The organism is Nocardia sp. NPDC050378, assembly GCF_040655675.1.
Lineage (GTDB): Bacteria > Actinomycetota > Actinomycetes > Mycobacteriales > Mycobacteriaceae > Nocardia > Nocardia coubleae.
In genome coordinates this window covers 283,211-333,089 of record NZ_JBFAKI010000007.1, presented here as the reverse complement: position 1 = coordinate 333,089, position 49,879 = coordinate 283,211, and the positions used below count along the sequence as shown (strand labels likewise).

50 protein-coding genes, 1 pseudogene and 1 riboswitch (1 of these 52 only partly in view) are annotated in these 49,879 nt (G+C 69.0%); of the genes and pseudogenes, 31 read left to right on the top strand and 20 right to left on the bottom strand.

Annotation, left to right across the window (positions count from 1 at the left end):
- Positions 1-132: 132 nt before the first annotated feature.
- Entirely contained in the window at positions 133-768 is a 636-nt protein-coding gene (locus tag AB0I35_RS18865; RefSeq protein WP_357397363.1) for a TetR family transcriptional regulator, read from the bottom strand.
- 135 nt (positions 769-903) lie between these two features.
- On the opposite strand from AB0I35_RS18865, the gene AB0I35_RS18860 reads away from it, so the two are divergent.
- The 13 genes from AB0I35_RS18860 to AB0I35_RS18800 all read left to right on the top strand — a co-directional run bounded on the left by AB0I35_RS18860 (position 904) and on the right by AB0I35_RS18800 (position 15,235).
- Positions 904-2,055 (top strand): acyl-CoA dehydrogenase family protein, encoded by a 1,152-nt coding sequence (locus tag AB0I35_RS18860; protein ID WP_357397362.1) that lies wholly within the window; start codon positions 904-906, stop codon positions 2,053-2,055.
- Positions 2,056-2,071: 16 nt separating this feature from the next.
- Positions 2,072-2,824: a 3-oxoacyl-ACP reductase FabG gene (fabG, locus tag AB0I35_RS18855; protein ID WP_357397361.1), complete on the top strand. Its 753-nt coding sequence runs from the start codon at positions 2,072-2,074 to the stop codon at positions 2,822-2,824.
- A 15-nt stretch (positions 2,825-2,839) separates the two neighbouring features.
- Positions 2,840-3,997, top strand: coding sequence for an acyl-CoA dehydrogenase family protein (locus tag AB0I35_RS18850; RefSeq protein ID WP_357397360.1), 1,158 nt, complete (start codon positions 2,840-2,842; stop codon positions 3,995-3,997).
- On the top strand, positions 3,997-5,193 hold the full coding sequence (gene pcaF / locus AB0I35_RS18845; RefSeq protein ID WP_357397378.1) for a 3-oxoadipyl-CoA thiolase: 1,197 nt from the start codon (positions 3,997-3,999) through the stop codon (positions 5,191-5,193). The genes AB0I35_RS18850 and pcaF overlap by 1 nt, the downstream gene beginning before the upstream one ends.
- A gap of 82 nt (positions 5,194-5,275) precedes the next feature.
- A complete protein-coding gene (locus AB0I35_RS18840; protein ID WP_357397358.1) occupies positions 5,276-6,769 on the top strand; it encodes a long-chain fatty acid--CoA ligase in 1,494 nt (497 codons plus the stop codon).
- A 79-nt stretch (positions 6,770-6,848) separates the two neighbouring features.
- Positions 6,849-7,211, top strand: coding sequence for a VOC family protein (locus AB0I35_RS18835; protein ID WP_357397356.1), 363 nt, complete (start codon positions 6,849-6,851; stop codon positions 7,209-7,211).
- Between the two features lie 65 nt (positions 7,212-7,276).
- The gene (locus AB0I35_RS18830) at positions 7,277-8,272 is read left to right on the top strand and encodes a YafY family protein (RefSeq protein ID WP_357397355.1); all 996 of its coding nucleotides are present in this window, start codon (positions 7,277-7,279) and stop codon (positions 8,270-8,272) included.
- The gene (locus AB0I35_RS18825) at positions 8,269-9,246 is read left to right on the top strand and encodes a YafY family protein (protein ID WP_357397354.1); all 978 of its coding nucleotides are present in this window, start codon (positions 8,269-8,271) and stop codon (positions 9,244-9,246) included. Before AB0I35_RS18830 ends, AB0I35_RS18825 begins: the two co-directional genes overlap by 4 nt.
- Positions 9,243-10,271, top strand: a complete 1,029-nt coding sequence (locus AB0I35_RS18820; protein WP_357397353.1) for a 2-dehydropantoate 2-reductase — start codon at positions 9,243-9,245, stop codon at positions 10,269-10,271. Before AB0I35_RS18825 ends, AB0I35_RS18820 begins: the two co-directional genes overlap by 4 nt.
- 92 nt (positions 10,272-10,363) lie before the next feature.
- Complete coding sequence (gene tatA / locus AB0I35_RS18815) at positions 10,364-10,630, top strand: Sec-independent protein translocase subunit TatA (protein WP_357397352.1); 267 nt, start codon at positions 10,364-10,366, stop codon at positions 10,628-10,630.
- A 95-nt stretch (positions 10,631-10,725) separates the two neighbouring features.
- Positions 10,726-11,679 (top strand): twin-arginine translocase subunit TatC, encoded by a 954-nt coding sequence (tatC, locus tag AB0I35_RS18810; RefSeq protein WP_181696416.1) that lies wholly within the window; start codon positions 10,726-10,728, stop codon positions 11,677-11,679.
- Between the two features lie 3 nt (positions 11,680-11,682).
- Positions 11,683-14,385: an RNA helicase gene (locus AB0I35_RS18805; RefSeq protein ID WP_357397350.1), complete on the top strand. Its 2,703-nt coding sequence runs from the start codon at positions 11,683-11,685 to the stop codon at positions 14,383-14,385.
- A gap of 88 nt (positions 14,386-14,473) precedes the next feature.
- Positions 14,474-15,235: a DUF4333 domain-containing protein gene (locus AB0I35_RS18800; RefSeq protein ID WP_357397349.1), complete on the top strand. Its 762-nt coding sequence runs from the start codon at positions 14,474-14,476 to the stop codon at positions 15,233-15,235.
- A gap of 79 nt (positions 15,236-15,314) precedes the next feature.
- Here the strand turns inward: AB0I35_RS18800 and AB0I35_RS18795 are convergent, their stop codons facing one another.
- Complete coding sequence (locus AB0I35_RS18795) at positions 15,315-16,289, bottom strand: 5'-3' exonuclease (RefSeq protein WP_357397347.1); 975 nt, start codon at positions 16,287-16,289, stop codon at positions 15,315-15,317.
- Positions 16,290-16,443: 154 nt separating this feature from the next.
- On the opposite strand from AB0I35_RS18795, the gene AB0I35_RS18790 reads away from it, so the two are divergent.
- On the top strand, positions 16,444-17,571 hold the full coding sequence (locus AB0I35_RS18790) for a Xaa-Pro peptidase family protein (protein ID WP_357397345.1): 1,128 nt from the start codon (positions 16,444-16,446) through the stop codon (positions 17,569-17,571).
- Between the two features lie 11 nt (positions 17,572-17,582).
- Here AB0I35_RS18790 and AB0I35_RS18785 read toward each other — a convergent pair whose 3' ends face one another.
- The gene (locus AB0I35_RS18785; protein ID WP_357397344.1) at positions 17,583-17,981 is read right to left on the bottom strand and encodes a PPOX class F420-dependent oxidoreductase; all 399 of its coding nucleotides are present in this window, start codon (positions 17,979-17,981) and stop codon (positions 17,583-17,585) included.
- 262 nt (positions 17,982-18,243) lie between these two features.
- Between AB0I35_RS18785 and AB0I35_RS18780 the strand changes: the two genes are divergently transcribed.
- From AB0I35_RS18780 to AB0I35_RS18770, 3 genes are all read left to right on the top strand, one after another.
- The gene (locus AB0I35_RS18780; protein WP_357397343.1) at positions 18,244-18,999 is read left to right on the top strand and encodes an SDR family NAD(P)-dependent oxidoreductase; all 756 of its coding nucleotides are present in this window, start codon (positions 18,244-18,246) and stop codon (positions 18,997-18,999) included.
- An 88-nt stretch (positions 19,000-19,087) separates the two neighbouring features.
- Positions 19,088-20,323, top strand: a complete 1,236-nt coding sequence (gene cbiE / locus AB0I35_RS18775; RefSeq protein WP_357397342.1) for a precorrin-6y C5,15-methyltransferase (decarboxylating) subunit CbiE — start codon at positions 19,088-19,090, stop codon at positions 20,321-20,323.
- 504 nt (positions 20,324-20,827) lie between these two features.
- Positions 20,828-21,580: a cobalt-precorrin-6A reductase gene (locus tag AB0I35_RS18770; RefSeq protein WP_067635688.1), complete on the top strand. Its 753-nt coding sequence runs from the start codon at positions 20,828-20,830 to the stop codon at positions 21,578-21,580.
- 2 nt (positions 21,581-21,582) lie between these two features.
- Here the strand turns inward: AB0I35_RS18770 and AB0I35_RS18765 are convergent, their stop codons facing one another.
- The 4 genes from AB0I35_RS18765 to AB0I35_RS18750 form a co-directional block, all read right to left on the bottom strand.
- On the bottom strand, positions 21,583-22,125 hold the full coding sequence (locus AB0I35_RS18765) for a PadR family transcriptional regulator (RefSeq protein WP_357397341.1): 543 nt from the start codon (positions 22,123-22,125) through the stop codon (positions 21,583-21,585).
- 92 nt (positions 22,126-22,217) lie between these two features.
- Entirely contained in the window at positions 22,218-23,783 is a 1,566-nt protein-coding gene (locus AB0I35_RS18760) for a precorrin-2 C(20)-methyltransferase (RefSeq protein ID WP_357397340.1), read from the bottom strand.
- On the bottom strand, positions 23,780-24,415 hold the full coding sequence (locus AB0I35_RS18755; protein WP_357397339.1) for a precorrin-8X methylmutase: 636 nt from the start codon (positions 24,413-24,415) through the stop codon (positions 23,780-23,782). Before AB0I35_RS18755 ends, AB0I35_RS18760 begins: the two co-directional genes overlap by 4 nt.
- Positions 24,416-24,464: 49 nt before the next feature.
- Positions 24,465-24,902, bottom strand: a complete 438-nt coding sequence (locus AB0I35_RS18750) for an Lrp/AsnC family transcriptional regulator (protein ID WP_067492196.1) — start codon at positions 24,900-24,902, stop codon at positions 24,465-24,467.
- Positions 24,903-25,032: 130 nt separating this feature from the next.
- Between AB0I35_RS18750 and ddaH the strand changes: the two genes are divergently transcribed.
- Positions 25,033-25,893 carry a dimethylargininase gene (ddaH, locus tag AB0I35_RS18745; protein ID WP_357397338.1) on the top strand — a complete coding sequence of 287 codons (861 nt, stop codon included), beginning with the start codon at positions 25,033-25,035 and terminating at the stop codon, positions 25,891-25,893.
- Positions 25,894-25,930: 37 nt separating this feature from the next.
- On the opposite strand, the gene AB0I35_RS18740 is transcribed toward ddaH, so the two are convergent.
- A complete protein-coding gene (locus tag AB0I35_RS18740) occupies positions 25,931-27,022 on the bottom strand; it encodes an RNA ligase (ATP) (RefSeq protein WP_357397337.1) in 1,092 nt (363 codons plus the stop codon).
- 108 nt (positions 27,023-27,130) lie between these two features.
- Between AB0I35_RS18740 and AB0I35_RS18735 the strand changes: the two genes are divergently transcribed.
- On the top strand, positions 27,131-27,571 hold the full coding sequence (locus tag AB0I35_RS18735) for a nuclear transport factor 2 family protein (RefSeq protein WP_357397336.1): 441 nt from the start codon (positions 27,131-27,133) through the stop codon (positions 27,569-27,571).
- Here the strand turns inward: AB0I35_RS18735 and cobG are convergent.
- A complete protein-coding gene (gene cobG / locus AB0I35_RS18730) occupies positions 27,568-28,830 on the bottom strand; it encodes a precorrin-3B synthase (protein WP_357397335.1) in 1,263 nt (420 codons plus the stop codon). The genes AB0I35_RS18735 and cobG overlap by 4 nt on opposite strands.
- A gap of 40 nt (positions 28,831-28,870) precedes the next feature.
- Positions 28,871-29,485: a dihydrofolate reductase family protein gene (locus tag AB0I35_RS18725; RefSeq protein WP_357397334.1), complete on the bottom strand. Its 615-nt coding sequence runs from the start codon at positions 29,483-29,485 to the stop codon at positions 28,871-28,873.
- A gap of 174 nt (positions 29,486-29,659) precedes the next feature.
- On the opposite strand from AB0I35_RS18725, the gene AB0I35_RS18720 reads away from it, so the two are divergent.
- The 6 genes from AB0I35_RS18720 to cobN all read left to right on the top strand — a co-directional run bounded on the left by AB0I35_RS18720 (position 29,660) and on the right by cobN (position 36,686).
- Positions 29,660-30,334: a hypothetical protein gene (locus tag AB0I35_RS18720; protein WP_357397333.1), complete on the top strand. Its 675-nt coding sequence runs from the start codon at positions 29,660-29,662 to the stop codon at positions 30,332-30,334.
- A 33-nt stretch (positions 30,335-30,367) separates the two neighbouring features.
- Positions 30,368-31,519, top strand: a complete 1,152-nt coding sequence (locus AB0I35_RS18715) for a MerR family transcriptional regulator (RefSeq protein ID WP_357397332.1) — start codon at positions 30,368-30,370, stop codon at positions 31,517-31,519.
- A 52-nt stretch (positions 31,520-31,571) separates the two neighbouring features.
- On the top strand, positions 31,572-32,039 hold the full coding sequence (locus AB0I35_RS18710; protein WP_357397331.1) for a MarR family transcriptional regulator: 468 nt from the start codon (positions 31,572-31,574) through the stop codon (positions 32,037-32,039).
- 72 nt (positions 32,040-32,111) lie between these two features.
- Entirely contained in the window at positions 32,112-32,432 is a 321-nt protein-coding gene (locus AB0I35_RS18705) for an SMR family transporter (protein WP_357146603.1), read from the top strand.
- Positions 32,433-32,473: 41 nt separating this feature from the next.
- On the top strand, positions 32,474-32,830 hold the full coding sequence (locus AB0I35_RS18700) for a multidrug efflux SMR transporter (protein WP_357397330.1): 357 nt from the start codon (positions 32,474-32,476) through the stop codon (positions 32,828-32,830).
- Between the two features lie 21 nt (positions 32,831-32,851).
- Positions 32,852-32,978: riboswitch (cobalamin riboswitch) on the top strand.
- Between the two features lie 33 nt (positions 32,979-33,011).
- Positions 33,012-36,686, top strand: a complete 3,675-nt coding sequence (gene cobN, locus AB0I35_RS18695) for a cobaltochelatase subunit CobN (protein ID WP_357397329.1) — start codon at positions 33,012-33,014, stop codon at positions 36,684-36,686.
- On the opposite strand, the gene AB0I35_RS18690 is transcribed toward cobN, so the two are convergent.
- The gene (locus tag AB0I35_RS18690; protein WP_357397328.1) at positions 36,656-37,198 is read right to left on the bottom strand and encodes a hypothetical protein; all 543 of its coding nucleotides are present in this window, start codon (positions 37,196-37,198) and stop codon (positions 36,656-36,658) included. The genes cobN and AB0I35_RS18690 overlap by 31 nt on opposite strands.
- Before the next feature lie 195 nt (positions 37,199-37,393).
- On the opposite strand from AB0I35_RS18690, the gene AB0I35_RS18685 reads away from it, so the two are divergent.
- Positions 37,394-38,245: an acyl-CoA thioesterase domain-containing protein gene (locus AB0I35_RS18685; protein WP_357397327.1), complete on the top strand. Its 852-nt coding sequence runs from the start codon at positions 37,394-37,396 to the stop codon at positions 38,243-38,245.
- 9 nt (positions 38,246-38,254) lie between these two features.
- Here the strand turns inward: AB0I35_RS18685 and AB0I35_RS18680 are convergent, their stop codons facing one another.
- Entirely contained in the window at positions 38,255-38,797 is a 543-nt protein-coding gene (locus AB0I35_RS18680; RefSeq protein WP_357397326.1) for a hypothetical protein, read from the bottom strand.
- Positions 38,794-39,249, bottom strand: coding sequence for a hypothetical protein (locus AB0I35_RS18675; RefSeq protein ID WP_067492129.1), 456 nt, complete (start codon positions 39,247-39,249; stop codon positions 38,794-38,796). Before AB0I35_RS18675 ends, AB0I35_RS18680 begins: the two co-directional genes overlap by 4 nt.
- 110 nt (positions 39,250-39,359) lie before the next feature.
- On the opposite strand from AB0I35_RS18675, the gene AB0I35_RS18670 reads away from it, so the two are divergent.
- The 3 genes from AB0I35_RS18670 to AB0I35_RS18660 all read left to right on the top strand — a co-directional run bounded on the left by AB0I35_RS18670 (position 39,360) and on the right by AB0I35_RS18660 (position 43,167).
- Entirely contained in the window at positions 39,360-40,220 is an 861-nt protein-coding gene (locus AB0I35_RS18670) for an NAD-dependent protein deacetylase (protein ID WP_357397325.1), read from the top strand.
- The gene (locus AB0I35_RS18665; protein WP_357397324.1) at positions 40,217-40,582 is read left to right on the top strand and encodes a DUF5655 domain-containing protein; all 366 of its coding nucleotides are present in this window, start codon (positions 40,217-40,219) and stop codon (positions 40,580-40,582) included. Before AB0I35_RS18670 ends, AB0I35_RS18665 begins: the two co-directional genes overlap by 4 nt.
- A 176-nt stretch (positions 40,583-40,758) precedes the next feature.
- Complete coding sequence (locus AB0I35_RS18660) at positions 40,759-43,167, top strand: MFS transporter (RefSeq protein WP_357397322.1); 2,409 nt, start codon at positions 40,759-40,761, stop codon at positions 43,165-43,167.
- An 82-nt stretch (positions 43,168-43,249) separates the two neighbouring features.
- On the opposite strand, the gene AB0I35_RS18655 is transcribed toward AB0I35_RS18660, so the two are convergent.
- Both AB0I35_RS18655 and AB0I35_RS18650 read right to left on the bottom strand, forming a co-directional pair.
- On the bottom strand, positions 43,250-43,513 hold the full coding sequence (locus tag AB0I35_RS18655; RefSeq protein ID WP_067492131.1) for a helix-turn-helix transcriptional regulator: 264 nt from the start codon (positions 43,511-43,513) through the stop codon (positions 43,250-43,252).
- Positions 43,514-43,679: 166 nt separating this feature from the next.
- Positions 43,680-44,033, bottom strand: coding sequence for a helix-turn-helix domain-containing protein (locus AB0I35_RS18650; protein WP_357397321.1), 354 nt, complete (start codon positions 44,031-44,033; stop codon positions 43,680-43,682).
- Between the two features lie 142 nt (positions 44,034-44,175).
- Between AB0I35_RS18650 and AB0I35_RS18645 the strand changes: the two are divergent.
- Positions 44,176-44,286, top strand: a pseudogene (locus AB0I35_RS18645) (zinc-binding dehydrogenase); the annotation flags it as partial.
- 119 nt (positions 44,287-44,405) lie between these two features.
- Positions 44,406-45,167: an SDR family oxidoreductase gene (locus AB0I35_RS18640; RefSeq protein ID WP_357397319.1), complete on the top strand. Its 762-nt coding sequence runs from the start codon at positions 44,406-44,408 to the stop codon at positions 45,165-45,167.
- Positions 45,168-45,178: 11 nt separating this feature from the next.
- Here AB0I35_RS18640 and dmpG read toward each other — a convergent pair whose 3' ends face one another.
- From dmpG to AB0I35_RS18615, 5 genes are all read right to left on the bottom strand, one after another.
- The gene (gene dmpG, locus AB0I35_RS18635) at positions 45,179-46,207 is read right to left on the bottom strand and encodes a 4-hydroxy-2-oxovalerate aldolase (protein WP_357397318.1); all 1,029 of its coding nucleotides are present in this window, start codon (positions 46,205-46,207) and stop codon (positions 45,179-45,181) included.
- Between the two features lie 38 nt (positions 46,208-46,245).
- Positions 46,246-47,154 (bottom strand): acetaldehyde dehydrogenase (acetylating), encoded by a 909-nt coding sequence (locus AB0I35_RS18630; protein ID WP_357397317.1) that lies wholly within the window; start codon positions 47,152-47,154, stop codon positions 46,246-46,248.
- Between the two features lie 106 nt (positions 47,155-47,260).
- Positions 47,261-48,046, bottom strand: a complete 786-nt coding sequence (locus AB0I35_RS18625; protein WP_357397316.1) for a 2-keto-4-pentenoate hydratase — start codon at positions 48,044-48,046, stop codon at positions 47,261-47,263.
- Between the two features lie 127 nt (positions 48,047-48,173).
- Entirely contained in the window at positions 48,174-49,589 is a 1,416-nt protein-coding gene (locus AB0I35_RS18620) for an MFS transporter (protein WP_357397314.1), read from the bottom strand.
- A 15-nt stretch (positions 49,590-49,604) separates the two neighbouring features.
- Positions 49,605-49,879 carry the end of a ferredoxin--NADP reductase gene (locus AB0I35_RS18615; RefSeq protein WP_357397313.1) on the bottom strand. The gene runs 763 nt beyond the window's last position, so only the last 275 of its 1,038 coding nucleotides appear in the window; its start codon lies beyond the right edge, outside the window — the gene reads right to left on this strand; the stop codon is at positions 49,605-49,607.

Here is a 49,879-nt window from a genome sequence, read left to right as displayed (position 1 = left end):
CCGATCTCGAGCGCTGTTCGCGCGGCCGGGCCGCTACGCCGCTGCGCGGCGGACCCTCCTCGAGGTCGGGTCGTGCGGGGCTGGGAGTGCGGTCATGGCGGACTTGGGTGGTGCCGAGTGGCTGGGGGGGCGTCAGTCCGCGGAAACGACTGCGGCGTGGGTCGCGTACAGCCCCGCGATGAAAGCCGTAAGGGCCAACTCGAAGCTGTCGTCGTCGATTTCGTCGGCGATGGCGCGGAGCAGGTGGGCCTGGTTCAGGTGGGGGTAGCGGTCTCGGTAGACCTGGACGTCGTCGGCGAAGCCGCCGGCGAACGAACCGACGGTGGAGCCCATGACCAGGTAGCGGGTGGCCGCACCGATCATGGTGGCGTAGCGCGGTGGCCAGCCTGCCCCGACGAGGCCGCCGTGGACGGCGTCGGCGGCGCGCAGGTTCTCGGAGCGGCGGCCGGGGCCCGCGGCGAGGTAGGGCACGAAGTTGGGGTGGGCGGCCAGGGCCGCTCGGTAGCTGCGGGCCCAGGCGGCCAGGGCCTGGTCCCAGGGGGCGGTATCGAAGGCTGAGGTGTCGACGCGGCTCATGATGCGGGCGGCGATGTCGTCGAGCAGTTCGTCCTTGTTGGGGTAGTGGCCGTAGAGCGAGGCAGCCTGCACACCGAGTTCCGCGGCCAGCTTGCGCATGGAGACGTCGGCCAAGCCGTCACGGTCGATCATGACCAGCGCCGCGTCGCGGATGCGATCGCGGCTCAACAGCGGTACGCGCGGCCGGGCCATGCGTCCTCCTCTCCTGCGGGAACTTCTCGGGAACGAACCGTATCACCGGGCGGGATACCTACCTCTTGATTAACCGAACGGTGTTAGGTTACAGTGCGCGAGTAAACCTAACGCTGTTTGGTTCAGGAGTGTCCCGTGGATTTCCAACTCTCGTCGGCGCACAGTGATCTGCGCGATCTCGCCCGCAGCTGGGTGGACAAGGAAGTCGTGCCGCACGCGACGCAGTGGGATCGCGAGGAATCGGTCGATCCCGCGATCGTCGGCAAGCTCGGCGCGATGGGGTTTCTCGGGATCGGGATCGAGGAGGATTACGGCGGTTCCGGCGGCGACATGCTCGCCTACTGCGTGCTGCTCGAGGAGCTCGGTCGCGGCGACAGCGCGGTGCGCGGCATCGTGTCGGTCTCGCTCGGCCTGGTCGGCAAGTCGATCGCGGCCTACGGCACCGAGGAGCAGAAGCGTCGGTTCCTGCCGTCGCTGTGCGAGGGCGAGCGGCTCGGCTGTTTCGCGCTCACCGAGCCGGGCACCGGCTCCGACGCGGCGGGGCTGATCACCCGCGCGACCCGCGAGGGTGCGGAGTGGGTCCTCTCCGGCACGAAGATCTTCATCACCAACGGCACCTGGGCCGATATCGCCCTGGTGTTCGCCCGCACCGGCGGTCCGGGCCCGAAGGGCATCACCGCGTTCCTCGTGCCCACCGACGCACCGGGGTTCGGCCGGACCGAGATCAAGGGCAAACTCGGGCTGCGTGGCCAAGCCACCGCCGAACTCGTCCTCGACGGCGTGCGTGTCTCCGACGCGAATCGATTGGGAGAGCTCGGCCAGGGTTTCCGCATCGCGATGGGCGCGCTGGACAAGGGCCGCATCGGCGTCGCCGCCGGGTGCGTGGGTGTGGCGCGGGCCTGCCTGGAGGCGTCGGTGCGTTACGCCGGTGAACGCGAGCAGTTCGGTAAACCGATCGCGGGCTACCAGCTCGTGCAGGAACTGCTGGCCGACATCGCGGTGGAGACCGAGGCCGCACGACTGCTCGCGTGGCGCGCGGCCGACCTCGTCGACCGGGGCGAGCCGTTCGGTACCGCCGCCTCGATGGCGAAACTGTTCGCCTCCGAAGCCGCGGTGAAAGCCGCGAACAACGCCATCCAGGTGTTCGGCGGGTACGGCTACATCGACGAATACCCCGTCGCCAAGTATCTGCGCGACGCCCGCGTGCTGACCCTCTACGAGGGCACGACCCAGATCCAGAAACTGCTCATCGGCCGCGCCCTCACCGGCGTGAACGCCATTGTCTGACACAGGAGTACGACTCATGCCCTCGAGAACTGCCTTCGTGACCGGGGCCGCGCGCGGTATCGGCGCGGCGACCGCGGCGCGCCTGGCCGAGGACGGCTGCGCGGTGGCCGTGGTCGACCTCGACCCCGACGCCGCGATGGAGGCCGCCGGAAAGATCAACGCCGCGGGTGGCACCGCGATCGGTATCGGCTGCGATGTGTCCGACGAGACCCAGGTCGCCGACGCGGTGGCCCGCACCGTCGCCGACCTCGGGTCCCTCGACGTCCTGGTGAACAACGCGGGCGTGCTGCGCGACAACCTGCTGTTCAAGATGTCGGTCGACGACTGGGACACCGTCATGTCCGTGCACCTGCGCGGCGCGTTCCTGTGCAGCCGGGCGGCGCAGAAACACATGGTGGACAACCGAAGTGGGGCCATCGTCAACACCTCGAGTGTGTCGGCGCTCGGCAATCGTGGCCAGGCCAACTACGCCGCGGCCAAGGCGGGTATCCAGGGACTCACCCGGACGCTGGCGATGGAACTCGGCCCGTTCGGTATCCGTGTCAACGCGGTGGCGCCGGGCTTCATCGCCACCGAGATGACCGCGGCCACCGCCGAACGGATGGGTGTGCGCGCCGAGGACCTGCAGGCCAAGACCGCCGAAATCACCCCGTTGCGCCGCGTAGGCACCCCCGCCGACATCGCGAACGTGGTCGCGTTCCTGGCCTCCGACGACGCCGGATTCGTCACCGGACAAACCCTGTACGTCGACGGCGGACGCCGTCTCTGAATCGCGGAGATCATCATGCAGCGAACTGTTTTCACCGACGAGCACGAAGCGTTCCGCAAAACCGTGCGCGCGTTCATCGAGTCGCGGGTCGTGCCCGTATACGACCAGTGGTACGAGGCGGGCATCGTGCCGCGCGAGTTCTATCGCGAGCTGGCCGAACTGGGTGTCTTCGGGATCGAGGTGCCCGAGGAATACGGTGGCGCCGGTATCGATTCGTTCAAATTCCAGGCTGTCCTGCTCGAGGAAACGGCCCGTGCGGGTGTGTCTTTCGGCGGATCGGGTGTGCACGTGGGGCTGTGCCTGCCCTACCTGAAGAACCTCGCCACCGAGAAACAGAAGCAACGCTGGCTGCCGGGGTTCGTGTCGGGCGAGATCATGTTCGCCATCGCCATGACCGAACCAGGCACCGGCTCCGACCTGGCCGGCATGCGCACGACCGCCCAATTGTCCGAGGACGGTACGCATTACGTGCTCAACGGCGCGAAGACGTTCATCACCGGCGGGGTGCACGCCGACCGGGTGATCGTCTGTGCCCGCACCGCGCCGCCCTCGGATACCGATCGCAGACACGGGATCTCACTGTTCGCCGTCGACACGAGCTCGCCGGGATACGCGGTCGGTCGGAAGCTGGACAAGCTCGGGCTGAAGGTGTCCGACACGGCGGAACTGTCCTTCGCCGAGGTGCGGGTGCCCGTGTCGGACCTGCTGGGTGAGCCGCACAAAGGATTCGGCTACCTGGGGCAGAACCTGCCCCAGGAACGGCTGTCGATCGCGCTCGGTGCCTACGCCCAGGCGAAGGCGGCGATCCGCTTCGCCCTCGAATACACCAGGGACCGCAAGGTTTTCGGTCAGCCGGTCGCACAGTTCCAGAACACCAAGTTCGAGCTGGCCGCCTGCCAGGCCGAGGTCGACGCGGCCGAAGCGGTGGTGGACCGGGCCCTCGACGCACTCGACAGCGGCGAGCTCACCCCCGCCGACGCCGCGTCGGCCAAACTGTTCTGCACCGAGGTGGCCTCGCGGGTGATCGACCGCTGCCTGCAACTGCACGGCGGCTACGGCTACATCACCGAATACCCGGTGGCGCGCTTGTACGCCGACAACCGGGTGAACCGGATCTACGGCGGCACCAGCGAGGTGATGAAGATGATCATCGCCAAGAACATGGGTTTGTGATGGCCACCGCGTATCTGGTCGACGGTGTGCGAACCCCGTTCGGCCGCTACGGCGGCGCACTGGCCGGGGTGCGGCCCGACGACCTGGCCGCACAGGTGATTTCGGCTCTGGTGCGACGGCTTCCGGAGGTGGACTGGGCAGCCGTCGACGATGTGGTGCTCGGCTGCGCCAATCAGGCGGGTGAGGACAACCGCAACGTCGCGCGGATGGCGGCCTTGCTGGCCGGGCTGCCGGTCAGCGTGCCGGGCGTCACCGTGAACCGTTTGTGCGCCTCGGGGCTGGACGCGGTGGGGTACGCGGCGCGAGCGATCCGGGCGGGGGATGCCGATCTCGTGATCGCCGGCGGGGTCGAGTCGATGACGCGGGCGCCCTACGTGCTGCCCAAAAGTACTGCGCCCTGGGATCGTTCGGCCCAGCTGGCCGACACCACTCTCGGCTGGCGGCTGGTGAATCCGCGCCTGCACGCGCGATACGGCACCGACACCATGCCCGAGACGGCCCAGCACGTCGCCGACGAGCACGGCGTTTCCCGCGCCGATCAGGATGCCTTCGCGCTGCGCTCGCAACAGCGGGCCGCGGCCGCGATCGCGCGCGGGCGTCTCGCTCGCGAGATCACGCCGGTCCCGGTCACGCAGCGGCGGGGCGAACCGGTCGTCGTCGAGCGCGACGAGCATCCGCGCGAGACCAGCGCCGACAAGCTCGCCGCCCTGCCACCGGTGGTGACGGGCGGGTCGATCACCGCGGGCAACTCCTCGGGCATCAACGACGGTGCCGCGGCGGTCCTGCTCGCCTCCGAAGCCGCCGTACACCGCTACGGTCTCACCCCGCTCGCCCGCGTAGGTGCGGTCGCGGCGGCGGGCGTGCCACCGCGCACGATGGGCATCGGTCCGGTTCCGGCGGTCGGCAAGCTCCTCGCCCGAACGGGTCTCGGCATCGGTGACGTCGACGTGATCGAGCTCAACGAAGCCTTCGCCGCCCAGGCGCTCGCGGTGGTGCGGGCGCTCGGTCTGCCCGACGACGCCGAGCACATCAACCCGAACGGCGGGGCGATCGCCCTCGGCCATCCGCTCGGGGCCAGCGGCGCCCGCCTGGCGCTCACCGCGGCGCTCGAACTGGCCGACCGCGATGCGCACCACGCGATCGCCACCCTGTGCGTGGGCGTAGGCCAAGGGCTGGCTGTTCATCTGCGACGTTGACCAGCCCACACCACCACCGCAGCGGTCCGCACCCGCAGGGTCGGGCCGATATCTCGCCAATGCCGTCGAAACAAGGAATACCGTGAACGCCACTCTTTCTCTGGCGAGCATCCTCGCCGAACCCGCTCGCCGCCGCCCGGACCATCTCGCCCTGATCGAAGGCGAGCACCGCATCACCTTCGCCGAACTCTGGCGGCAAGCCCGGGCGCAGGCGGGCGCGCTGATCGCGCGGGGGGTGCGACCCGGTGACCGGGTGGCACTGCTCTGCCCGAACACCGCCGACTTCCCGCGCGCCTACTTCGCGATTCTCGCCGCGGGCGCGACAGTCGTTCCGGTACATCTGCTGCTCACCGCACCGGAGATGGAATACGTCCTGCGCGACAGCGGCGCCCACCTGCTCATCTGCCACCCGATGGTGGCCCAGACCGGTGGCGAGGCCGCGCGGGCCGCCGGAATCGAGGTGGTGGCGCCGGAAGACCTTGTCGGCGAGCCGATCCCGAACTTCGTCTCCCGTGGGCCGCTCGACACGGCCGTGGTGTTCTACACCAGCGGCACCACCGGTACCCCGAAAGGCGCCGAGTTGAGCCAGCTCAACATGGTGATGTGCGCGACGGTGAACACCTTCGACGCCAACGAGATCCACCGCGACGACATCGCCCTAGGTGCCCTGCCGCTGTTCCATGTGTTCGGGCAGACGGTGTCGATGAACTCGCACTGGCGCGTCGGCGGCACCCTCGTGCTGATGCCGAGATTCGATGCCGCGACGGCGATCGCGTTGATGACAGCCGAACGGGTCAACCTGTTCCACGGGGTACCGACGATGTACCTGTCGCTGATCGAGGCCGCGGCGAACGCCACCGCACTGCCGGCGCTGAAACTCTGTGTCAGCGGTGGTGCGGCGTTGCCCGTCGCGGTGCTCGAGGAATTCGAACGACTGTTCCGGGCACCGGTGCTCGAAGGGTACGGCTTGTCGGAGACCTCACCGACCGCGGCGGTGAACCAGCCGATCTACGGAACCGAGGCGGGCACCGTCGGACATCCGGTGTGGGGAGTCGACGTGGAGATCGCCGACCCGGACACCGCCGACCGCATCGAGCTGTTGCCGGTGGGCGAGGTCGGCGAAGTGGTCGTGCGCGGCCACAACGTGTTCAACGGCTACACCGGCAGACCCGAGGCCACGGCGGCCGCCGTGGTCGACGGCTGGTTCCGCACCGGCGACCTCGGCACCCGCGACGAGACCGGCCGGATCCGCATCGTCGACCGGATCAAGGAGATGATCCTGCGCGGTGGTTTCAACGTGTATCCCACCGAGATCGAGGCAGCCCTGATACGGCATCCGCGGGTCGCCCAGGTGGCGGTCATCGGGGTGCCGGACGAGCACTACGGCGAGGAGATCGTGGCCGTGGTCGTGCCCGACGGCGAGGTGAGCGAGCAGGAGGTGATCGAATTCGCCAGATCCCGGGTCGCCAAGTACAAGTACCCGCGCCGCGTCGAGTTCGTCACCGAACTCCCGCTCGGGCCCACGCACAAAGTGCTCAAACGGGAATTGCGGCAGCGTTTCGGTTCCGGGGAATGACCGATGCCGTGGCGAGAAGCCGTTCGTCGTGCCACGCTCGGAGGACAGGTACTTCTCGCCATCGATGCAGGAGGTATGGATGAAGCTGGCCGCCGTCACGATCGACTGCCCCGACCCGGATGCGCTCGCCGAGTTCTACGCGCGGGCCACCGGCTTCGAGCGCAGCCCCGACTCCGATCCCGAGTACATCGAGCTGACCGGCCCGAACGGAGTATCACTCGGCTTCGAGCGCGTCGCCGACTACCGCCCACCACAGTGGCCGGGACAGCAGACACCGCAGCAGTGCCACCTCGATTTCGCGGTCCCGGACCTCGACGAAGGCGAAGCCCGGCTGCTGACGCTCGGCGCCACCAGAGCCGAGGTACAACCGGAACCGGATCGCTGGCGTGTCCTCATCGATCCGGCGGGGCACCCGTTCTGCTTGGTGATCGACGGCGCCTGAGGCCGGTCGACGGCAATCGTGCGCCGCCGCGCGAGCCGACGCCCTCGACCATTACCCTCTATCGGGTGGCGATATCCAAGGTCGAGCGGCTGATGAATCTGGTCATCGCGCTGTTGTCGACCCGGCAGTTCCTGAGCGCGGAACGTATCCGTGACAGCGTGGCAGGTTACGAGGAGTCCGCGACCGACGAGGCGTTCAGCCGGATGTTCGAGCGCGACAAGAACGAACTCCGCGACCTCGGCATCCCGCTGGAAGTAGGTCCGGTGGGTCGCTTCTCGACGCTGGAGGGCTACCGGATCAATCGCGACGCCTACGAGCTGCCCGATATCGACCTGTCCAGCGAGGAAGCCGCCGCCGTCGCCGTCGCCGTGCAGATGTGGGCGTCGCCGGAACTGGCCGGTGCCGCCGAAGGCGCATTGCTGAAGTTGCGGGCGGCCGGCGTCACCGTGGAGACCGACAACGTGGGCGTCTCGGTGCCCGCGGTGCCCGCCCGCACGCGAGGCTCCGAACCGGTGCTGCGCGAACTGCTCGCCGCCATCGACGCGGGACAGGCGGTGCGGTTCGGGCACCACAGCGCCGTCACCGACCCGTTCGTCACCCGCGATGTCGAACCGTGGGGTGTCGTCACCCGCCACGGTCGCTGGTACCTGGTCGGCCACGACCGGGAACGCGACGCGGTGCGCACGTTCCGGCTCTCGCGGATCGGGGGCGAGGTGAAGGCGTACGGGCCGGTCAACGCGGTACACAAACCGGCCGACGCCGACCTGCGCGCCATCGTCGACCGGGTCACCGGCGACGCGCCCGTCACCGGGACGGCCACCGTGTGGGTCGCCAAGGGTCGCGGCCGCGAACTGCGCCGCATCGGCACCGAGGTCGACATCCGTGACCTCGGCGGACGCCCGGGCTCGGTGCTCGCGGTCCCGGTCCGCTCACGCGACTGGGTGGCCCGGCTCATCACCGGCCTCGGCCCCGATGTGCTGGTGCTCGATCCACCGGAATTGCGCGCCGACGTGATGAACCGGCTACGGTCGGTACTGGACCACACGGAGGTGACATCGTGAGTTCGCGCCTGTCCCTACGACTTTCACGCCTGCTGAACATGGTGCCCTACCTGCTCGCGCACCCCGGCATCAGCGCCGCCGAGGCCGCAGCCGAGCTGGGCGTCACCACCAAACAGCTGATGAGCGACCTCAACCAGCTGTGGATGTGCGGGCTGCCCGGCTACGGCCCCGGCGACCTCATCGACCTGTCGTTCTCCGAGGAGAGCATCGAGGTCACCTTCTCGGCGGGCATCGAACGCCCGCTGCGCCTGACCTCCACCGAGGCCACCGCGCTGCTGGTGGCGCTGCGCTCGATCGTCGAGATGCCGGGCATGGTCGACCCGACCGCCGCGCACGCCGCGATCGCCAAGATCGAATCCGCCATCGCGGGCGGCGATGTCAGTCGCCCGCCCGCGCAGGTGCCCGTCGAGCGGCCGGTGGTGGCCACCGTGCGCGCCGCCCTCGCCGACGCGCACGCACTGCGCCTGGTGTACTACTCGGCCAGCCGCGACGAGGTCTCCGAACGCGTCGTCGACCCGATCAGGGTGGTGCTCGTCGACAACAACAGCTACCTGCAGGCCTGGTGCCGTCAGGCCGAAGGCGTCCGGCTGTTCCGGTTCGACCGCATCGAGGACGCCACCGAACTCGACGAACCGGCCCGCCCACCGAGCCACGCCGCCGCCGACGCCGCCGCGCTCGACCTGTTCCAGGACGACCCCGACGTTCCGCTCGCCCGTTTACGCATCCGCGCGGACTACGCCTGGGTGCTCGACCAGTACCCGATGCACCGCATCCGGTCGCGCCCCGACGGCAGCATCGAGGCGGGCATGCGGTTCGCCTCGGCCGACTGGATGGCACGGCTGCTGCTCGGGTTCGGCACCGGCGTGAGTGTGCTCGGACCGCCCGACCTGGTCTCGGCGGTGCGTGAGCGCGCCGATGCCGCTCTGGCCGCCTACGCGGCGGCCGGACTGCTGGGGGAGACCGAACCCGCGTGAGTCAGCGAGTCCTCGTCCTCGGCGCGGGTAGCGTCGGGGTTTTCGTCGGCGGTCAGCTGGCCGCGGCGGGTATGGAAGTCATCTTCGTCGGACGTCAGCGGGTCCTCGACGACATCGCCGAACACGGTCTGCGTCTGACCGACCTCGACGGCGGCGCCACCGAAGTCGGGCCCGACCGGTTCGGGCTGGCGCTCGCCCCCGACGAACCCGAACGCGCCGACCTCGTCCTGGTCACCGTGAAATCCGCCGACACGGCCGCCGCCGCGCGTGCCGTCGCTGGGCGATTACGCCCGGGCACACCGGTGGTGAGTCTGCAGAACGGCATCGGCAACGACACCGTCATCCGCGAGATCCTGCCGACCAGTGTGGTCCTGGCGGGCATGGTGATGTTCAACGTGGTGCACCGGGGCGAGGGCCGGTTCCACCGGGCAAGCGACGGTGTCGTCGCCATCCAGGACGACCCGGTCGTCGACCGGTTCGCCGACCGTTTCCGCGAGGCGGGACTGCCGCTGCGCCGCCATCGCGACCTGCGGCCCGTCCAGTGGGCCAAACTCCTGCTCAACCTCAACAACCCGATCAACGCGCTGTCGGGCAGGCCGCTGCGCGAGGAACTGGCCGACCGCGACTACCGTCGCTGCCTCGCCCTCACCCAGTCCGAAGCCCTCGCGGTGATGAACACTGCGCGAATTCGGCCCGCTCAGCTCACCCCGGTGCCACCGGAACTGATGGTGCATCTGCTGCGCGTCCCCGACTCCCTGTTCCGGCGGGTGTTCGGCCGGGTCCTCGCCATCGACCCGGTGGCGCGGTCATCGATGGCCGACGACCTGGCCCGTGGCAAACGCACCGAAATCGCTTGGCTGTGTGGGGAAATCGTGCGCCTCGGGGAGATGGTCGGGCGGCCGACACCGGTCAACCGCAGGCTCGTGGAACTGATCCGGGCCGCCGAATCCGGTGACGAACGACGCTTCAGCGGCAGCCGCCTGTTCGCCGAACTGACCGCCGCCGCACGCGCCGTCGCCCGTTGAACGGGTGGCGAACACCTCCACGGGTGCGGGTCCACGAAACTCCGAGCACGGGTAGCATCGGTAATCACCACAGTCTTTGGAGGTAACTCATAATGGGAACGTTCAGCTGGTCGCACCTGCTGATCATCGCGCTGCTGTTCGTCCTGCTCTTCGGTGCGAAGCGGCTGCCGGACGCGGCGCGCGGTCTCGGCCGGTCGTTGCGGATCTTCAAGAGCGAGGTCGGGCAGATGCAGGCCGAGTCGTCGGCCACGGCCACCACGCCCACCGACGCGGCGCCACAGCAGCAGCTGCCCGCCTCGGCTCCGCAGGTTCAGGCCACTCCGGTCGCGCAGCCGCAGCCGCAGCACAAGACGCTCTGACCCACGTAGTCACCCCGGGGCGGTAGCGGCCGCTCCGGGGCGCTGTGCTGTTTGCCGAGCATCCGCCGAACCGAGGGTTAGAGGCCACACCAACCATGCGCATCCCGTTCGATCCACGGCGCAGCAAGCGCAGGACGAATCCCGACGGCACCATGTCGTTGGTCGAGCACCTGCAGGAGCTGCGCACCCGGTTGCTGCTCGCCCTCGCCGCCATCGCGGTCACCACCCTGCTCGGCTTCTTCTGGTACGCCACCCCGCTGTTCGGGCTCGACAGCCTCGGCGAGATCCTGCGCGGCCCCTACTGTGAGCTGCCCGCCTCCGCCCGCGCCACCCTGACCCCCGACGGTGCCTGCCGACTGCTCGCGACCGGGCCGTTCGAACAGTTCATGCTCCGCCTGAAGGTCGGCTTCACCGCCGGTGTGGTGCTGGCCGCGCCGTTCTGGCTGTATCAGCTGTGGGCGTTCATCACCCCCGGCCTCTACGCCAAGGAACGCCGGTACGCGTTCGGATTCGTCGGCGCGGGATCGGTGCTGTTCGTCACCGGCGCCGTGCTCGCCTACGTCGTCGTGTCGCACGCGCTGTCGTTCCTGCTCACCATCGGTGACAACGTGCAGATCACCGCGCTCAGCGGTACGCAGTACTTCGGGTTCATCATCCAGTTGCTCATCATCTTCGGTGTCAGCTTCGAGACGCCGCTGATCGTCATCGGGCTCAACCTCGTCGGGGTGCTCCCGTACGTGAAGCTCAAGGCGTGGCGGCGCGGCATCGTGTTCGGCCTGTTCGTCTTCGCCGCGATCGTCACTCCGCAGGACCCGTTCTCGATGCTCGCGCTCGCGCTGGCACTGACCGTGCTGTTCGAGCTGGCGGTGCAGTTCGCCCGGTTCAACGACGCGCGCCGGGCCAGGCGTGCGGCCGCCGACGGCCTGGCCGGGCTGTCCGACGACGAGGCCTCGCCGCTCGGCACCCCCGATCCGGTCGCGCCGAGCGGACCCGTCGAGGACGCACGAAAAACAGAGCGACCGGTGTCGGACTACTCCGATACGCTCTGAGATGTGACCGATTCTCCCGCGCGGACCAGCGAGTTGGCGCAGTTCGCCAGCGAAATCTCGTTCGACCTCGACCCCTTCCAGCGCACCGCGTGCGAGGCATTGGAAGAGGGGCACAGTGTGCTGGTCTGTGCGCCCACCGGCGCGGGTAAGACCATCGTCGGCGAGTTCGCCGTGCATCTGGCTCTCGCCTCCGGCGGCAAGTGCTTCTACACCACGCCGATCAAGGCGCTGTCGAACCAGAAGTTCGCCGATCTCACCGCCCGCTACGGTCGCGACAGCGTCGGCCTGCTCACCGGTGACCAGTCCATCAACCCCGACGCGCCCGTGGTCGTGATGACCACCGAGGTGCTGCGCAACATGCTCTACGCCTCCTCCGACGCGCTGCGCGGGTTGTCGTACGTCGTCATGGACGAGGTGCACTATCTGGCCGACCGGTTCCGCGGCGCGGTGTGGGAGGAAGTGATCCTGCATCTGTCGCCCGATGTGCGGCTGGTGAGCCTGTCGGCGACGGTGTCGAACGCCGAGGAGTTCGGCGCGTGGATGGAGACCGTGCGTGGCGACACCGCGGTGGTCGTCGACGAGACGCGCCCGGTGCCGCTGTGGCAGCACGTGATGGTCGGCAAGCGGATGTTCGACCTGTTCGACACGAAATCCAGCGATCAGAAGGTCGTCGTCGACGAGGACCTGGTCCGGTTCATCCGGCAGCGCGAGGCCAGCGACCGCATGCACGGGTACGGCGGTCCGCGTGGCCGCGGCGCCCGGGGCAATTTCCGGCCGTTGCCGCGGCCGGAGGTGCTGGCCCGCCTCGACGAGGAAGGGCTGCTGCCCGCCATCACCTTCATCTTCAGCCGGGCGGGCTGCGACGGCGCGCTGGCCCAATGCCTGCGTGCCCGGCTCGATCTGAGCAGGCCGGGTGATGCCGAACTCGTCGACGAGATCATCGAAAAGCACACCGGCGACCTGCCCAAGGCCGATCTCGAAGTGCTCGGGTACTGGGAGTGGCGCGAGGCGCTGCAGCGTGGGCTCGCCGCCCACCACGCGGGCATGCTGCCCGCCTTCCGGCACACGGTGGAGGAACTGTTCGTCAAGGGCCTGGTGCGGGCCGTGTTCGCCACCGAGACCCTTGCCCTCGGCATCAACATGCCCGCCCGCACGGTGGTGCTCGAGCGCCTGGTGAAGTTCAACGGCGAGACGCACGCCGAACTCACCCCCGGCGAGTACACCCAGCTCACCGGTCGCGCGGGCAGGCGCGGTATCGATGTCGAAGGCCACGCGGTGGTGCTGTGGCAACCCGAGGTCGACACCAGCGCGGTCGCCGGTCTGGCCTCCACCCGCACCTACCCGCTGCGCAGTTCCTTCCGGCCCGGCTACAACATGTCGATCAACCTGATCGACCGGATGGGCGCCGAAGACGCCCGCAACCTGCTGGAACGGTCCTTTGCCCAGTTCCAGGCCGACCGCTCGGTGGTCGGGCTGGTGCGCGGTATCGAGAAGAACCAGGGCGCGTTGCGCAAGCTGGAGAGCCAGCTCGGCGGCGTCGACGGTGACTTCATGGAGTACCTGTCGCTGCGTGACCGGATCAAGCAGCGCGAGCGCGACATCCAGCAACAGGGGCGGGCCGACCGGCGCGGCGCCGCCGTGCGCGCGCTGATCGAATTGCGGCGCGGCGATGTGGTCGCGATCCCGTCGGGCAAGCGCGCGGGGCTCGCGGTGATCCTCGAACCCGATCAGACCCCCGGCGACCCACGGCCCCTCGTGTTGACCGAAGACCATTGGGCCGGAAGGATTTCCGCCGCCGACTTCCCCGTCCCCGCCGAACCTCTCGGGCACATGCGGTTGCCACGCCGGGTCGACCACCGCACCGCCCGCATCCGCCGCGACCTCGCCTCGGCGCTGCGCGGAACCGGCATCTCGGCGCCCGGCCGTGGCAGGCACAGGCGCAACGATCACGCCCGCGCGGGCGAGGACCGGCAGCTGGCCACCCTGCGTCGCAGCCTGCGCGCCCACCCCGCGCACAGCAGGCCGGACCGCGAACAGCTCAGCCGCATCGGCGAGCGCTACGCGCGGCTGGCGCGTGAGACCGAGTCGATGCGCCAGAAGGTTGCCGCGACGACGAATTCCCTCGCGCGCACCTTCGACCGCATCGTCGGCCTGCTCGAGGAGCGCGGTTTCGTCGAGCACGGTGAAGTGACGCCCGACGGCAGGCGGCTGGCCCGCATCTACGCCGAAAGCGACCTCGTCGTCGCGGAATGCCTGCGGCAGGGGCTGTGGCGTGGACTCGGTGCCGCCGAGCTCGCCGGAGTGGTGTCCGCGCTGGTGTACGAATCGCGGCAGGAGTCCGGCTTGCTCACCGCGCACGGCCCGACCGACCCCATCCGGCGCGCGGTCGCCGCGACCATCGAGGTATGGGGGCAGTTGCGTGCCGACGAGGCGAGGCACAAGCTGCCGCCCACCCGCGAACCCGACCTGGGGTTCGTGAACGGGGTGTACAAGTGGGCGCGCGGCGACGCGTTGGCCGAGGCGTTGCTGGCCAGCGGCGACCAGAGCAGCGTGATGTCGGCGGGCGACTTCGTGCGCTGGTGCAGGCAGGTCATCGACCTGCTCGACCAGATCCACAACACCGCGGACGATACCGAGATCGCGAGCACCGCGGCCAAGGCCGTGCGTGCCGTCCGACGGGGTGTCGTCGCGGTGGACGCCGCGTAGATGTTTCGTCTGTGATTTGATTTCCTGGCGTAGCCGGCCTGGCGCGGGGGGCTACCGTGTGTACAACTATGCGAGTGGAGGCGAGTGGATGAGCGGCCCGTACGGACCGAACGGCCCAGGGGAGGGGAGCAACGATCCCACCCAGCACTGGGGGGGTCAGCAGGGGGCCGGTGGCGCCGGACCCACCCAGCACTGGGGTGGTGCGGCACAGCCGCCGCAGCAGCCGCCCCAGGGCGTTCAGCCGACCCAGCAGTGGGGTGACCCCAACGCCGGACAGCAACCGCAGCAGCAGCAGTGGGGCCAGCCCCAGCAGCCTCAGCAGCAGTGGGGTCAGCCGCAGCAACCCCAGCAGCCGCAGCAGTGGGGCCAGCCGCAGCCGCAGCAGCCGACGGGTCCGCAGCAGCAGTGGGGTCAGACCCAGCCACCGCCGCAGGACTGGAACGCGCAGCAGCCCGCGGGCGCCCAGCAGTGGGGTCAGCAGCCGCACCAGCAGTGGGGTCAGCAGCCGCAGCAGTCCCAGCAGGGTCCCGGGGGCAAAGGTAAGGGCAAGGGCCTGATCATCGGCCTCGTCGTGGCCGGTGTGCTGGTGATCGCCGCCGTGATCGGCCTGCTGGTCGTCGTGTTCTCGGCCGACGAGCTCGACCAGTCGGCGGTGCAGGACGGTGTCTCCTCGGTGCTCACCGGCTCCTACGGCATCGCGGACGTCTCCGATGTGTCGTGCCCGTCGGGTCAGAAGGTCGAGGTCGACGCGACCTTCACCTGTGACCTGAAGGTCAGCGGTGAGGACAAGAAGGTCACCGTGAAGATCACGAAGGAAGACGGTACCTACGAAGTCGGCCGCCCCAACTAGGCTGTCGTACAGCGGTTTTCAGCCTACCGCCAGGTGGTTTCCGGGCCGCCCGCACTGCATGCGGACGGCCCGGCGTCGTTCACTCGGTGTGCGCGGCGGCCAGCGCCGTGATCAACCGGGTGATCGGGCTCTCGGCGTTGTAGGCGGCCGCGAGTTCGCGCAGCCGCTCCGGGTCGGCGGGAACCGCGGGCAGGGCGTCGGGCCCCGACAGTTCGACATCGGCATCGCAGACCACCCGGACCACCGGCGCGGCGGCCTTCAGATAGTCCTGTGCGGCAACGAGTTTGGCCCGTACGCCCTTGGCGAGATCGGAAGCGGGATCGTCGACGGCGGCCATCAGGGCGTCGAGGGAGCCGAATCGGGAGATGAGCTGGGCGGCGGATTTGTCGCCGATGCCCGCGACGCCGGGCAACCCGTCGGAGGCGTCGCCACGCAACGTGGCCATATCGGCGTAGGCGGGCCCCGCGTTCACCACGGGCACACCGTATTTCGCGGACACCTCGGCGGGCCCGTACAGCTCGGCCTTGGCCAGGCCACGGCCCGCGTAGAGCACCCGCACCGGCGGTGCCGGGTCGTCGCGGACCAGTTGCAGCAGGTCACGGTCGCCGCTGACGACGACCACGGAATCGGTGCGCTCGCGGTGGGCGAGAGTGCCGAGGACGTCGTCGGCTTCGAGCCCCTCGGCGCCGCCGGTGGCGATCCCGGCCGCCGCGAGCACGTCCAGGATCATCGGCACCTGCGGGGTGAGGGTGTCGGGAACCTCCTCGGCGCCTGGCGCCGCCGTGCTGCTGGTGTCGAGGCGGTGCGCCTTGTACGACGGTACGAGCGCCACCCGGAACGGCGGGCGCCAGTCCAGGTCCAGCCCGACGACGAGCCTGCTCGGCCGGTGCTTGGTGATCAGCGAGGCGACCATGTCGGTGAAGCCGCGCACCGCGTTCACCGAGCGGCCGTCGGCGCCGCGCAGTTTGTCGGGAATCGCGTAGTAGGCGCGGAACCACAGGCTGGCGCCGTCGAGGATCAACAGGGGTCCACGGGTGCTCTCGGCAACGGTCACCTGGTGATTGTGCCCTGTGGCTCCGACAGGTGAGCGAGATCGGTGCCGCGTCGGCCGTCGCGCTCGGCGGCCGTTGTGGTGCGTTTCGCCCGAGATCGCACGTCGTGCGGGCGAATCTGCGCGTCACGCGGCGCGGCGGGTAACGTCGGAGACTATGAGCGCGCACACGAATGCCAGGTTCGCGGCGGATGTCTACGGTCAGCGGCTCGAGCGGGCGGTGGAGTTGATGCGCGCGGCGCATCTGGACGCCCTGCTCATCACACCGGGCCCCGACCTGCGGTATCTCATCGGGTCCGATGCCGAATCCTTCGAACGGCTCACCTGTCTGGTGATCACCGCCGACGGCGCGACCCCGTCGGTCGTCGTGCCGAAGCTCGAGCTGGCCGCGCTGGACGGGTCGGCAGCCGGGGAACTGGGCCTGCGGATCCTCGACTGGGTCGACGGCGTCGATCCGTACCAGCTGGTGCGGTCCACCCTGCACGCCGGTTCGCGCATCGCCGTCGCCGACGCCATGCCCGCCCTGCACCTGATTCCGCTCGCCGAGCAGACCACGGGGCTGCCGTCCTCGGCCACTCCTGTGCTGCGCCGGTCGCGGATGATCAAGGACGAGGCCGAGATCGACGCCTTACGCCGTGCGGGCGCCGCGATCGACCGCGTGCACGCCCGGATGGGTGAGTTCCTGCGGGCGGGGCGCACCGAGGCCGAGGTGCATGCCGACATCGAGGCAGCGATCGTCGAGGAGGGGCACACCGAGGCGGAGTTCGTCATCGTCGGCAGCGGCCCGAACGGTGCCATCCCGCACCACTTGTTCTCCGACCGTGTCATCGAGCAGGGCGATGTGGTGGTGATCGACATCGGTGGTCCGGTGGCGCCCGGTTACTACTCCGATTCCACCCGCACCTATGTGCTCGGCAAGCCGGGCAAGCAGGTCACCGAGCGGATGGCCTTGCTCGAGGCGGCGCAGGCGGCGGCGGTGGCCGCCGTGCGTCCGGGTGTCACGGCCGAGTCCGTCGACGCCGCCGCCCGAACCGTGCTGGCAGACGCGGGCCTTGGCGATGCATTCGTACACCGCACCGGGCACGGCATCGGTCTGTCGGTGCACGAGGAGCCCTACATCGTGGCGGGCAACGATTTGGTGCTCGAGCCGGGCATGGCGTTCAGCATCGAACCGGGCATCTACTTCCCCGGGCAGTGGGGCGCGCGCATCGAGGACATCGTGATCGTCACCGACGACGGTGTGGAGTCCATGAACCAGCGCCCGCACGGCCTGACCGTGTTGTAAACGGTCACAAGCTATTTGAGCGTGCTCGACGACAGCACCCGGCGCACCTGGATCGCGACGACCACGCGCGTCGGGTTCTCGCGCGGCACGCGGTAGCGCTCGGTGTAGCGGCGAACGGCCTCGGCGACATCGTCGGCCTCGGTCAGCACGGTGGCCGGCCCTTCGAGGGTGAGCCACCGCGCCCCGTCGACCTGGCTGACGGCCGCGTACCCACCCCGCCCGGCATTACGGGCCTTCACCGACGCGCCATCGGTGATCACCCGCGCGATGCCGCTGTCCGCGTCCCAGGTGAACCCGACGGCGACGACGTGCGGTGTGCCGTCCGCGCGCAGGGTGGTGAGGGTGGCCAGGTGCCGCTCGGCGACGAACGCGAGGGCGGCGGGGGAGAGCTGTGTGGTCGCGGTGGGCATGTGTTCGACGCTAGTCGGTCACCGCGTGCGCTCGGTCGGCGGGCGCACGCCCACAGCGGCAGTCAACGGCACCCTGTCCGGCGGCGCCGGGCTGTCGGAGGGGTGTTCGCGGGCCTGCCGCTCGAGCGGACCGCCGTGCGACACCCGGCTGTCGGCGCCGCGGCCGTGTGTTCGAAGGGCCCCGGCGTCGCTTCGCCGGTCGCGGTTCGTAATCGCGGGGAGGCTCGGTGGCGGCGGGAACCCGGGATGACACACTGTGCGCATGGGAGAGCAGCAGGCGAACCGGGGCACGGTCCTGGTTCTGGGTGGGCGCAGTGAGATCGGGCTGCAAGTGGCGCGCAGGCTGGCGCCGGGCCGGGTGGTGATCCTCGCCGCCCGCCGCTCCGCCGCGCTGGCCGCCGAGGTCGAGCAGGTGCGCGCGGCCGGGGCGACCGCCGTGCACACCGTCGAATTCGACGCTGACGACACCGCCGCCCACGCCGCGCTGCTCGAGAAGATCGCCGCCGAACACGGTGGAATCGGCACGGCCGTCCTGGCATTCGGCGTTCTCGGCGACCAGGCCCGCGCCGAACGCGACCCCGACCACGCCGTCGCCGTCGTCCACACCGACTACGTCGCCCAGGTCAGCGTTCTCACCACCCTCGCGAATCTGCTGCGCGCACAGGGCAGTGGCCAGATCGTTGTCTTCAGCTCTATCGCGGGCGTACGGGTCCGGCGGGCGAACTACGTCTACGGTTCGGCGAAAGCGGGCCTGGACGGGTTCGCCAGCGGTCTCGGTGACGCCCTCCACGGCACGGGCGTCCAGTTGCTTTTGGTCCGATCGGGTTTCGTCATCGGGCGCATGACCGAGGGCATGGACCCCGCGCCCATGTCCAGCACCCCCGACCAGGTCGCCGACGCCGTCGTCCGCGCCTTGGCCAAGGGCGCGACCCGCGTCGCGATCCCCGGCCGCCTCGCCGTCGCGTTCTTCGTGATGCGCCTGCTGCCGCAATCGATCTGGCGCCGGATGCCACGGTGACCGCCACACCGGTCGCCCGGCATGCCGTCGACGCCGCCGGGGCGGTTGTGGCGGTCCCGCTCCTTCCTCGGACGGGGAGGTCGATCCGATGACCGCTGCCGCGTGGTCGGGCGCGCCGATCGGGGTGGTCGGTATCGGCGCCGACGGTTGGGCAGGTTTGGGTGAGCGTGCCAAAACCGTCGTCGAGGACAGCGAAGTCGTGTTCGGGTCGCAACGGCAACTGTCGCTCGTTCCGGACGGTGACTTCGAGCGGGTGCCGTGGCCGACTCCTCTGCTGCCCGCCTTACCGGAACTGCTCGCGCGCCACAATGGTCGGCGCCTGACGGTGCTCGCGAGCGGTGACCCCATGTTCTACGGCATCGGCGTCACGCTGGCCCGCCTCGTCGGACCGGGCGCCCTCGACGTCTACCCGCAGCCCTCGTCGGCGTCGCTGGCCTGCGCCCGGCTCGGCTGGCCGCTGGCCGAGACACCGGTCGTGAGCGTCGTCGCCCGACCACTCGCCACCGTGTTGCCCGAACTGGCCGACCGCCGTCGCCTCCTGGTCCTGAGCGAGAACGAAACCACCCCCGCCGCACTGGCCGAACTGTTGCGCGACAACGGTTTCGGTGCCTCGACCCTGACCGCCCTCGAACAGCTCGGGGGAGAGCGCGAGCGCCTGCGCACCGGCACGGCCCATACCTGGCCGCACCCGCCCGGCGACCCGCTCAATCTGTGCGCAGTCGACTGCGTGGCCGACCCCGACCACCCCCGCCGCACGAGAACGCCCGGCCTGCGCGACGATTCGTTCAGCGGCGACGGCCAGCTCACCAAGGCCGAGGTCCGCGCACTCACCGTCAGCGCCCTCGCCCCGGCCCCCGGCGAACTGCTGTGGGATGTCGGCGGCGGGTCGGGCACCATCGCGATCGAATGGTGCCGTACCCACCCGGCGTGCCGGGCGGTCACCTATGAGCGCCTGCCCGCCCGTCGCGATCAGATCGCCACCAACGCGCACGCGCTCGGTGTGCCCGGCATCGCGGTACGCGGGGCCTTCCCCGACACCCTCACCGACTCCCCGGCACCCGACGCGATCTTCCTCGGCGGCGGACTCACCCAAGACGGCGTTTTCGACGCCTGCTGGCAACGCCTGCGGCCCGGCGGGCGGCTGGTGGCCAATGCGGTGACCGCCGAGTCGGAAACGCTGCTGCTGGCCTTGTACGCACGCCACGGCGGCACCCTGCGCAAATTTCAGATCTACCGAGGCGAACCGCTCGGCGGGTTCACCGCGTGGCGGCCGCAGCTTCCCGTCGCGCAGTGGATCGTCGTCAAACCGCGCGCAAATTCCTGACGGGTCACCCGTCGCCTCGCATAACGATGTGACGGGGTGTGCGCCCCGAATTTGCTCTTTTTCGCGTGAGCGTCCGATGCGACTGTTCAGTCCTCACGTGGTCTCGCGCACCACCGGCCGAACATCGCTCGCACACGGCGTATGTCTCTGAGGGCATCGAGATGCTGGGCAATCGCCCAGTGCCGCTGCCGGACTCGAAACCGATGCCGGGGTCGCCGATGTGCCCGTACCGGCGACCCGGGCGCGCGTGGCGAACATGCTGGTCAACCGTCCATGTCACCAGGGCGCCGATCACGGTCAGATCACGGTCAGATCACGGCCGAACGGTGAGTGCATCTGCAAGCTCACCCAGAAAGTTATGCACCGAAGGTGTAACACTTCCTCAACGGGGGTATGGTCGGGCGCGGCCCCGGGCAAAACTCGGAGCCTCGATTTCGATGGACGGAGTTGTATGCGGTGCACCAGGTCGACCACCCCTGACCGGGACGACGTCAGCGGGCAGTCCTGAGAGTTCTGATCCTCGGCGGTACGGGCGAGGCTCGTGAGCTGGCGAACCTGGCGTCCGGTGAGCGTGGAGTCGATATCGTCTCCTCGCTGGCGGGACGTGTCGCCAACCCGCGATTGCCGGTCGGGCCGGTGCGCATCGGCGGATTCGGTGGTGTCGAGGGCCTCCGAACCTGGCTACGCGAGAACCGTATCGATGCCGTCGTGGATGCCACCCACCCCTTCGCGGCCCAGGTCAGTACCCATGCGGCGACCGCGGCCGCCGACCTCGGCCTGCCCGCGCTGCACCTGCGCCGCCCCGAATGGGTGCCGCGCCGGGGCGACCTGTGGACGCGGGTACCCGATCTCGCCGGGGCCGCCTCCGCCCTGGCCGACCGGGGCGAGAACGTGCTGCTCACCATCGGCCGCCAAGGTGTCGGCGCCTTCGCGGGCTGTCGCAGGCAGCGTTTCGTCATCCGATCGATCGACGCGCCGACCGGCCCGCTGCCACCGCGCTACGAATTGCTGCTCGCGCGTGGGCCGTTCACCTTCGACGAGGAACTGGTGTTGATGTCGCGTCATCGCATCGACGTCCTGGTCACCAAGAACAGCGGCGGCGCGCAGACCGAGGCGAAGATCGCCGCGGCGCGCACGGCCGGCGTGCCGGTCGTCATGATCGAACGCCCACCCCTGCCCGCGGGCGCGAACGTCGTCGACGAGGTCGGCGCCGCCCTCGACTGGTTGCGGCTCGCGACCGCGCACAGCGTTTCCTGAGCTCAGCGCGGCGGTTGCCCGGCAAAGACGGCGGGCAGCTGGTCGAACCACTGCAGCACCGCGCGCTCGTAGCAGATCCCGAATTCGAGAGTGGCGCGTTGGTGGGGTGCCAGCGCGGTCGCGTCCTCGTCGAGATAGCGGTCGAGCCGGTCCTGGTGGATGTTGCGGTTGGCGGTGATGATCCGGTCGCGGTGCGTGGGATCGAGGTGCTCGCCGAACGACAGGGTGAGCAGCAACGGCACCCGGATCGTTTCGGCACCGGGATCGCGGGCGATCCATTCGGCGAACGCCTCACGCCCGGTCTCGGTGATCCGGTAGGGAATGCGCTCTCGCGCACCTCGTTCACCCTTGGTCACCAGCCCCGCGCTGTCCATCGTGGCGAGTTCGCGGTAGACCTGGCTCTGGGTGATGGTCCAGAAGTCGCCGATGCGTTGCTGGGCGAGAGTCGCCAGGTCCCAGCCCGACATCGGACCCTCGTGCAGGAACCCCAGCAGTGAAGCCGCGGTGGAGTTCAGCGGGCGGCGGCGGGTCGCGGTGTCGGTCAACGGTCAACTCCCTTCGAACTACATTCCTATGTGGAATGTTAGGCCAGGGCGGGGATCACGCCAAGGTCGCCCGTGTCGCGGCGTGTCGGGGCCTAGGCGTTCTCGTAGCGGCGCGCCGTGAAAACGCGGGTTCCCTCAGGCGTGTCGAAGGCTGTCGTGGTGGAGGCGCCGATGATGAGCAGCGTACGCATGTCGACCTCGTCGGGGTTCAGGTCGGCGAGGGTCACCACCCGCACCGATTCCGTCGGCCCGCCGACATCGCGACCGAGCACCACCGGCGTCTCCGGGTCGCGATGGGTCAGCAGGATCTCGCGCATCGCGCCCACCTGCCAACGTCGCTGCGAGGAGGCCGGGTTGTAGATCGCGATCGCCATATCGGCCGCCGCGACGGCCGAAAGCCGTTGTGCCACAACCTCCCACGGCTTGAGTCGATCGGAGAGCGAGATCATCGCGTAGTCGTGACCCAGCGGTGCGCCGACCCGGCTCGCCACCGCGTTGGCCGCCGTCAGTCCCGGCAGCACCCGCACCGGCACATCCTTGAACTGCGGTTCGGCCGACACCTCGAGCACCGCCGAGGCCATCGCGAACACCCCCGGATCACCGGAGGACACCACGGCGACCCGCGCACCCCGCTTGGCCAGATCGAGTGCCATCGCGGCGCGCTCCGACTCGACCTTGTTGTCGCTGGCGTGCCTGCGCTGGCCGGCCCGCTCGGGGACACGGTTGATGTAGGTCGTGTAGCCGACGAGATCGGTCGCCTCGTCCAGCGCGGCGGTGACCTCCGGAGTGGTCCAGTCCGCGGCGCCGGGCCCGAGGCCCACGACCACGACTTCGCCCGCGGTGCTTGCTGATTCGTTGTACGGACTCGCTCCGGTCCGCTCCGACCTGTCTGTCGGTGCGCCGCGGCGCTGTCCGCCGACGACGGACGCGACCCCGGTGGTCGGGGTGGGCCCGGGAACCAGCGTGATCGAGAAGTAGGGCACATCGGCCTCGTCGACATCGGCGGCCGCGAGCACCCGCTGACGGGTGCTGCTCGCGCGTTCGACGTAGTAGGCGTCGTCGAGGCGACCGGCGTCGGCGAGCGCCCGGCGCACGCCGGGGAAGGTGCGTCCCAGCTTCATGATCGCGGCGGCGTCGGTCTCGCGCAGCCGCTCGGTGAGTTCGTCGACGGGCATGGTGCCGGGCAGCACCGTGAGTACCTGCTCGCCTTCCACCAGGGGTGTGCCGAGCGCCGCCGAGGCCGCGCTCACCGAGGTGATCCCGGGGACGATCTCGGCGTGGAACCGGTCGGCCAGGCGGCGGTGCATGTGCATGTACGAGGAGTAGAACAGCGGGTCACCGGCCGCGAGCAGGGCGACATCGCGGCCGGCGGCGAGGTGGGCGGCCAGCCGGGCGGCGGCCTGCTCGTAGAACTCGTCGATCGCGCCCTGGTACCCGCCGGGGTGGTCGGTGATCTCGGTGGTCACCGGGTAGACGAGGTGCTCTTCGATCTGGCCGGGCCGCAGGTACGGCTCGGCGATACCTCGGGAGATGCTGCGCCCGTGCCTGGCGCTGTGGAAGGCCACCACGTCGGCGGCGCCGATGAGCCGGGCCGCTTTCACCGTCACCAGTTCGGGATCGCCGGGGCCGAGGCCGATGCCCCAGAGTGTGCCGCTCATTCCTGTTCGCTCGCAATCGCGTTCAGCGCCGACGCGGTGATGGCGCTGCCGCCCCGCCTGCCGCGCACGGTGAGATATTCGACGCCGCCGAAGTCGATCAGCGCCTGTTTGGATTCGGCCGCGCCGATGAACCCGACGGGGATGCCGATGATCGCGGCGGGTCGCGGTGCGCCGGCGTCGAGCATGTCGAGCAGGTGGAACAACGCGGTCGGGGCGTTGCCGATGGCGACCACCGCGCCGTCGAGTTCGGCGCGCAGCAGGTCGAGCGCGGCGACCGAACGGGTGTTACCCATGCTCGCGGCCAGCTCGGGCACCCGCGGGTCGGTGAGGTTGCACAGCACCGGGTTGTCGGCGGGCAGCCGCTTGCGGGTGACGCCCGAGGCGACCATGTTGGCGTCGCAGATGATCGGTTTGCCCGCCCGCAACGCGGTGCGTGCGGCCGCGACCACACCGGGGGTGTAGGCGATGTCGCCCGCCAGGTCGACCTGTCCGCACCCGTGGATCATCCGCACCACCACGCGCTCGACATCGGCGGGGAAACCGGCGAGGTCGGCTTCGGCGCGGATGGTCGCGAACGAGCGCCGATAGATCTCGGCCCCGTCGGTGAGGTAGCTGGTGCGCACGTCGGACATGCGCACAACCCTAGAACCTGGCCGCGACGTGGTGTTCGGCGCGGTCGGCTCAGGTGCGTGGGCGCTCGAGGATGCGCGACATCACCAGCGAACTCCTGGTGCGCCCGACGCGCGCGTTCTCCCTGATCCGCTCCACGGTCACCTCGATCTCGGCCATGTCGGTGGCCATCACGTGTACCAGCGCGTCGGCCTCGCCGGCGATGGTGCACACTCCGACGACCTGCGGGATCGGTTCCAGTGTCCGGCGCAGTTCGGCGGGGGAGATGTTGTCGCGGTAGTACACCTCCACGTACGCCTCGGTGGTCCAGCCGAGGGCGGCCGGATTGACCAGGGCGGTGAACCCGGTGATCTGCCCACCCGCCACCATCTTGTCCACCCGCCGCTTCACCGCGGGCGCCGACAATCCGACGGTCGAGCCGATCTCGCCGAAGGTGGCACGCGCGTTCTTCAGCAGGGCGGCGAGAATGCGACGGTCGATGTCGTCCATGGGAATTCCTCTCACACAATGAATCGCCATTTTCCCATCGATACGCGCAATGAATCGGTGTTCCCCGCGCAACGCGACGACATCTACCGTCGAGGCGTCGATTCGCGCCGCGCAGCCACCGGGAGTTCTGATGACCGCCGTCCTTCCCCTTCCCTCCTCGACGCCGGCGCGGGCGGCCACCCCGCGCCGCTTCGTGATGTGCCGACCCGACCACTTCGAGGTCACCTACGCGATCAATCCGTGGATGGATCCGGCAGCGCCGGTGGACCGGGCGCGGGCGCTGGCGCAGTGGGAGATCCTGCGCGCGCTGCTCGAACAGCACGGGCATTCGGTGGAGACCGTGCCGGGTGAGCCGGGCCTGCCCGACATGGTGTTCGCGGCCAACAGCGCGATCGTGATCGGCGGTCGTGCCCTGTCGGCCCGCTTCGCCCATCCCGAGCGGCAACCGGAGGGCCCGGCGTTTCACCGCTGGTTCGCGGCGCGCGAGTTACGTGAGTTGGCGGTGGCGGCCGAAACCAACGAGGGTGAGGGCGATTTCACGTTCGCGGGCGAGCGGATCCTGGCCGGAGTGGGATTCCGCTGCACCGCGGCGGCCCACGCCGAGGTGCAACGGTTCTTCGGCCTGCCCGTGCTCTCGCTCGAGCTGATCGACCCCCGCTTCTATCACCTCGACACCGCGCTGATGTGCCTCGACGAGACCACGGTCGCCTACTACCCAGGGGCCTTCAGCCCGCAGGCCCGCGAGGTCCTGGCCGTCCATTACCCGGACGCGATCCTGGTCACCGAGGCCGATGCCCTGTCCTTCGGCCTCAACGGGGTGAGCGACGGCCGCCACGTCTTCCTCGATCCGGGCGCGACCGGGCTGATCGCCGCCCTGCGCGAGCGGGGTTTCGAACCGGTCCCGGTCGACATGTCCGAGCTGCGCAAAGGTGGTGGCGGCGTGAAGTGCTGCGTCCTCGAACTACACACCCCCCGCGCTCGCCGACCCTGAGCCGGCCGGAGAGCGCTGGGTTCCCCGGCCGACCCGATCATTCGAACTCGGTGCCGCCGTCGCGCAGCAGGTACGCGTCGGAGACGATCTTGCCGATGGCACGGCCGCCGAGCACGGGCGAGTGCCGCTCGCGCGCGGCACGCACCACCAGCCCCTCGCGGATATCGCCGCCCGACCCGCTGACGGTCTCGGTGCCCTCGGCCAGCTTCAGCAACAACTCCGCGTCGTAGGGGCCTTCGTAGAGGACCGGTACGCGAGGGACGCCGAGGCCGAGTTCGCCGAGCAGGGCACCGATCTCGTGGTGGTCGAGCCAGCGCACCGGCGCACCGGCCTGCTCGACCGCGAGGTCGAACAGGGCGAAACCGAGCGTGTCGTCGTGCGCGGCCGACGCACCGTAGTGCAGGTCCTGCACGCCCGCCCCGAACACCTCACCGAAGAGCCCGACCCGGTCGGCGTCGAGGGCGTCGGCGAGCACGCGGGCGGCTTCGTCGAGCCGATGGCTGTGCACCGCCCGCCAGTACAGGTTGCCCTCGGTGCGGATCAGTGCCTGCGACCGACCACCGATTCCCTTGGACGACACCAAGGTCCGGTCCTCGGCGCGCAGATGGGTGAGCAGAAAGGCGGTGCCGTGGATCTTCTCCGTCGCCACCACCGGCTCGCCTTCGGCGAAGATATCGGGGAACCGCTTGATGTTCTCCACATCGATCCAGCGCAGCAGGTCGGGGGCGGGTTCCACTTGTCCCGACATCGAAACCGGGACCGGCGGCACCCATTTGGTCACGCCGAGCTCGGCGGCGAAGTCGGTGCGCGCCTCGGCCGCCGCCGCGAGATCCGTGCCCGACAGTGCGCTCGGTGTGCAGACGATGCCCTGGGACACCTCGCCGCGCAACCGCACCGCCTTCACCCGATTGCGTTGTGCCCCGGCCAATTTGCCGGTGAGACCCAGCTCGGCGATCAGCGGGTCCGGAACGATCGCCTGTTCCGGGATGTAGACGGCGTGGTCGCCGGTGACGAACTGCCCCTTGGCGACGACGGCCCGGTACAGCCCGACCTGGGCCAGCTCCAGCCGGTCGGCGTTCGGGTGTGGGACGACGACGAGCCGCTCGGCCGTCACTCGCAGTGTGGACATGGGAACCCCCTCGTTTCGAGGAGGTCAGCGTATGGCCGTGCCAATCACGGAGTCGAGCGGTTTTCGCGCGGGATGCACGTGCGCGGACGGCGTTCTAAGCTCGCCCTCATGGCCGAATCGAACACTGTCGCAGACACTCTGGCGATCACCGAGACGATCACCCGGATGTTCGTGTACTGCGATCGCAAGCGCTGGGACGACCTGGTCGCCGAGGTCTTCACCGACGAGGTCGACTTCGACGGCGGATTCGGTGACGGGGTCTCGATCCGCTCGTCGAAGGACATCGCCGCCGACTGGAAGGCGGGCCTGGAGGCCCTCGACGCCGTGCACCATCAGGCCGGCAATTACCTGATCGACGTCGACGGCGACGAGGCCACCGCCCACGCCGACTCCATCGCCGTCCACGTGAACAACGCCGCGACCAACGGCAGGACCCGCACCTTCGTCGGCAGCTACGCCCTTGCCGCCCGCCGTACCGCCGCGGGCTGGCGGATCAGCAAGTTCCACTACCTGCTGAAGGTGATCGAGGGCAACGCCGAGCTGAACTAGTCCGGGCGGTCGATGCGGTACCCGCCTTCGGTGGCGACGACATCGGTGACAGGTCCGGCTGGGCGGCCACAGCGCCGTTCGCAGCCCGACCAGTGTTGACGGCCGGTCGCCACCACGTCGGCGGCATCGAGGCCTGACTCGGCGCGGTCCGCCGCGTCGGCGGGAAGGGTGCGCTCGGCATCGCGGCCAGGCTCGGCTGTCGCGGGATGCCCCTCGGCCAGGTCGGGTGGTTCGTCGCCGAACACGCGCCCGGTTTCGATGGCCTCGGTGAGATCGGCGCGGACATCGGTGTGGGACTTGGCGCAGCCGGGGCGGCCCGCGCAGGCGCTCACCTGTAACCACGGTGAGCCGGCGTCGAAGATCAAGCCCATCGGCGCGAGCACCCGCACCACCGTTTCCGCGGGGCCCTCCTCCAGGTCGGGTAGCACCACACTGCGCCATGGCGTGAGGAACACGGGGCGTTCGACGGCGGCCAGGAATTCGGCGACCCGCGCGGGCAGTGTGCCGAGCCGAACACCCGCGCCGAGGGTGACCAGGCCGTTATCCTGTTCGAGCCAGCCGATCGGAATGTCATGTGTCGCACCGAGTTCCAGGCGCGCACCGGCGGGGGAGCGGTCCAGGGTCTCGGTGACCTTCTCGACACCGCCGGGGATCTCGTGCAACCGCCACTGCCCCGATTCCGCACGCAGGTCGAGGAAGCCGCGCGCTGCGTCGAGCATGACCGTGACGGCCTCGTCGGGAGTGACGCGGATGCCGGTGTCGGTCCCGGCGAGCAGCAACGCGAACTCGTCGCCGACGGCCTGGATCCCGATATCGCCGCGCAGGGTGCTCACGTCACCGCGGCCGTCGTCGAGGGTGAACAAGACCCGGCCTGGCAGGCCCGCCAGCGCGGCATCGGCCTGCAAGCCCACATCCAGGTCGGTGGCCAGCCCGTGTACATCGGCAAATCCACCCACCCGCCCGGACAGCGGTGAGGCGACGATATTGCGGACTCGCTCGTGCGTGCGGCTCGGCAGCAGGCCCGCTGTGGCCAGTCGGGCGGCCAGTTCGTTCGCGTTCCGTACCCGGCGCAACTGCACATTGCCGCGGGAGGTCAGCTCGAGGTTCCCGTTGCCCAGGTCGTGTGCGGCCTCGGCGAGTACCTGCACCTGGCCGGATTCCAGTCGTCCGCCGGGAACCCGGATCCGCGCCAACGGCCCGTCCGCGGCCTCGTGCAGCCGCAGAACCCCTGGGCAAGAATCGGGAGCGCTCCTGGTCATGATTCCCCAGCCTACGACCACCGCCGGGAGCGATCCGGCGTCAGGGCCGGGTGTAGTGCAGCGACACGGCGCCCGAGTCGGTTAGGGTGGTCGCGGCGGCGAGGCGCCAGGTCGACGCGTAGTTGTCGGGGAGCAGGCGCAGGCCGCCGCCGAGGGTGGTGGGGACGATGGTGAGGTAGAGGTCGTCGAACAGGTCGGCGCGCACCAGACACTGAATGATGCTAGCGCTGTTGGTGATCAGGATGTCGCGTCCGGCGGCTGCTTTGAGCGCGCGCACGTCGGCTTCCGGGTCGCGACCGATCCTGGCGTTGGTCCAGTCGGCCTTGTCCAGGTCGGACTGGTCGAGGGTGGTGGTGAAGACGACTTTCTCGACCTTCGCGAGCCATTCACCGAGCTCACGGGTGCGGGCGGAGCTGGCGGGGTCGGCGGTGATGCCCGGCCAGACCGCGGTGAACCCTTCCCAGTTGGTGCGTCCGAGGACGACGGTGTCGGCGCCGCGCCAGATGCCCTCGTAGGTGATCTCGGTCTGCGGGCTGGTGATGTAGTCCATGCACCAGCTCATGTCGTCGCCGGGACCGGTGCCGCTGTATCCGTCCATGGAGACGGCGACTTCGGCGACGACTCGGCGTCCGGTGCTCTGCGGGGTATTCGACATGGGCGACATCCGTTCTCGTTCGGTTGCTAATTCAGAGGAACAGACGCCACAACGTGGCCGAACTCATCGGTGATCCGCGCCGCGCTCGTGTTTGCGCACCAGAAGGAAACGGTATCCGCCTAGTGTGAGTGGCGGATCGCCGCCGGAGCAGTGCCGACAGGAGAGGTCAACCGCATGCTGCGTGAATTCGTGGACAAGCGTGTAGTTCCCGCGCTCGACAAGGTCGCCCATGCGCAGGCACCGGTGGTGCGGCGCTACGTCGACTGGCTGGGGAGCAGGCACCCCGACGATTCACCGGTGGAACTCGTGCAGCGGCTGTCGCGCCAGTACCTCGTCGTCGTCACCGCCAGCGGCGTGACGGTGGGGCTCACCGCCGCCGTACCCGGTATCGGCACGCTGATCGGCCTGGCCGCCACCGGTGTGGACACCGCCGTCTTCGTGGAGGCATCCTCGGTGTTCTCGGTGGGCGCCGCCGCGGCGTACGGCATCGCGCCCGAGGATCCGCGCCAGCAGCGATTGGTGTCGAAGGTGGTGCTCGGCGAGTCTGGCACGAAGGTCCTCGAACAGACCGCGGGTCACACGAAGGGCCAGTGGCTCGCCGTGGTCACCGACCACATTCCCGGCCTGGCGAGCATGCCCGACGGGCCTGCCAAACGGTTCATCGTCAACTACCTGGTCAAACGCGGACTGCTGCTCTTCGGCACGCTCATCCCCGCCGGGATCGGCGCGGTGATCGGCGGCTACGGCAACAACGCCCTCGGTCAGCTGGTCATCGCCAACGTCTACCGCCACCTGGGCACCGGTTCGCCCGAGATGGTCGCCGCGGGCACCCGCGACGGTTCGTCTTGACCTTCGAGTCACTGCAACCCCGATCATGAGCCGGTGCCTGACACCGAACTGATCACCATCGGAGCGTTCGCCCGCGTCTGCGGACTGAACGCCAGCGCCCTGCGCTTCTACGCCGACGCCGGAGTCCTCGTCCCCGCCCTGGTGGACGAGGACTCCGGCTACCGCTACTACACCCCCGACCAGGCCGGTCCCGCCTGCCTGATCCGCCACCTGCGCGCCGTCGACATGCCGTTGCCGACTGTCGCGGCGGTGCTCGCCGAACCCGACGCCGCAAAGGCCGCCGCCCTCCTCGACGCCCATCTCGCCGAAATGCACTGCCGCCGAAGGGAGTTCGACGCCGCAGCCGCCGCCGCTCATCGGGCGCTCGGCGTGGACCCCCGGCCGTTGCCGGACCGACGTGACCACGGCGCGGTGCCCGGCACCGAACCCGACCAGGCCGTGCGGGTCGGCGGTCCGGCGCTCGCGGCAGCCATCGACCAGGTCTCCACGGCAACCCGCACCGATCCGGCCCTGCCCGTGCTCGACACCATCCTGTTCGAGGCCGGCCCCGACGAACTGATCCTCACCGCCACCGACCGCTACCGGCTGGCCTCGCGAACCCTGCGCCCGATGGCCTCGGCGACGGCCGAGTGGTCCGCGACCATCGATGCCGCCGAACTGCGTGCCACCGCGTCCTGGCTGCGCCGTCAGCACACGGTGATCCTGCGTCCCACGCCCGATTCCGTCGAATTCCGCACTGCCACCGAGGATTCGGCGGCGAGTCAGCGCTGCCGCCGCTCGCCCGAGGAATTCCCCGACTACCGCCGCATGCTGGCAGCCCTGCCCCCGACCCCGACCAGGGCTGTCCTCGACCGCGCGCACCTCCTGGAAACACTGGAACGCGCGGACTCACCGATCGTGACTCTGCGCTTCGATTCCCCGGACACGGCCACGATCTCGGTGCCGAGCCCGGACGCGTCGACCCAGGACGGCACGCCGAACCCGCCCACCGAGCTGCGTGCGACGGTCTCCGGCCCACCGATCAGCGTCCACTTCGCCGTAACCACCCTCTACCCGGCCGTCGCGGGCGCGATCGGCCCCGACATCATGCTCGACCTGTCCGTCCCCGACCTCCCCGCCCACATCCGCTCCGCCGACGACGGCGACCTCCGGACCCTCGCCATGCCCTGCGAACCGGCCCCTTGATCGCTCGACCTGCCGGGTTGTGGCCCGGCAGGTTCACCGCTACGTTAAGTGCATGCACAAGCATGAACTTACGGAAAGGGGAACCCCCTCGGTCGGCGACCCGGTCGAGGGCTGGTTTCGTGCTTCCGCTCTTGTCGCGACCGTCGATTCGGGTCTCGGCAAATGGCTGACGCTGCACCACGGCATCGGCCTCACCGAGTACCACGCGCTCCGGCAGCTTGCCGCCGCGCCGGACAAGGAGATCCGGGTCAGCGAGCTGGCCCATCGGATCGGGTTGAATCAGAGTTCGGTGACCCGATTGCTGGGGCGGCTCGAGGCAAGAGGGTTCACGCGGCGGGACTTGTGTTCGGAGGACGGGCGCGGTGTGTACGCCGTGATCACCGAGGAGGGGGAGGTGCTGGTCAGGGACGCGCGCGAACCCTTCCAGCTCCAGCTGGAACGTCTGCTCGACGACGCCGAAGAGCTGTCACCGATGTTCGACGCGCTGCTCGCGCGCCGAACGGGGAACCGGGACTCCTGAACTGACCTGACATGCCGCAGAGGTCTTCCGCTCGGCATATATATGTATGTACATCCATAGAAAGGTATTATCGTGAACTGGCTCTACCTCGCCATCGCCGTCGTCTTCGAGGTCACCGTCGCTCTGGCGGCCGGAAAAGCGAAGGGTTTCACCGACATTCGATGGACCGTCGCCACCCTGGTCAGCGGCGCGATCGCGACCTACTTCCTGAGCCTGGCGCTGCTCACCTTCGACGTCGGCGCCGGCTACGCGATCTGGACCTCCCTGGCCGGTGTCGGAATCGTCGCTCTCGGCGCGGTGCTGTTCGGCCAGCGAGTCGACTGGCGCAAGGCGGTCGGCATCGTGATCGTCATCGGCGGTGTCGTCGGCCTGCAGCTCAGCAGCGGCGCCTGAGCAACCTCGTCCCCGACCACTTCTCACCGAAAGGCCGAACAATGTTCACCCACAACCGCACTCCCGCCACCGCCTGGCTCGTCCTGCTCCTCGCCGGCGCCTTCGAAGTCGGATACGCCCTCGCCGTCGGCGGCAGCCACGGTTTCACCGTGCTCACCTGGTCGCTGGTGGCGATCGTCTTCTTCCTTCTCACCCTGTTCGCCCTCAGCGTCGCGCTGAGAACGATCGACGTGGGCATCGGCTATGCCGTCTGGGCGGGCATCGGCGCGGTCGGCGCCGCACTCCTCGGACCGGTGTTCTTCGAGGAAACGCTCACGCCGCTCAAAGCGTTCTGGCTCGCCGTGGTGATCGCGGGAGTGGTCTGGCTCAAACTCGCCGACCGCGCCGAAGCCGCCTGAGCGACCCCGGACGCGGGCTGGAAAGTTGCGGGCGCGGCCGGGCCAGTACCATCGACTTGCTCGGCGGGCGTCGAGGAAACCGGTGGAAATCCGGTGCGGTCGCGCCACTGTGAACAGCCAGACCCTCTCCGGCGAGCACCGCAACCCGATGGGCGCGTCAACCCGAGGAAGGTCTCACCCTGTGATCCTGCTGCTGTCCACCTCCGACACCGACCTGCTGAGCGCCCGCGCGAGCGGCGCCGAGTACCGGTGGGGCAACCCCGCCCGGCTGCTGGTCGAGGATCTCGGGCAGCTGCTCGACGGCGTCGACCTGGTGATCGTGCGTATCCTCGGCGGCAAACGCGCCTGGGAAGAGGGCCTGGACGCGGTGCGGGCCAGCGGCATTCCGATGGTCGCCCTCGGCGGCGAGATCGCACCCGACGCGGAACTGATGGAATGTTCCACCGTGCCGGTCGGTGTCGCCGCCGACGCCCACAACTATCTCGCCGCGGGTGGTGCCGACAACCTGCGTCAGCTCTACAACTTCCTGTCCGACACGGTGTTGCTCACCGGTCACGGATTCGAGCCGCCGGTCCAGCTGCCGACCTGGGGTGAGCTCGAACGCTCGGCGCGCATCCTCGAACCGCACGCCCCCACGGTCGCCGTCGTCTACTACCGCGCCCAGCACCTGGCGGGCAACACCGGCTACGTCGACGCCCTGTGCACGGCCATCGAAGCCAAGGGTGCGCGCGCCCTGCCTGTGTACGCGGCGTCGCTGCGGACCGCCGAGCCGGAACTGCTCACCCTCCTCGGCCGGGCCGACGCCCTGGTGGTCACCGTGCTCGCCGCGGGCGGCAGCAAGCCCGCCACCGCGTCGGCCGGTGGCGACGACGAGGCCTGGGACGTGGCCGCGCTGGCCGCCCTCGACGTGCCGATCCTGCAGGGCCTGTGCCTGACCAGCCCGCGCGCCCAGTGGGAGGCCAACGACGACGGCCTGTCCCCGCTCGATGTCGCCACCCAGGTGGCGGTCCCGGAGTTCGACGGGCGCATCATCACGGTGCCGTTCTCGTTCAAGGAGTTCGACGAGGACGGTCTGTCCACCTATGTCCCCGATCCCGAACGCGCCGCCCGCGTCGCCGGGATCGCGGTGCGTCACGCCCGCCTGCGTCATATTCCCAACGGCGACAAGCGGATCGCGCTCATGCTGTCGGCCTACCCGACCAAGCACGCGCGCATCGGCAACGCCGTCGGCCTCGACACCCCGGCGAGCGCCATCCGGCTGCTCACCGAAATGCGTTCCGCCGGTTACGACCTCGGCGACATCGCCGAGATTCCCGGCCTCGCCGAAGGCGACGGTGACGCCCTGATCCACGCCCTGATCGCGGCGGGCGGCCAGGATCCCGACTGGCTCAGCGCCGAACAGCTCGAGGGCAATCCGATCCGCATCGGCGCGACCGTCTACACCCGATGGTTCGAGTCGCTGCCCGCCGACCTGCGCGAAGCCGTGGTCGAGGCGTGGGGGCCGCCGCCGGGCGAACTGTATGTGGACCGTTCGGCCGACCCGAAGGGCGAGATCGTCATCGCCGCACTGCGTTTCGGCAATGTGGTGCTGATGGTGCAGCCGCCGCGCGGTTTCGGGGAGAACCCGGTCGCCATCTACCACGATCCCGATCTGCCGCCGAGCCACCACTACCTGGCGGCCTACCGGTGGCTGTCGTCGGCCGACGGTTTCGGTGCCGATGCGATGGTGCACCTCGGCAAGCACGGCAACCTGGAATGGCTGCCGGGCAAGACCCTCGGCATGTCCGCGTCCTGTGGCACCGACGCCGCCCTCGGCGATCTGCCGCTGATCTACCCGTTCCTGGTGAACGACCCCGGTGAGGGCACCCAGGCCAAGCGCCGCGCCCACGCCACCCTCGTCGACCACCTCATCCCGCCGATGGCTCGCGCCGAAACCTACGGCGACATCTCGCGCCTGGAACAACTGCTCGACGAGCACGCCAACATCTCCGCCCTCGACCCGGCCAAACTGCCCGCCATCCGCCAGCAGATCTGGACCCTGATGCGCGCGGCCAAGATGGACCACGACCTCGGCCTGGCCGAACGCCCCGACGAGGACGTCTTCGACGACATGCTCCTGCACGTCGACGGCTGGCTCTGCGAGATCAAGGACGTGCAGATCCGCGACGGCCTGCACATCCTCGGCCAGGCCCCCGAGGGCGAGATGGAACTCGACCTGGTGCTGGCCATGCTGCGTGCCCGCCAGCTGTGGGGCGGCGAACAGAACGTCCCCGGCCTGCGAGAGGCGCTGGGGCTCAGCGAAGCCGGAGACGAGGCACGGATCCGCGTCGACGTGGTGGAGGCCCGCGCGCGCGAGCTGCTCGGCGCCCTGCAGGCGACGGACTGGTCGGTGGACGCGGTCGACACCCTCGTCGACGACTACGCGACCGCGATTCTCGCTGGGGGAGTGGATGATTCGTCCGGAGCGAGCGGCGCTGCCGCCGCGAACGGCGGCATCGCGGTGAGTGGGCGCCTCGACGCGGTGAAGACCGTGCTGCGGTTCGCCGCGACCGAGGTCGTGCCCCGCCTGCGCGAGACCGGCATCGAGATCGCCCGGGTCCTGCACGCCCTCAACGGCGGTTTCATCCCCGCGGGCCCGAGTGGTTCACCCTTGCGTGGTCTCATCAACGTGTTGCCGACCGGTCGCAACTTCTACTCCGTCGATCCGAAGGCCGTACCCTCGCGACTGGCGTGGGAGACGGGTCAGGCCATGGCCGAGTCCCTGCTCGCCCGCTACCTGGCCGACCACGGCGAGTACCCCAAGTCGGTCGGCCTGTCGGTGTGGGGCACCTCGGCCATGCGCACCTCCGGTGACGACATCGCCGAAGTCTTCGCGCTGCTCGGCGTGCGGCCGGTGTGGGACGAGGCGAGCCGCCGCGTCACCTCGCTCGAGGTGATCTCCCTGGACGAACTGGGCCGCCCGCGCATCGACGTCACCGTGCGCATCTCCGGCTTCTTCCGCGACGCCTTCCCGCACGTCCTCGCTCTGCTCGACGACGCCGTGCGTCTCGTCGCCGCCCTCGACGAACCGGCCGACGCCAATTACGTCCGCGCCCATGCCGATGCGGACCTGGCCGAGCACGGCGATGCCCGCCGTGCCACCACGCGCATCTTCGGTTCCAAGCCGGGCACCTACGGCGCGGGCCTGCTGCAGCTCATCGACTCCAAGAGCTGGCGCACCGACGACGACCTCGCGCAGGTGTACACCACCTGGGGCGGCTACGCCTACGGCCGCGACCTCGACGGCGCCCCCGCCGCCGACGACATGCGCACCGCGTACAAGCGAATCGCCGTGGCGGCCAAGAACACCGACACCCGCGAGCACGACATCGCCGACTCCGACGACTACTTCCAGTACCACGGCGGCATGGTCGCCACGGTGCGCGCGCTCACCGGGAAGAACCCCGAGGCCTACATCGGCGACTCCACCCGCCCCGACGCGGTGCGCACCCGCACGCTCTCGGAGGAAACCACCCGCGTGTTCCGTGCGCGCGTGGTGAACCCGCGCTGGCTCGAAGCGATGCGCCGCCACGGCTACAAGGGTGCCTTCGAAATGGCCGCGACCGTCGACTACCTGTTCGGTTACGACGCCACAACCAATGTCGTCGCCGACTGGATGTACGAAAAGCTCTCCGAGAGCTACGTTTTCGACGATGTGAACCGCAAGTTCATGGAGCAGTCCAACCCCTGGGCGCTGCACGGCATCGCCGAACGACTGCTCGAGGCGGCCGAGCGCAAGCTCTGGGAGCACCCCGAACCGGCAACCCTGGACAAGCTGCGCCAGATCTACCTCGAGACCGAGGGCGAACTCGAATAGTCTGCCCGCGCGGCCTGCAGGAGAATCCGGTCACGGTAGATCCGCAGTGCCGCGATGACAGCCAAGACCGCGGTGAGCAGGCCGCAGGCGATGCGCACCGCATGCGCGACCTCGATCTCGGCAACCGTGCTGTGCAATTCGTCGACCGTGTACAGGGCGCGATCCTCGAACAGGATCGGCCAGCGCGGCCACAGGTACAGCATCGACAGCAGGAACATCCCCGAGACGAACGGCACCAGCGACGCGAGCAGCCAGCCGCGGGCGCGCCCCGACCACACACCGGCAGCCACGGCGAGCACAGCGCTCAGGGTCAGGAACATCCCCAGCGGGCGCATCACATCGCCGACCGAGACCACGGCGGTGAATGCCTCGCCCACCTCCAGCGATGCCGGAATGTCGTGGAAGTAGTTCGGGTACAGGAAGACCGTTTCGGCGATCGTGGTGCACACCACCAGGGTTGCCAGCACGGCGTAGATGGTCGCGGCCGTGAGCGCGACCGTGATTTTTCGCATGGTGTTCTCCTCGTGGGCGTGCTGTCGACGCTAGACCGGCGTCGGATCTCCGACATCCGGTGCCGACCCTGAACTCGGGTCGGGGAACTCACCCAGGTCTCGTGATCGACGGCGAACGCGAGTTGCCGTAAAACTGCAACGCGTTCTAATCTTGGCGGGTGAGCCTGGGAAACACCCTGGACGGAAAGGGTCGCCATGACCACCTCACCGGCGTACTTCACCCGCACGGGCGCGGTGTTCGAGCCGACCAGGTTCTCGCTGAGCCTGTGGGGCCCCGAGACGCTGTCGGGGCCGCCGGTGTGCGGGTTGATGGCGCGGGAGGTGGAGGCGCGGTACTGCACCGAGGAGTTCGTGCCCGCCCGGTTCACCGTCGATCTGCACCGCGCGGTGCCCGCCGTGCCCTTGACCGTCGAGAGCGAGCTGGTGCGTGACGGCAAGCGCGTGCGCGCGGTCGCCGTCAGCCTGCGTTCGGGCGACGCGGTGGTGGCCAGGGGCAGCGCGTTGCTGCTGAAACGCTCGACGCAGCCGCCCGGTGCGGTGTGGCGGCCCGACCGGGAACGGCCGTTGCCGCCGCCGGACGCACGCGCGGCGATCGAGGAGGGACTGCACCTCTTCGGCAGCGACGGCCATGCCGACGGCTGGTCGATCCGGATGACCGAGCACCAGAACGACACCCGTAAACGCAAATGGGTACGCAACATCCCGGTCGTCGCCGGTGAGGAGTCCTCCCCGTTCTGCTACGCCGCGATGACGGGCGAGCAGACGAGTCTGGTCACCAACTGGGGCACCGACGGCATCGGTTTCATCAATACCGATGTGTCGATCACGTTCTCACGCCTGCCGATCGGCGTCGAGATGGGCATCGAGGCGGAAGGTCACCTCAGCGACGACGGGATCGCGGCGGGCGCGGCCGTGCTCTACGACGCCGACGGCGCGTTCGGGATGTGCACCACCACGGCACTGGCCAACGAGAGCCACCAGATCCGCGGCGCCCTCATCGACAAGCTGACCGACACGGTGATGGCGGAACTGGCGTCGGGCTACTGAGCCCGCCGATCACGGTTCCTGCGAACGCATTTCGAGGGGCAGGTCGTCGGCTTGGATGCCCTGGGCACGCAAGGCGAGCGGAACCTGCCGGGTGAAGCGTCGCGGGGGCCGGTAGTGGGTGCTGTGATCCGACACCAGCAGCACTCGGCCCTGCCGCGCCACGATCTCCCCGGCGGCGGCCACGGGTCCACCGGCCAGGAAACTCGAGTGGTGGAATCGGCCGAGCAGGTGCTGCGGTGAGGAGTACACCGTGCCCGCGGCGTCCATGACGAAGATCGCCCGGCCGCCCTCCGGTGACCACAGGGTGCTGGCCGCGGTGGTGTCGAACAGGGCGCCGTCGGCGGAGTGGAGCAGCCCGTCGCGGGCGTGGAGCCGGAACCGCAGGCGCGCTTGCTCGTCGAGATAGGTGACGTGAGTGCCGTCCCACACCCGGTTTCCCGGCAGGTGCTCGCCGGCGAACTCCGGCCGCAACGGCGTCGTCTCGAACACGGTCGGCGCGGAATCCGTTCCGGTGCCGAACAATCGGCGCATGCGGTGGGCGAAGCCCGTCATGCGGGCACCAGGGTGACGATCACTTCGTCGGCCACCGTTTCCGCTTTCACCACGGCCTCGCCGAGGTACAGGGTCGCGGCGCGGGGTCGGCCGTCGGGCAGGGGTACGACCGAGACGGCGTCGACGCGGCGGCCGGTGAAGGCGCTGTACGGTTCCTCGTCGGTGACATCGAACGCGGTGTATTTGCCCGATTCGGCGACGTATTCGATATTGACCGGGTCGACGAGCGGTTCGAACGGGTCACGCCACGGCGCCGAGCGGATCCGCAGTTCGGAGCCGTCCACCCCGGAATCGAGCAACAGGGTGGCACCGTTGTGAAAGGTGAACTCGATCGGGCCCTCGGAGCGGTCGACCTCGTCACCGAGGACATAGAACATGCGGCGGACGGCGACAATGGTCCCGTCGACCGCGCCGTTGAGCGCGCTTCGGCCGTGTTCGTCGTTGTCGGACACCAGTTTCCTCTGACATCGCCGGGCAGATGAGCCATCATGTCGCCGCACCCGCTCGCCACGCAACTCCACCGGTGTGCCGCCCAGCGCCCGCCCACTCGTACCATGACTTCATGGGCGAGCCCACCCGGGACCTGGTGGAGCGTGCGGTCGAGCTGCTGGCCGGACGCCGCGTCGTGGTGGTGTCCGGGGCGGGGTTGAGCACCGACAGCGGCATCCCCGACTACCGCGGCCCCGACTCACCACCCCGCAATCCGATGACATATCAGCAGTTCGTCGGCGACGCCGCCTTCCGCCAGCGGTACTGGGCACGCAACCACATCGGCTGGCGGCGGATGGACGCCGCGCGCCCGAATCCGGGCCACCGCGCGCTGGCCCGGCTGGAACGGGCGGGCGTGGTCTCGGGGGTGATCACCCAGAACGTCGACCTGCTGCACACGAAAGCAGGTGCTCGCCGGGTCATCGACCTGCACGGCACATACGCCCGCGTGTGCTGCCTGCGCTGCGCGGCGGTGATCTCCCGCATGACGCTGGCCGAACAGCTGGAGGCGGCCAATCCGGGTTTCGCCGACGAGGTTTCGCACGGCGGCGGTATCGAGGTCGCGCCCGACGCGGACGCGGTGGTCACCGACACCGACCGCTTCCGGATGCTCGACTGCGCCCGGTGTGGCGGCATGCTCAAGCCCGACATCGTCTACTTCGGCGAAACCGTCCCCGCCGAGCGGGTGGTGGCGGCCTTCGCCCTGGTCGACGACGCCGAGGCACTGCTGGTGGCAGGATCGTCACTCACCGTGATGTCCGGTCTGCGATTCGTCCGCCGCGCCGCGAAAAACGGTGTGCCGGTGGTGATCGTGAACCGCGGCGCAACCCGTGCCGACGACCTCGCCGCCGTGCGCATTCCGGCCGGCTGTTCGGAGACCCTGTCCAGCCTGGCCGACCGGCTCACCATCGCGAACCCGGCCGTACCGCGATGAGCGAATCCGTCGAGGCGTACTTTTCGGGCAAACCGCACTCGCGTGAGATCTTCGGAGTACTGCGCGAATTGATCGCACGCAATGGACCGGTCGAGGTGGCGGTCGCTTCGCAGATCGTTTTCGCCGTCGCGCGGAAGTTCGCGTGGGTGTGGCTCTACAACGTCACCGGAAAGAATCCCGAAGGCACCGTCCAGATCATGCTCGCGCTCGACCGGGAAATGGCGCACGCACCGGTCTACCGGGTGACACAGGTGGGCCGTGCCCGCTGGAATCACCTGGTAGTGGTGCATTCTCTCGACGAAGCACGCGATCCACGACTGGCGGAGCTGATCGCCGCGGCCTACCGTTTCGGTGCGAAATGAACGGTAACTTGATCCCTCCGTGACGGCCCCGGATCCGACGTGGGTAAGCTCTGGCCACCAGCGCGTGAAGAGTTCGACCCGCGGCGCAAAGTTTTCCTCGCAGCGGGGTTGTCGGCCCTCGTGTGGGCCGAATGATCGACACCCACCAGCCAGCCGATCAGAACCAGGGCTTTTCCATGACCGATACCGTCGTCGCCGAACCACGCCTCACGCACCGCCAGACACTCACCATTCTGTCCGGCCTGCTACTCGGGGTGTTCCTGGCCGCACTCGATCAGAACATCGTCAGCGTCGCGATCGTGCGGATCGCGAACAGTCTCGACGGCTTCGACGAACAGGCCTGGGCGACAACGGCATACCTCATCACCGCGACCGTCACCACGCCCCTCTACGGCAAACTCGCCGACATCTATGGGCGTAAACCGTTCTATCTGCTGGCGATCGCACTGTTCGTCCTCGGTTCGGCGGCCTGCTGCTTCGCCCAGACGATGTACCAGCTGGCCGGGTGCCGCGCGTTCCAGGGGCTCGGGGCAGGCGGGCTGATGTCGTTGGCGTTCACCATCGTCGGTGACATCGTGCCCGCCCGCGAACGGGTCCGCTACCAGGGTTATTTCCTCATGGTCTTCGGCATCGCGACGGTGCTCGGGCCGGTGGTTGGCGGGTTCCTGTCCGACTACGAGAGCCTCGGCGGTATCGAGGGCTGGCGCTGGGTGTTCCTGGTCAACGTGCCGGTGGGTCTGCTCGCGTTCCTGGTGGTGTGGCGGGTGCTCGATGTCGGCCACACCCGGCAGCGCAGCCGGATCGACTGGTTCGGCGCGGTCGCGCTCGTGGTCGGGGTGGTGCCGCTGCTGATCGTCGCCGAGCAGGGCAGGCTGTGGGGCTGGACGTCCCCGAAGTCGCTGTTCTGCTACGGCATCTGCGCGGGCGGGCTGCTGGTGTTCGTGATCGTCGAGTTCCTGATGAAGGACGCGGCACTGATCCCGCTGCGGTTGTTCCGCAGTTCCACCTTCAGCGTCGCCATTCTCGGTGGATTCCTCATCGGTGTCGCCATGTTCGGGGCCATCACGATGGTTCCGCAATACCTGCAGGTGGTGCGCGGGTTCTCGCCCACCGAGGCGGGGCTGCTGATGCTGCCGCTGGTGCTCGGCATCATGGTCGGCGCCCAGCTGTCGGGCCTGATCACCAAGGCCAGCGGGCGCTACAAGGTGCTGCCGGTGCTCGGCGCGCTGATCCTGGCCATCGGCTGCGGATTGTTCGCCCGCATCACCTACGACGGTCCGCTGTGGCAGCCGCTGGCCTACAGCGCGATCATGGGTTTCGGGCTCGGCGGCTGCATGCAGACACTGGTGATCGCCGCGCAGAACGCGGTCGGGCGCACCGAGATGGGCGTGTCGACGGCGGCGGCCACGTTCTTCCGGCAGCTCGGCGGCACCCTCGGCGTCGCGGTCTTCCTCACCGTGCTGTTCGATCGCCTGCCCGGTTCCATCCTGAGCGCCTTCGGCGGCACCCTCCCGCCCGGTTTCGACGCTGCCCGGCTCGAGGCCCTGCAGAGCGACACCAGCGGCATCGCGGCCCTGCCCGACCACCTGCGGATCCCGATCCTCGAGGGTTTCACCGACTCGATGCACACCGTGTTCCTGCTGGCCGCCGATCTGGCGATCGTCGCCTGCCTGGTCCTGGTGTTCATGAAAGAGATTCCGCTGCAGGAGGATCCGGTCCCGGACGAGGCCGACGAGGGCGCCCGGTTGCGCGACGTGAGCCTCTACGACGCGCACGAGATGGCGGGCAAACTGCGGCCCGGCGCGACGGGCCGGGTGATCGCGGGTCTGCTGCGTCGTGACGACGCCCGCCCGGTCCCGTCGGCGACGCTCACCCTGATCGATCAGCACGGTCACCAGGTGGCGCGCGGTAACGGCGACGCCGACGGCGCCTACATGATCGAGGCACCACGACCGGGCAACTATGTCCTCATCGCGGCCGCCACCGGTCATCAACCCGAGGCGGTGAGCGTGTCGATCGGGGAGCGGGCCCAGCACGTCGATCTGATGCTCACCGGGGCGGGTGAACTCACCGGGGTGGTGCGCTCGGCGCGGCGCGGCGAACCACTGTGGGGTGCGACGGTGACCCTGACCGATCCCGAAGGGGAGGTGGTCGGGGCGGCTATCACTGGCGAGGACGGTACCTATGTCTGCCGCGACGTCGTCAGCGGCACCTACACCCTGGTCGCGGTAGCCGACCACATGCGCCCGACAGCACTCGCCCTGACCGTCCCGGAAACCGGCTCACTGCACCGCGATATCGACCTGGAACCGATGGCGATCCTGACGGGTTCGGCGTGGGTCGACGGCGACCGCCCGGTCGCGGATGTCGAGATCACCGTGCTCGATTCCAGCGGCGACCCGGCCGCCACCACCCGCACCGACGACAAAGGCCGCTACCTCGTGCCCGACCTGCCCGAGGGCGAGTACACAGTTGTCGCTCGCGGCTACCCACCGGTCGCGAGCCAGGTAGCGGTCACCCGCGGGGAGATCACCCACGACGTCACCCTGGGATACGACAACGAAGAATCGATGCATCGCCGGTAGTCGGTGTTCCGGTAAGTCGTGCGCGCAGGTCGGGGATCGGGCATCCAGCGCCTCGCTATCGGCGAGCGCGAACCGGAACGGCCTAGGCGGATTCGGCGACCTGTTCGGCGCGGTAGACCTCGGCCAGCTCGGCGAGCGGGATCGTGAGCGCTTCGGCGAGGCCGACGATGGTGCCGAACGCGGGGGAGGGCATGCGCCCGGACTCGATCTTGCGCAACGTTTCGGGAGAGATGCCTGCCCGCCCGGCTACCTCGTTGAGTTCCCGATCGCCCCGGGCCGTCCGCAACCGCCGACCCAGCCGACGCCCGGCTTCGACCTGGGCGGGGCTGAGCGGAAGACGAACCATGCCCCCGATGGTAAGTGCTCACTCACCGAGCCGCCAAGAAGGTGCGTCTGACGGCACGATCCGTCCCGGGCGTCGCGGCATCCTGGACGTGCCATCACCACGCTGTGGTGGCGGCCGCCACTCGGGAAGCGCCGCCATCAGAGGGTGGTGATCAACTGCCCATGAGCTAGCGGGTGGGACGCCAGGGGACTCGGCCGTCGCCGGTGGGTGTCCATTGCTCGGCCCAGTCCCAGACCTGCTGGAGGGACTCGGCCAGGCGGGCGCCCTCGGTGGTCAGCTCGTAGGCGCCGCGCGGCCCGTTCTTGCGGGTCAGGCCCGCGGACTGCAATTGCTGGAGGCGGTCGGAGAGCATGCTCGACGAGCAATTGCCCATCCGGCGGCGCAGGTCGAGGAAGCCGAGGGGGCCGGGCTCGAGTTCCCAGATCACGCGCAGCATCCACCGCTGCCCGAGCAGGTCGATCGCGGCCACGATCTTCGCGGAGGGTTCGGCGGTCTCGTCACCGCCGTTAGCGCTTCTCATTCAGAAGTACGCTAGCCGCTTCTGTATCAGAAGCATCCAGGCGCTGGGCGGGGTGCCGATTCCGGAATACCTCGGGGAGTTCCCCGATGTGTGGGGATGTCGTGCCGCCTAGCGTTGTCGAGGTGAAGACAAGTCGGGCCATGTCCACCCGGCCATCGACCGGACCTACCCACTGGCCGAGACGCCCGCAGCCATCAGCTACATGGAGTCCGAACATGCCAGGGCGAAGATCGTGATCACCGTCGCCGCATAGCTCGAATCGCCTGGAAGCAGGGTTTCTACCGGCCGTTGGGATCATCCGCCGGTTGCGCTTCTGATTCAGAAGCACGATAGTTGCTTCTGAATCAGAAGCATGCGGGTGGGAGGAGCACGATGGTGGAATCGACGGCGCGGCGAGTGGTGCTGGTGACCGGGGCTTCGCGCGGGATCGGTGCGGAGACGGCGAGACAGTTCGGTGCGACGGGTGCGCACGTGCTCGTGAACTTCCGGGAGAAACGCAAGCGGGCCGAGACGGTCGTCGCCGAGATCGTGGCGGCCGGTGGGAGCGCCTCGGCGCTCGGCGCGGATGTGTCGGAGGCCAGTGATGTCGCGGCCATGGCGGCCGAAATCCAGCGCTCTCACGGTCGGCTGGATGTGGTGGTGCTCAATGCTTCCGGCGGCCTCGAGCGTGACGCGGACCCCGGCTACGCGCTGCGCCTCAATCGGGACGCGCAGGTGGATCTCACGAAGGCGATGCTGCCCTTGATGCCGTCGGGCGGACGCATCGTGTTCGTCACCAGCCACCAGGCGCACTTCATTCACGAGAAGTCCGATGTACCCGCGGGTTACGCACCGATCGCGCAGAGCAAGCGGGCAGGTGAGGATGCCCTGCGCGCGCTGATGCCCGAATTCCGCTCGCGGGGAGTCGGTTTCACTGTGGTGTCCGGTGACATGATCGACGGGACGATCATCGTCCGGCTGCTGGAACGGCGCGACGCGAGCAGTGTCGCGTCACGCCGTGCGGCGGGCCCGTTGCCGACTGTCGAGGATTTCGCCGCGGCGATCGTGGCTGCGGCGCAGTCGCGCGACGCCGACGGGCGGACGGTTTATGTCGGCGGCGCGGACTATCTCACCTCGAGTGCCGTCGGGCACTGATCGTAGGTCGCCTAGCCCGTGGTTCGGCGTCGCAGTTCGAGGGCGATGTCGATGAGCTGGTCTTCCTGCCCGCCGACGAGTTTGCGTTCACCCGCGCGGACGAGCATTTCGGCGGCGGAGACGTTGTAGCGTTCGGCTTGGCGTTCGGCGTGTTTGAGGAAGCTGGAATAGACGCCCGCGTAGCCCATCATGAGAGATTGGCGGTCCAGGAGGCATTCCTGCGGCATGGCCGGGCGCACGACATCCTCGGCGGCGTCGGCGATGGCGAAGAAATCGATGCCGGTTTTGATCCCGAGTTTGTCGCAGACCCCGACCAAGGCTTCGACAGGTGTGTTGCCCGCGCCCGCGCCGAAGCGGCGTGCGCTGCCGTCGATTTGAGTGGCGCCCGCGCGAATGGCGTAGATGCTGTTGGCGACGGCGAGGTCGAGGTTTTCGTGGCCGTGGAAGCCGACTCGGGCGTCGGTGCCGAGCTCGGCGACCAAGGCCGCGACGCGGTCGGAGACCTGGTCGAGGACCAGGGCGCCCGCGGAGTCGACGATGTAGACGCATTCGCAGCCGGCGTCGGCCATGATGCGGGCTTGTCTCGCCAGCGCCTCAGGGCTTTGGGTGTGCGACATCATGAGGAACCCGACGGTCTCCAGGCCGAGGTCGCGGGCGTAGCCGAAATGCTGAATGGAGACGTCGGCTTCGGTGCAGTGCGTGGCGATGCGGCAGATGGAGGCGCCGTTGTCCTGAGAGATCTTGATGTCTTCTTTGACTCCCACGCCGGGCAGCATCAGGACCGCGATCTTGGCCTGCTCGGCGGTGTCGGCGGCAATGCGCACCAGTTCTTGTTCAGGGGTCTTGGAGAATCCGTAGTTGAACGAGGAACCGCCGAGTCCGTCGCCATGGGTGACTTCGATGACGGGAACACCGGCACCATCGAGGGCGGCGACGATATCGCGGACCTCGGTGGTGGTGAATTGGTGACGTTTGTGGTGCGACCCGTCGCGCAGGCAGGTGTCGGTGATACGGATGTCGAGATCAGCGGAGTACGGCATGGGAATTCCTAACGAGGCCGGGGCGGAGGGATGCGCGCTCACACGCGGGCGGCGTGGATCTGATCGGCCATGACTTCGCCGACCTTGGTGGCGGCGGCGGTCATGATGTCGAGATTGCCCGCATACGGCGGCAGGAAATCGCCCGCGCCTTCGACTTCCACGAACACCGAAACCTTCGCCAGGCCGCCGGAGATCACCGAGGGTTCGTCGAATTGGGGTTCGTTCAGAAGGCGGTAACCGGGCACGTATTGCTGGATGTCGGCGACCATGCGGTGGATCGAGTCGGTGATCGCGGCGTGGTCGGCGTCCTCGGGGATGGCACAGAAAATGGTGTCGCGCATGATCATCGGCGGTTCGGCCGGGTTGAGAACGATGATCGCCTTACCGCGCTGGGCACCACCGATGGTTTCCACACCGCGGCTGGTGGTCTTGGTGAATTCATCGATATTGGCGCGGGTTCCGGGTCCGGCCGACACCGACGACACCGAGGCCACGATTTCGGCGTAGGGCACCGGAACGACTCGCGAGACAGCGGCCACGACAGGAATCGTCGCCTGTCCACCGCAGGTGATCATATTGACGTTCGGCGCATCGACCAACGACGCGAGATTGACCGGGGGCACGACGGCGGGCCCGACCGCAGCCGGAGTCAAATCGACTGCCCGAATACCTGATTCGGCGTATCGCGGCGCGGCGGCACGATGCACATAGGCCGAGGTCGCTTCGAAAACGAGGTCGGGCTTCTCCGGTTGAGCGAGCAACCAGTCGACACCCTCGGCCGAGGTCTCCAAGCCGAGCCCACGAGCGCGCTTCAGCCCTTCACTGGCCGGGTCGATCCCGATCATCCACCGGGGTTCGATGGATTCCGACCGCAACAGTTTGTAGAGCAGATCGGTGCTGATATTGCCGGATCCGACGATCGCGGCAGTGACATTCCCGTTGGCCACGGTAAGCCTCCTCGAGTTTGGGGCCGGTGAACCGGCGAAGTACTGGATTTCCGCGTCGACTCAGCGGCAGAGAGGTAGCGCGGTGTCGGCCTGGGCGAAACGCAACCTAGGCGAAACGCAGACGGACCGAACCGAGTCCGGTGAATTCGGCGTGGAAGTCGTCGCCGGGGCGGGCGTCGATGGCGCGGGTGCAGGAGCCGGGCAGCACGATGTCACCGGCTTTGAGCCGCACGCCGAAGGTCGCGACCTTGCGTGCCAGCCAGGCCACCGCGATCACCGGGTCACCGAGGACCGCGTCGCTGCGGCCTTCGGCCACGACCTCACCGTTGCGGGTCAGGACCGCGTCGATGGCGGTGATGTCGATATCGGCCGGGGCCACGCGCTGTTCGCCCAGGACGTACCCGGCCGAGGAGGCGTTGTCGGAGATGGTGTCGGCCAGCCCGATCTTCCAGTCTTCGATCCGCGAATCGATCAGCTCGATCGCGGGCGCGTAGGCCACGGTCGCGGCCAGGACGTCGGCTTCGGTGCAGTCCTCGCCGGGCAGGTCCTTGCCGAGGACGAACCCGACCTCGACCTCCACGCGGGGCAGCAGGTACTGCGAGGTGTCGACGGGGACGTCTTCGAAGACTTCCATCTCGGCCAGTAGATGCCCGTAATCGGGTTCGTCGACGCCCATCATCTGCTGCATCGCCTCGGACGACAGCCCCACCTTGTGTCCGACCACCTGGGCGCCGTCGCGCAGTCGGCGTTGGATGTTGAGCAACTGGATCTCGTAAGCGTCGACCACGTCGATGCCGGGGTACCGGTCGACCAGCGGCGGCACGGCCACCCGATCCTGTTCGGCGCGGGCCAATTCGTCCGCGAGCTCGCTGCGCACGGTGGGGCTCAGCATGCTGCCTCCGTCCTTGTCGTGGTGATCATGCGTCCCATGCTCCTCGGCGGGAGAGCAGCCGAACGGTCCGCTTCCCGCTGGCCGGAAAGAAATTCGGTGGCTTTCCCGGATTCGGGGAAAGCCACTGTCACAGTTGAGTGGTGGCGGCCCGGCGAGGCATGAACGCGCAGGCCACGACCATGACCACCGTCATCGCGGCGATAGCGACGAAGACGAGATGTATTGCCCCGGCGAGCGTTTCCGGGGCCGGGTCCCCGGAGCCTGCGATGCGGGCGTTGACGATCGCGCCGAACACGGCGACACCGACGGCGCTACCGAGCGAGCGGGCGAACAGCGCGGCCGAGGTGACCACACCCCGCTCCGGCCAGGCTGCGCCGGTCTGTGCCGCGATGAGCGTGGGTGTGGCGACCAGTCCCATTCCCGCACCGACAACGAAACACGATGCGGCCACCTGCCACAGCGCTGAGTTCTCATCGATGAGCAAGGTCGAGGCGGCCCCGATCGTCGCAACACAAGCTCCAGACACCGCACAGGCCCGGAAACCGAAGCGCAGGTACACCTTTCCCGCCTGTGCGGCCGACAGCGGCCAGCCAAGCGTGAGCGCGCCGGTGACGAGCCCGGCAACCAGCGCACCGGTCCCCAACACCCCTTGGTTGAACATCGGCACATAGGTGGTGAACCCGAACAGCAGCGCACCACCGAGCATCGCCGCCACCGTGCTCGCCAGTACCACCGGCCGGGTGAAGATCCACAACGGCAGAATCGGCTGTGCCGCACGGGTTTCGACCACGACGAAGACGGTCAGCAGCAGTGCGGCTCCGGTGAACACGGCGATTCCCGTCGCCGAATCCCATGCCCAGGCGCGACCACCTTCGAGCAGGCCGAGGACCAGCGCACTCGCACCGGCGGTGAGCAGGAACGCCCCGGCACAGTCGATGCGGGAACGGCGCCGAGGAACCGTTTCGTCGAAGCCGCGCACCAGCATCCACGCGGCGAGCACAGCCAACGGCAGGTTGATCAGGAAGATCCAGCGCCAGCCGAGATAGTCGGCGAAGACGCCACCCAGCAGCGGGCCGGTCACCGACGCCACCGCCCACACTCCGGCGAGATAGCCCTGGATCGTCGCGCGCTCGGCCAGGGTGTAGAGATCGCTCGCGATCACCATGGTCGTCGGCTGGATCGCGCCCGCACCGAGCCCCTGCACCGCACGGAACACGATCAGCGCGAGCATGCTGCTCGCCAGCCCGCACAGCAGCGAACCGAGCGCGAAGACGGCGATCCCGAACAGCATCACCGGTTTTCGGCCGAACGTGTCGGCCAGCGCGCCGTAGACGGGAACGGTGACGGCCTGGGCGAGCAAGTAGCTGGAGAACAACCAGGGGAACAGCGCGAAATCGCCGAGACTGTCGGTGATGGCGAGCACCGCGGTGGCCAGGATCGTCGAATCGAGGGCGACCAGCCCCGTCGCGAGCATCAGCGACACGAGCACCGGCCCACGCTCGGACCCGAACCCGACCGATTCCCGCGCGGTATCAATAGCCACAGCGCACCTCCCGGATCAGAAGCGGATGCGAACTGTGCTGGTGCGCGGGTGCGCCTGACACGCGAGGATGTAGCCGGCGGCGATGTCGTCGTCGTCCAGCACGCCGGTCCTGCCCATCTCGACCTCGCCGTCGAGCACCGTGCAGGCGCACGAACCGCATTCACCTTCCCGGCACGAGTACGGGACATCGAGTCCGCGGGCCAGCATCACGTCGACGAGCGTCCGATCGCGGGGCCAGCGCAGCGCGTGGACGGTGCCGTCGAGCTCCACGTCCACGTCGGCGGCTGTGT

Excerpts from the sequence above, each read along its gene's own strand:
- AB0I35_RS18865 (WP_357397363.1), bottom strand. The coding sequence starts at position 768 with ATGGCCCGGCCGCGCGTACCGCTGTTGAGCCGCGATCGCATCCGCGAC.
- fabG (WP_357397361.1), top strand. The coding sequence starts at position 2,072 with ATGCCCTCGAGAACTGCCTTCGTGACCGGGGCCGCGCGCGGTATCGGC.
- AB0I35_RS18850 (WP_357397360.1), top strand. The coding sequence starts at position 2,840 with ATGCAGCGAACTGTTTTCACCGACGAGCACGAAGCGTTCCGCAAAACC.
- pcaF (WP_357397378.1), top strand. The coding sequence starts at position 3,997 with ATGGCCACCGCGTATCTGGTCGACGGTGTGCGAACCCCGTTCGGCCGC.
- AB0I35_RS18835 (WP_357397356.1), top strand. The coding sequence starts at position 6,849 with ATGAAGCTGGCCGCCGTCACGATCGACTGCCCCGACCCGGATGCGCTC.
- tatA (WP_357397352.1), top strand. The coding sequence starts at position 10,364 with ATGGGAACGTTCAGCTGGTCGCACCTGCTGATCATCGCGCTGCTGTTC.
- tatC (WP_181696416.1), top strand. The coding sequence starts at position 10,726 with ATGCGCATCCCGTTCGATCCACGGCGCAGCAAGCGCAGGACGAATCCC.
- AB0I35_RS18800 (WP_357397349.1), top strand. The coding sequence starts at position 14,474 with ATGAGCGGCCCGTACGGACCGAACGGCCCAGGGGAGGGGAGCAACGAT.
- AB0I35_RS18790 (WP_357397345.1), top strand. The coding sequence starts at position 16,444 with ATGAGCGCGCACACGAATGCCAGGTTCGCGGCGGATGTCTACGGTCAG.
- AB0I35_RS18785 (WP_357397344.1), bottom strand. The coding sequence starts at position 17,981 with ATGCCCACCGCGACCACACAGCTCTCCCCCGCCGCCCTCGCGTTCGTC.
- AB0I35_RS18780 (WP_357397343.1), top strand. The coding sequence starts at position 18,244 with ATGGGAGAGCAGCAGGCGAACCGGGGCACGGTCCTGGTTCTGGGTGGG.
- cbiE (WP_357397342.1), top strand. The coding sequence starts at position 19,088 with ATGACCGCTGCCGCGTGGTCGGGCGCGCCGATCGGGGTGGTCGGTATC.
- AB0I35_RS18760 (WP_357397340.1), bottom strand. The coding sequence starts at position 23,783 with ATGAGCGGCACACTCTGGGGCATCGGCCTCGGCCCCGGCGATCCCGAA.
- AB0I35_RS18755 (WP_357397339.1), bottom strand. The coding sequence starts at position 24,415 with ATGTCCGACGTGCGCACCAGCTACCTCACCGACGGGGCCGAGATCTAT.
- AB0I35_RS18750 (WP_067492196.1), bottom strand. The coding sequence starts at position 24,902 with ATGGACGACATCGACCGTCGCATTCTCGCCGCCCTGCTGAAGAACGCG.
- ddaH (WP_357397338.1), top strand. The coding sequence starts at position 25,033 with ATGACCGCCGTCCTTCCCCTTCCCTCCTCGACGCCGGCGCGGGCGGCC.
- AB0I35_RS18740 (WP_357397337.1), bottom strand. The coding sequence starts at position 27,022 with ATGTCCACACTGCGAGTGACGGCCGAGCGGCTCGTCGTCGTCCCACAC.
- AB0I35_RS18735 (WP_357397336.1), top strand. The coding sequence starts at position 27,131 with ATGGCCGAATCGAACACTGTCGCAGACACTCTGGCGATCACCGAGACG.
- cobG (WP_357397335.1), bottom strand. The coding sequence starts at position 28,830 with ATGACCAGGAGCGCTCCCGATTCTTGCCCAGGGGTTCTGCGGCTGCAC.
- AB0I35_RS18725 (WP_357397334.1), bottom strand. The coding sequence starts at position 29,485 with ATGTCGAATACCCCGCAGAGCACCGGACGCCGAGTCGTCGCCGAAGTC.
- AB0I35_RS18720 (WP_357397333.1), top strand. The coding sequence starts at position 29,660 with ATGCTGCGTGAATTCGTGGACAAGCGTGTAGTTCCCGCGCTCGACAAG.
- AB0I35_RS18710 (WP_357397331.1), top strand. The coding sequence starts at position 31,572 with ATGCACAAGCATGAACTTACGGAAAGGGGAACCCCCTCGGTCGGCGAC.
- AB0I35_RS18700 (WP_357397330.1), top strand. The coding sequence starts at position 32,474 with ATGTTCACCCACAACCGCACTCCCGCCACCGCCTGGCTCGTCCTGCTC.
- AB0I35_RS18690 (WP_357397328.1), bottom strand. The coding sequence starts at position 37,198 with ATGCGAAAAATCACGGTCGCGCTCACGGCCGCGACCATCTACGCCGTG.
- AB0I35_RS18685 (WP_357397327.1), top strand. The coding sequence starts at position 37,394 with ATGACCACCTCACCGGCGTACTTCACCCGCACGGGCGCGGTGTTCGAG.
- AB0I35_RS18680 (WP_357397326.1), bottom strand. The coding sequence starts at position 38,797 with ATGACGGGCTTCGCCCACCGCATGCGCCGATTGTTCGGCACCGGAACG.
- AB0I35_RS18670 (WP_357397325.1), top strand. The coding sequence starts at position 39,360 with ATGGGCGAGCCCACCCGGGACCTGGTGGAGCGTGCGGTCGAGCTGCTG.
- AB0I35_RS18665 (WP_357397324.1), top strand. The coding sequence starts at position 40,217 with ATGAGCGAATCCGTCGAGGCGTACTTTTCGGGCAAACCGCACTCGCGT.
- AB0I35_RS18660 (WP_357397322.1), top strand. The coding sequence starts at position 40,759 with ATGACCGATACCGTCGTCGCCGAACCACGCCTCACGCACCGCCAGACA.
- AB0I35_RS18655 (WP_067492131.1), bottom strand. The coding sequence starts at position 43,513 with ATGGTTCGTCTTCCGCTCAGCCCCGCCCAGGTCGAAGCCGGGCGTCGG.
- AB0I35_RS18650 (WP_357397321.1), bottom strand. The coding sequence starts at position 44,033 with ATGAGAAGCGCTAACGGCGGTGACGAGACCGCCGAACCCTCCGCGAAG.
- AB0I35_RS18640 (WP_357397319.1), top strand. The coding sequence starts at position 44,406 with ATGGTGGAATCGACGGCGCGGCGAGTGGTGCTGGTGACCGGGGCTTCG.
- dmpG (WP_357397318.1), bottom strand. The coding sequence starts at position 46,207 with ATGCCGTACTCCGCTGATCTCGACATCCGTATCACCGACACCTGCCTG.
- AB0I35_RS18625 (WP_357397316.1), bottom strand. The coding sequence starts at position 48,046 with ATGCTGAGCCCCACCGTGCGCAGCGAGCTCGCGGACGAATTGGCCCGC.